The organism is Azospirillum isscasi (assembly GCF_030849505.1).
Taxonomy (GTDB): domain Bacteria; phylum Pseudomonadota; class Alphaproteobacteria; order Azospirillales; family Azospirillaceae; genus Azospirillum; species Azospirillum isscasi.
The window spans coordinates 1-43,048 of the sequence record NZ_JAUJFI010000029.1 but is presented as its reverse complement, the minus strand read 5'-3'; the positions used below and the strand labels follow the sequence as shown (position 1 = coordinate 43,048).

The 43,048-nt window shown below is 69.3% G+C and carries 39 protein-coding genes; 20 read left to right on the top strand and 19 right to left on the bottom strand.

Annotated elements, in window-relative coordinates; genetic code table 11:
* From QSG27_RS08660 to pflB, 6 genes are all read left to right on the top strand, one after another.
* The coding region (locus QSG27_RS08660) for a tetratricopeptide repeat protein (RefSeq protein ID WP_306705164.1) at positions 1–1,168 on the top strand (1,168 nt) is incomplete at its 5' end.
* A 138-nt stretch (positions 1,169–1,306) separates the two neighbouring features.
* Positions 1,307–1,978 carry a hypothetical protein gene (locus tag QSG27_RS08655; RefSeq protein ID WP_306705162.1) on the top strand — a complete coding sequence of 224 codons (672 nt, stop codon included), beginning with the start codon at positions 1,307–1,309 and terminating at the stop codon, positions 1,976–1,978.
* Between the two features lie 160 nt (positions 1,979–2,138).
* Positions 2,139–3,383: a paraquat-inducible protein A gene (locus tag QSG27_RS08650; RefSeq protein WP_306705159.1), complete on the top strand. Its 1,245-nt coding sequence runs from the start codon at positions 2,139–2,141 to the stop codon at positions 3,381–3,383.
* Between the two features lie 22 nt (positions 3,384–3,405).
* On the top strand, positions 3,406–5,100 hold the full coding sequence (locus QSG27_RS08645) for a PqiB family protein (RefSeq protein WP_306705158.1): 1,695 nt from the start codon (positions 3,406–3,408) through the stop codon (positions 5,098–5,100).
* An 8-nt stretch (positions 5,101–5,108) separates the two neighbouring features.
* On the top strand, positions 5,109–5,717 hold the full coding sequence (locus tag QSG27_RS08640) for a PqiC family protein (RefSeq protein ID WP_306705157.1): 609 nt from the start codon (positions 5,109–5,111) through the stop codon (positions 5,715–5,717).
* 322 nt (positions 5,718–6,039) lie between these two features.
* Positions 6,040–8,310 carry a formate C-acetyltransferase gene (pflB, locus tag QSG27_RS08635; protein WP_407653189.1) on the top strand — a complete coding sequence of 757 codons (2,271 nt, stop codon included), beginning with the start codon at positions 6,040–6,042 and terminating at the stop codon, positions 8,308–8,310.
* 40 nt (positions 8,311–8,350) lie between these two features.
* Here pflB and QSG27_RS08630 read toward each other — a convergent pair whose 3' ends face one another.
* Positions 8,351–9,796 (bottom strand): sigma-54 interaction domain-containing protein, encoded by a 1,446-nt coding sequence (locus QSG27_RS08630; protein WP_306705155.1) that lies wholly within the window; start codon positions 9,794–9,796, stop codon positions 8,351–8,353.
* 217 nt (positions 9,797–10,013) lie between these two features.
* Here QSG27_RS08630 and QSG27_RS08625 point away from each other — a divergent pair, with 217 nt between their 5' ends.
* From QSG27_RS08625 to QSG27_RS08610, 4 genes are all read left to right on the top strand, one after another.
* Positions 10,014–10,589, top strand: coding sequence for a sigma-70 family RNA polymerase sigma factor (locus QSG27_RS08625; protein ID WP_306705154.1), 576 nt, complete (start codon positions 10,014–10,016; stop codon positions 10,587–10,589).
* A complete protein-coding gene (locus tag QSG27_RS08620) occupies positions 10,586–11,239 on the top strand; it encodes a ChrR family anti-sigma-E factor (protein ID WP_306705153.1) in 654 nt (217 codons plus the stop codon). The genes QSG27_RS08625 and QSG27_RS08620 overlap by 4 nt, the downstream gene beginning before the upstream one ends.
* Before the next feature lie 68 nt (positions 11,240–11,307).
* Positions 11,308–12,507, top strand: coding sequence for a DNA polymerase IV (locus tag QSG27_RS08615; protein ID WP_306705152.1), 1,200 nt, complete (start codon positions 11,308–11,310; stop codon positions 12,505–12,507).
* A 110-nt stretch (positions 12,508–12,617) separates the two neighbouring features.
* A complete protein-coding gene (locus tag QSG27_RS08610; protein WP_306705151.1) occupies positions 12,618–13,010 on the top strand; it encodes a DUF4280 domain-containing protein in 393 nt (130 codons plus the stop codon).
* Between the two features lie 19 nt (positions 13,011–13,029).
* On the opposite strand, the gene QSG27_RS08605 is transcribed toward QSG27_RS08610, so the two are convergent.
* The 4 genes from QSG27_RS08605 to QSG27_RS08590 form a co-directional block, all read right to left on the bottom strand.
* Positions 13,030–13,281: a hypothetical protein gene (locus QSG27_RS08605; RefSeq protein ID WP_200483873.1), complete on the bottom strand. Its 252-nt coding sequence runs from the start codon at positions 13,279–13,281 to the stop codon at positions 13,030–13,032.
* Positions 13,282–13,371: 90 nt separating this feature from the next.
* Positions 13,372–13,527 carry a hypothetical protein gene (locus QSG27_RS08600; RefSeq protein ID WP_306705149.1) on the bottom strand — a complete coding sequence of 52 codons (156 nt, stop codon included), beginning with the start codon at positions 13,525–13,527 and terminating at the stop codon, positions 13,372–13,374.
* Positions 13,528–13,592: 65 nt separating this feature from the next.
* On the bottom strand, positions 13,593–14,771 hold the full coding sequence (locus QSG27_RS08595) for an NAD(P)/FAD-dependent oxidoreductase (protein ID WP_306705146.1): 1,179 nt from the start codon (positions 14,769–14,771) through the stop codon (positions 13,593–13,595).
* Between the two features lie 115 nt (positions 14,772–14,886).
* Positions 14,887–16,506 carry an ABC-F family ATP-binding cassette domain-containing protein gene (locus QSG27_RS08590; RefSeq protein WP_306705143.1) on the bottom strand — a complete coding sequence of 540 codons (1,620 nt, stop codon included), beginning with the start codon at positions 16,504–16,506 and terminating at the stop codon, positions 14,887–14,889.
* 135 nt (positions 16,507–16,641) lie between these two features.
* Between QSG27_RS08590 and QSG27_RS08585 the strand changes: the two genes are divergently transcribed.
* The 4 genes from QSG27_RS08585 to QSG27_RS08570 all read left to right on the top strand — a co-directional run bounded on the left by QSG27_RS08585 (position 16,642) and on the right by QSG27_RS08570 (position 19,920).
* Positions 16,642–17,370 carry an AraC family transcriptional regulator gene (locus QSG27_RS08585; protein ID WP_306705141.1) on the top strand — a complete coding sequence of 243 codons (729 nt, stop codon included), beginning with the start codon at positions 16,642–16,644 and terminating at the stop codon, positions 17,368–17,370.
* Positions 17,371–17,478: 108 nt separating this feature from the next.
* Positions 17,479–17,946, top strand: coding sequence for a DMT family transporter (locus tag QSG27_RS08580; RefSeq protein ID WP_306705140.1), 468 nt, complete (start codon positions 17,479–17,481; stop codon positions 17,944–17,946).
* A 110-nt stretch (positions 17,947–18,056) separates the two neighbouring features.
* Entirely contained in the window at positions 18,057–18,899 is an 843-nt protein-coding gene (locus tag QSG27_RS08575; protein ID WP_306705138.1) for a DUF3618 domain-containing protein, read from the top strand.
* A gap of 10 nt (positions 18,900–18,909) precedes the next feature.
* Positions 18,910–19,920 carry a YihY/virulence factor BrkB family protein gene (locus QSG27_RS08570; protein WP_306705137.1) on the top strand — a complete coding sequence of 337 codons (1,011 nt, stop codon included), beginning with the start codon at positions 18,910–18,912 and terminating at the stop codon, positions 19,918–19,920.
* Positions 19,921–20,068: 148 nt separating this feature from the next.
* Here QSG27_RS08570 and QSG27_RS08565 read toward each other — a convergent pair whose 3' ends face one another.
* The 6 genes from QSG27_RS08565 to hflX all read right to left on the bottom strand — a co-directional run bounded on the left by QSG27_RS08565 (position 20,069) and on the right by hflX (position 27,384).
* Positions 20,069–20,920 (bottom strand): hypothetical protein, encoded by an 852-nt coding sequence (locus QSG27_RS08565; RefSeq protein ID WP_306705135.1) that lies wholly within the window; start codon positions 20,918–20,920, stop codon positions 20,069–20,071.
* Between the two features lie 195 nt (positions 20,921–21,115).
* A complete protein-coding gene (locus QSG27_RS08560; RefSeq protein ID WP_306705133.1) occupies positions 21,116–22,078 on the bottom strand; it encodes a DUF1624 domain-containing protein in 963 nt (320 codons plus the stop codon).
* A gap of 46 nt (positions 22,079–22,124) precedes the next feature.
* Positions 22,125–23,075: a sensor histidine kinase gene (locus tag QSG27_RS08555; protein WP_306705131.1), complete on the bottom strand. Its 951-nt coding sequence runs from the start codon at positions 23,073–23,075 to the stop codon at positions 22,125–22,127.
* A 342-nt stretch (positions 23,076–23,417) separates the two neighbouring features.
* Positions 23,418–25,283: a dihydroxy-acid dehydratase gene (ilvD, locus tag QSG27_RS08550; protein ID WP_306705130.1), complete on the bottom strand. Its 1,866-nt coding sequence runs from the start codon at positions 25,281–25,283 to the stop codon at positions 23,418–23,420.
* A 167-nt stretch (positions 25,284–25,450) separates the two neighbouring features.
* Positions 25,451–25,858: a DUF2934 domain-containing protein gene (locus QSG27_RS08545; protein WP_306705129.1), complete on the bottom strand. Its 408-nt coding sequence runs from the start codon at positions 25,856–25,858 to the stop codon at positions 25,451–25,453.
* A 119-nt stretch (positions 25,859–25,977) separates the two neighbouring features.
* Positions 25,978–27,384, bottom strand: a complete 1,407-nt coding sequence (hflX, locus tag QSG27_RS08540) for a GTPase HflX (protein ID WP_306705127.1) — start codon at positions 27,382–27,384, stop codon at positions 25,978–25,980.
* 127 nt (positions 27,385–27,511) lie between these two features.
* On the opposite strand from hflX, the gene QSG27_RS08535 reads away from it, so the two are divergent.
* The 4 genes from QSG27_RS08535 (at position 27,512) to QSG27_RS08520 (ending at position 30,941) form a co-directional block, all read left to right on the top strand.
* Positions 27,512–29,143, top strand: coding sequence for a phospholipid carrier-dependent glycosyltransferase (locus QSG27_RS08535; protein ID WP_306705125.1), 1,632 nt, complete (start codon positions 27,512–27,514; stop codon positions 29,141–29,143).
* Between the two features lie 57 nt (positions 29,144–29,200).
* A complete protein-coding gene (locus QSG27_RS08530) occupies positions 29,201–29,920 on the top strand; it encodes a TetR/AcrR family transcriptional regulator (protein ID WP_306705123.1) in 720 nt (239 codons plus the stop codon).
* A gap of 137 nt (positions 29,921–30,057) precedes the next feature.
* Positions 30,058–30,486, top strand: a complete 429-nt coding sequence (locus tag QSG27_RS08525; protein WP_306705121.1) for a phasin family protein — start codon at positions 30,058–30,060, stop codon at positions 30,484–30,486.
* 119 nt (positions 30,487–30,605) lie between these two features.
* On the top strand, positions 30,606–30,941 hold the full coding sequence (locus QSG27_RS08520; RefSeq protein ID WP_306705120.1) for a tRNA-binding protein: 336 nt from the start codon (positions 30,606–30,608) through the stop codon (positions 30,939–30,941).
* A gap of 139 nt (positions 30,942–31,080) precedes the next feature.
* Here the strand turns inward: QSG27_RS08520 and rimO are convergent, their stop codons facing one another.
* A complete protein-coding gene (rimO, locus tag QSG27_RS08515; protein WP_306705119.1) occupies positions 31,081–32,445 on the bottom strand; it encodes a 30S ribosomal protein S12 methylthiotransferase RimO in 1,365 nt (454 codons plus the stop codon).
* A gap of 395 nt (positions 32,446–32,840) precedes the next feature.
* Here rimO and QSG27_RS08510 point away from each other — a divergent pair, with 395 nt between their 5' ends.
* Positions 32,841–33,230 carry a MarR family winged helix-turn-helix transcriptional regulator gene (locus QSG27_RS08510; protein WP_306705118.1) on the top strand — a complete coding sequence of 130 codons (390 nt, stop codon included), beginning with the start codon at positions 32,841–32,843 and terminating at the stop codon, positions 33,228–33,230.
* A gap of 74 nt (positions 33,231–33,304) precedes the next feature.
* Here QSG27_RS08510 and QSG27_RS08505 read toward each other — a convergent pair whose 3' ends face one another.
* The 7 genes from QSG27_RS08505 to QSG27_RS08475 all read right to left on the bottom strand — a co-directional run bounded on the left by QSG27_RS08505 (position 33,305) and on the right by QSG27_RS08475 (position 41,837).
* Positions 33,305–33,535 (bottom strand): formate dehydrogenase subunit delta, encoded by a 231-nt coding sequence (locus QSG27_RS08505; protein ID WP_306705117.1) that lies wholly within the window; start codon positions 33,533–33,535, stop codon positions 33,305–33,307.
* 32 nt (positions 33,536–33,567) lie between these two features.
* Complete coding sequence (fdhD, locus tag QSG27_RS08500) at positions 33,568–34,365, bottom strand: formate dehydrogenase accessory sulfurtransferase FdhD (protein ID WP_306705116.1); 798 nt, start codon at positions 34,363–34,365, stop codon at positions 33,568–33,570.
* Positions 34,366–34,528: 163 nt separating this feature from the next.
* Entirely contained in the window at positions 34,529–37,345 is a 2,817-nt protein-coding gene (fdhF, locus tag QSG27_RS08495) for a formate dehydrogenase subunit alpha (RefSeq protein ID WP_306705114.1), read from the bottom strand.
* Between the two features lie 18 nt (positions 37,346–37,363).
* Entirely contained in the window at positions 37,364–38,929 is a 1,566-nt protein-coding gene (locus tag QSG27_RS08490) for a formate dehydrogenase beta subunit (protein WP_306705112.1), read from the bottom strand.
* Positions 38,926–39,414, bottom strand: coding sequence for a formate dehydrogenase subunit gamma (locus QSG27_RS08485; protein ID WP_306705110.1), 489 nt, complete (start codon positions 39,412–39,414; stop codon positions 38,926–38,928). The genes QSG27_RS08490 and QSG27_RS08485 overlap by 4 nt, the downstream gene beginning before the upstream one ends.
* A gap of 171 nt (positions 39,415–39,585) precedes the next feature.
* The gene (locus QSG27_RS08480) at positions 39,586–40,518 is read right to left on the bottom strand and encodes a LysR family transcriptional regulator (RefSeq protein WP_306705108.1); all 933 of its coding nucleotides are present in this window, start codon (positions 40,516–40,518) and stop codon (positions 39,586–39,588) included.
* 128 nt (positions 40,519–40,646) lie between these two features.
* Entirely contained in the window at positions 40,647–41,837 is a 1,191-nt protein-coding gene (locus QSG27_RS08475) for a multidrug effflux MFS transporter (RefSeq protein WP_306705106.1), read from the bottom strand.
* Between the two features lie 348 nt (positions 41,838–42,185).
* On the opposite strand from QSG27_RS08475, the gene QSG27_RS08470 reads away from it, so the two are divergent.
* Positions 42,186–43,048 (top strand): cache domain-containing protein (locus tag QSG27_RS08470; RefSeq protein WP_306705104.1); only part of this gene is annotated, 863 nt, incomplete at its 3' end.

Here is a 43,048-nt window from a genome sequence, read left to right as displayed (position 1 = left end):
GTTGCCGGACGAACCGCGCGCCAACAACAATTTCGGCCACGCCTTGCAGGGGCGGCTCCGCCATGCCGAGGCGGCGCGCTGGTTCCGCCGCGCCCTGGCGCTCGACCCGGCCTACGCGGCGGCGCTCAGCAATCTGGGGTTGGCCGTGCAGCGGCTGGGCGGCGGGCGGCGGGCGGAGACGCTGTACGGGCGGGCGCTGCGGCTGACGCCCGATCTGGCGCTGGCCCATTTCAACCGCGGTCTGCTGCGGCTGGAGCGCGGCGATCTGGCGGAGGGCTGGGCCGGCTATGGCTGGCGCTTCGCGTCCGGGCAGGTGGGGGCGGGGCGTCCGCCGCGGATGCCCGCGTGGCGTGGCGAGGAACTGGCCGGCAAGCGCCTGCTGGTCTGGGGGGAGCAGGGGGTGGGCGACACCATCCTGTTCTCCTCGCTGTGCGCGGAGGCCATCGCGTGCGCCCGGTCCGTGGTGATCGAGACCGACCGGCGGCTGGTGCCCCTGTTCGCCCGTTCCTTCCCCGCGGCCCTGGTGCGCGCCCAGCGGCCCGATCCGGAGGGGGTGCCCGACTGCGACCTCCATGTTCCCATCGGCTCCCTGGCGCGGGTCTTCCGCCGGGACCTGTCCGCTTTCGCGGCGCAGGACGGCGGCTGGCTGGTGCCCGATCCGGAGCGGGTGGCCCGGTGGCGGGACCGGGTGGCGGCGCTCGGTCCCGGCCTCCGGGTGGGAATCGGCTGGCGCAGCGCGCTGATGACCGAATCGCGCCGGGCCGCCTACAGCCGGCTCGACCGGTGGGGGCCGCTGTTCGCCGTGCCGGGCGTGGTCTTCGTCAACCTCCAGTACGGCGCGTGCGAGGCCGAACTCGCCGCGGCGGAGCAGCGTTTCGGGGTGGCCGTCCACCGCTGGGGCGATCTGGATCTGACCGACGATTTCGACGGGACGGCGGCGCTGATGACGGCGCTGGACCTCGTGATCTCCCCCGCCATGGCCGTGGGGGAACTGGCGGCGGCGCTCGGCGTGCCGGTCTGGCGGTTCGGGGGGCGGGACTGGACCCAGCTCGGCACCGCGGTGCGTCCCTGGTTTCCGGCGCAGCGCCTGTTCCAGCCGCGCGCCGGGGAGGACATCGCCGACGTGCCGAAACGGATGGCCGCACAACTCGCCCGGCGACCTATCTGAAATTTCGGCGAAAAACAATTCGCAACTTTACGTGCTTTGCGGTAGAGTCGGGGTTCAGCGATCCATTCGCGCTTCCCCTTCGGGGGCGTGCCTGAAGGGAGGGGTGTCATGTCAGACGCATTGGCCGGCGTTGGTCAAATGGTTGCGGACCTCAACAAGTCCGTGTCCGCCGCCGTCGATCGCCTGAACGCCCAGCGGGAGGCGCAGGCCTCCGCGTCCGCGAACGTGCAGGAATTCCGCAAGGACGTCCGCAAATCCTCCGTCAACACGCCCGGTTTCGCCACCGACATGGGCGTTCTCGCCAAGAACGTGACCCGTCTGAACGTGGTCGGCGCGCTGGGCGCCGACGATCCCGTCGATTTCTACAAGTTCCGCGTGACCACGAAGGGCGAGGTGACCCTCGGCCAGGTGGGCGACGAGGGGCTGCGCGTCCAGGTGATGTCCAAGTTCGGCACCGTCCTGGCCGACAGCGACAAGAACAGCGGGAAGAATTACGACGCCTTCAAGAGCATGATGCAGGGCGAGTACGAGCTCGACCGCGGCGACTACACGCTGCGCCTGACGCGCGAGAAGGGGCAGTCGACCAAGGATCCCAAGAACTACGCCATCCAGCTCGGCATGGGCGGCTACACCCAGGATTACGACACGGTCGCCAAGGCCCCGAAGAAGGGGGAAAGCCCCTTCAACCTCTCCACCGGCCAGCAGGCCATGCTGGATGGGTTGAGCCAGGCGGCGTCGAGCCTGAACTCGATCCCCACCGGCCAGACCGGCACGCAGAAGCTCATGGGCAGTTTCAGTCTGTTCGTCTGAGCGCGTTTTCCATTCTCCGCAAAAGGCCCAAGCCCTTCCCCACCCGCGGGGAAGGGCTTTTCCGTCCAGGGGCCTGCGGTCTGCCCCGGTCGGTGTTCCTCCGCCGGCGTTATCCGCAATCGGCGGACCTTTCCCGCGCGGGAAATGTTAAGCCAACGCTATGACCGCACCGGACCACCCGATCATCCTCTGCCACGACTGCGGGGCGCAGCACGCCCTGCCGCCGGCGGTGCCCGGTCACCGCGCGGAATGCCGCCGCTGCGGCGCGGTGCTGCGCCATTTCCGCAGCGGCGGGTTGGGGCACGCGGTGGCCCTCGCCATCGCCTCGGTGATCCTGTTCGTCACCGCCAACCTTTTCCCGGTCCTGACCTTCGAACTGGAAGGGCGGGCGCAGACGGCGACTCTGCTCAGCGGTTCCGTGGCGCTGTGGGACGGCGGGTACGAGGTGCTGGGCGTCCTGGTCTTCTTCGTGCTGTTCCTGGCGCCGCTGGCTCAGGTTCTGGGCACGCTCTATGTCGTGATGCCTCTCGCCGCCGGGCGTCGGGCGGCGCCGGGGGCCGCCTGGACCTTCCGGACGGTGGCGCGGCTGCGCCGCTGGGCGATGGCCGAGGTCTTCCTGCTGGGCCTGATCGTCGCCTATGTGAAGCTGTCCGATCTGGCGGAACTGGAGCCGGGAGCGTCGCTGGCCGCCCTGGTCGCCTTCATCCTGGTGCAGGTGTGGGGGCAGGCGTCGCTCAGCCCCTTCGAGGTGTGGGAGCGGATCGCGCCGCAGACCCGCGCGGCCCAGGCCGCCGCCGCCGGTCCGGCGCGGTTGACCGCCTGCCACGACTGCCATCAGGTCGTCGCCGGGACGGAAGGCGATTGCCCGCGCTGCGGCGCCGGCCTGCACCACCGCAAGCCGGACAGCCTGCGGCGAGGCTGGGCGCTGATCGCCGCCGCGGTCATCCTCTACATCCCGGCGAACCTGCTGCCGATCATGACCGTGGTTTATTTCGGCGCCGGCCAGCCCGACACCATCCTGTCGGGAGTGGAGGAACTGATCGCGGCGGAGATGTGGCCGGTGGCCCTGCTGGTCTTCTTCGCCAGCATCACCGTGCCGGTGCTGAAGCTGATCGGGCTGGCCTATCTGCTGTGGTCGGTGCAGCGGCGCTCGCCGAAGCGGCGGCGTGACCGGACGCGGCTCTACCGGCTGATCGAGGGGGTGGGGCGTTGGTCCATGGTGGACATCTTCATGATCTCGCTGCTGGCGGCCCTGGTCCAACTGGGCGCCATCGCCACAATCCATGCGGAGCTGGGGGCGGTCGCCTTCGCCGCGGTCGTGGTCATCACCATGCTGGCGTCGGAGTCCTTCGACCCGCGGCTGATCTGGGACGAGCCGCAGCGCCGGGATTCCTCCCATGACTGAACCCGCCATGACTGAACCCGCCATGACTGAGCCGCGCCCGAACACGGAACCGGCCAGCCCGGTGATCCGCCGCCGCCGCGGCCTGCCGCTGGTCTGGCTGGTGCCGCTGGTCGCCGCCCTGGTCGGCGGCTGGCTGGCCTGGAAGACGCTGAACGAGCGCGGCCCGACCATCACCATCACCTTCGACACCGCGGAAGGGCTGGAACCCGGCAAGACCCGCGTGCGCTACCGCGACGTGGATGTCGGGACGGTGCAGGGGGTGGCGGTGTCGCCCGACCTGTCGAACGTCATCGTCACGGTGCGCATGGTGAAGGGGGCGGCCTCCTACCTCAACGACCGGACGAATTTCTGGGTGGTGAAGCCGCGGCTGGGCTTCGGCGGCGTGTCGGGCCTCAGCACGCTGGTGTCGGGCGCCTACATCGGCATGGACCCCGGAACCGGCGGCGGCCAGGCGCTCACCGCTTTCCGCGGGTTGGAGGAGCCGCCGCTGATCCGCTCCAGCTCGCCGGGACGGCGCTTCGCGCTGCGGGCCGACCGGCTGGGCGGGCTGGGGCCGGGGGCGCCGATCACCTACCGCGGCATCCAGGTCGGCGAGGTCGTGGGCTACGAATTCTCCCAGGATTGGCAGTCGCTGACCCTCCCGGTGTTCATCCACGCGCCTTACGACCGCATTGTCCGCCCGAACACCCGGTTCTGGAACGCCAGCGGCCTGTCGGTTTCCATCGGGCCGGAGGGGCCGACGGTGGCGCTGGAATCGCTCCAGTCGCTGGTGACCGGCGGGGTGTCCTTCGAGACGCCGGGGCTGGGCGGTCCGTCCGACAGTGGAGAGACCGCGGCGGAGGGCACGGACTTCCCCCTCTACGAGAGCCGCAACGCCGCCAGCGACGCGCGCTTCACCCGGCGGGTGCCCTTCCTGGTGCATTTCGACGGGTCGGTGCGCGGCCTGCATCCGGGCTCCGCGGTGGAGTTCCGTGGCATCCGCGTGGGCGAGGTGACCGACATCCGGCTGGACGTGGACCCGGTGAGCGGCGAGGCCCGCATCCCCGTGACCCTGAACATCGAGCCGGAGCGGCTGGGCGCCGACCTGCCCGCGTCGCGCGACACCGAGATCGCCTACGCCCGCATGAAGACACTGGTGGAGCAGGGGCTGCGGGCGCAGTTGCGCACCGGCAACCTGCTGACCGGCGAGCTGATCGTGACGCTCGACCTGTTCCCCAACGCGCCGAACGAAACGTTGATCACCGGCGGTCCCTATCCGGAGCTGCCGTCCCAGCCGAACGTGCTGGACACGGCGACCCGCACCGCCACCGACCTGATGAACGAGCTGGCCCGCGCCCCCATCGCCGAAACGGTGACGGAGTTGCGCTCCACCATCCAGAAGGCCGGCGCGCTGCTCGGTTCGCCGGAGGTGGCGCAATCCCTCGTCTCGCTCAGCCGGTCGCTGGCGGAGCTGGAGAAGACCACCCAGACGCTGGGCACGGAGGGAGGGCCGACCATCCGCGCCCTGCGCGACGTGGCGGAGAACACCTCCAAGCTGGTCCGGCAGGCGGAACAGACGCTGAGCAGCACGGACAGTCTGGTCAACACGACCAAGCCCGTCGCCAGCGACCTCCAGGGGCTGGTGCGCGAGCTGACCGCCGCGGCCCGGTCCATCCGCGGCCTGACCGACTATCTCGAACGCCATCCCGAAGCCCTGATCCGGGGCAAACGCGGTTGAGGACACCCATGGCCCCGATTCCCGACACCCGCCGCCTTCTGCTGTGCGCCTCTGTCCTGGCCCTGCTGGCCGCCTGCAGCACGCCGCCCAGCCGCTTCTACCATCTGGACGCGGCGGCGCCGGACGCCGCGCCGCCGCGGAGCGCGGACGCCCAGCGGCGGGTGATCGGGCTGGAGGGCGTGAAGATTCCCGGCTACCTCGATCGGCCCGAACTGGTGCTGCGGGCGCCGGGCAACCGGCTGGTGGTCATGGAGTTCGACCGCTGGGGCAGCCCCATCGACGAGATGGTGACCCGCGCGCTGCTGCGGAACCTGGAGGCGGATCTGCCGGGGGCGGAGGTCGTCGGCCTGCCGCTCCAGCGCGAATTCCCGCTGTCCCAGGTGGTGGAGGTCACCCTGGACCGCTTCGACGCGGCGGAGGGCGGGCCGGCGGTGCTGGAGGCGCGCTGGCGCGTCTTCGACCAGGGCGGCGACCGTCTGCGGCGGCTGGGCCACACCGCGGTGCAGGAGCCGGTGGGTGGTGCCGCCGACCGGGGTGCCGATCCGGGAGCCGTGGCGGAGGCCCTCGGCCGCACGCTGGCCCGGCTGGCGCAAGATATCGCAAGCGCGCTGCGCTGATCCCGACCGTCTGTTCTAAAACCGGCCGGTCAAATGAAAATGTTCGATTTTCGATAGATTGTCTCAAATGCTGCGCCGCAAAAGCCGCCAATTGTCCCAGTTTTTGGGATCTGAAGTAACTTGGATGGTGCCCTGCGTATTTCGCAGAGTTTGATTGACTGGGATCAATGTGACAGGCTGACCTTCAGGCGCTTACTATTCGGGCAAGCGCGATGCTTGGCCGGGCGGTTCGTCCGGTCCGGCGCCGCGCAACGTGGCGCGGCCCCCGCCGGGGAGGGCAGGGACCGCCGCAGACCAACAGAGGCGCGTCATGGATTCCCTGATGTTCGAACCGAAAACCCCCGTTGCCGAAACCACGGCGCTGGACCCCTGGCGGGGTTTCGCGCCCGGTTCCTGGCGGACCGCGGTCGATCTGCGCGATTTCATCGTGAAGAACGTCCGTCCCTACGATGGCGACGGCGGCTTCCTCTCCCCGGCCAGCGACCGCACCCTGTCGCTGTGGAACAAGGTGCGCGACCTGCTGAAGGAGGAGCGCGCGGCCAAGGGCGGCGTTCTGGACGCCGACACGGAACTGGTATCCTCCATCGTCAGCCATGCCCCCGGCTACATCGACCGGGAGCTTGAGGTCGTCGTCGGCCTTCAGACGGACAAGCCGCTGAAACGGTCGATCATGCCCTTCGGCGGCTGGCGCATGGTCAAGACCGGCCTGGAAGCCTACGGCTTCACCCCCTCGCCGAAGCTGGACGAGGTGTTCCCGGCGCTCCGCAAGACGCACAACGACGGCGTCTTCGACGTCTACACCGAAGAAATGCTGCGCTGCCGGAAGTCCGGCGTCATCACCGGCCTGCCGGACGCCTATGGCCGCGGGCGCATCATCGGCGACTACCGCCGTCTGGCGCTTTATGGCGCCGATGCCCTGATCGAGGACAAGAAGGCCCAGTACAGGAGCCTGGAACTCGACCGCATCGACGAGAACACGCTGCGCCTGCGCGAGGAGATCACCGAGCAGATCCGCGCGCTCCGCGACCTCGTGACGATGGCGGAATCCTACGGCTTCGACGTGACCCGCCCGGCGGCCACGGCCTTCGAGGCGGTGCAGTGGACCTACCTCGCCTATCTGGCGGCGGTGAAGGAGGCCAACGGGGCGGCCATGTCGCTGGGCCGCGTGTCGAGCTTCCTCGACGTCTACATCGACCGCGACCTGCGCGAAGGCCGCCTGGACGAGGCGGGCGCGCAGGAACTGATCGACCAGTTCGTGATCAAGCTGCGGATGGTGCGCTTCCTGCGCACGCCGGAATACGACCAGCTCTTCTCCGGCGACCCGACCTGGGTGACCGAATGCATCGGCGGCATGGCGCTCGACGGGCGCACGCTGGTGACCAAGGGCAGCTTCCGCATGCTGCACACGCTCCAGAACCTCGGCCCGGCGCCGGAGCCGAACCTGACCGTGCTGTGGTCGGAGAGCCTGCCGGAGGGCTTCAAGAAATTCTGCGCCGAGACCTCGATCAAGACCTGCTCGGTCCAGTACGAGAACGACGACCTGATGCGGCCCTACTGGGGCGACGACTACGGCATCGCCTGCTGCGTCTCGGCCATGCGGATCGGCAAGCAGATGCAGTTCTTCGGCGCCCGCGCCAACCTCGCCAAGACGCTGCTCTACGCCATCAACGGCGGGCGCGACGAGGTGTCCGGCGAGCAGGTCGGCCCGGCCTTCGCGCCGCTGACCGGCGACGTGCTGGACCATGACGCGGTGGTGGCGCGGCTGCTGCCGATGATGGAATGGCTGGCGCGCGCCTACATGAACACGCTGAACGCCATCCACTTCATGCACGACAAGTACATGTACGAGCGGCTGGAGATGGCGCTGCACGACCGCGACGTGCTGCGCACCATGGCCTGCGGCATCGCCGGCCTCAGCGTGGTCGCGGACAGCCTGTCGGCGATCAAGCACGCCACCGTCAAGGTGGTGCGCGACGAGCGCGGGCTTGCCACCGACTTCGTGATCGAGGGCGACTATCCGGCCTTCGGCAACAACGACGACCGGGTGGACTCCATCGCGGTGTGGCTGGTGGAAACCTTCATGGGCCTGCTGCGCAAGCAGAAGGCTTACCGCGACGCGGTGCCGACGCAGTCGGTGCTGACGATCACCTCCAACGTGGTCTATGGCAAGAAGACCGGCAACACGCCGGACGGGCGCAAGGCCGGCCAGCCCTTCGCACCGGGGGCCAACCCGATGCACGGGCGCGACCGCAAGGGGGCCATCGCCTCGATGGCGTCGGTGGCGAAGCTGCCCTACGCCCACGCCCAGGACGGCATCAGCTACACCTTCACCATCGTCCCCGGCGCGCTGGGGCCGACCGAGGGTGAGCGGGTGGACAATCTGGTGGGCATGCTGGACGGCTATTTCGGCCAGGGCGGCCACCACATCAACGTGAACGTCTTCGACCGCGAGACGCTGCTGCACGCCATGGACCATCCGGAGCTGTACCCGCAGCTCACCATCCGGGTGTCGGGCTACGCGGTGAACTTCATCAAGCTGACCCGCGAGCAGCAGATGGACGTCATCAGCCGCACCTTCCACGGCGCGCATTGAGCGTCTGAAGTTCCCCTCTCCCCTCTGGGGAGAGGGGGTCCTACACCGCCCCCTGCGCATCCTCCTTGATGCCCAGCGCCTCCATCCGCTCATAGAGCGACGCCCGCGAAATCCCCAAAAGTTTGGCGGCCTTCGCCTTCACCCCGCCCGTGCGGGACAGGGCGCCGACGATGGCCGCGCGTTCCGTGTCCTTCAACACGTCGCTCAACGGGCGGGTGCCGCCCTCCGCGGAGCGGAGCGGAACGTCGCCACCCGCCGCCGGACCCGCCGTGCGGGGAAGCGCTGCGCGGATGTGGTCGCGGGTCAGGGCCGGATCGTCGGTCATGGCCGACACCCGCTCCAGCACGTTGCGCAGCTCGCGCACGTTGCCCGGCCAGTCGTAATCCTCCAGCACGGCGATGGCCCCGGCGGTCAGCTCCCGCGACGGGGCGGCGGCGGTGAAGGCCAGATCGTCCAGGATGCGGTCGGCGATGCTGCCGATGTCCTCCGTCCGGTCGCGCAGCGGCGGCAGGGTGATCGGAACCACGTTCAGCCGGTAATAGAGATCGGCGCGGAACTGCCGCTCGCGGACCAGGGCGTCGAGGTCGCGGCTGGTCGCCGCGATGATTCGCAGATCGACCCGGACCACCTTGTTGGAGCCGACCGCCTCGAACTCACGCTCCTGAAGCACACGCAGCAGCTTGGCCTGGAGCGGCAGCGGCATGTCCCCGATCTCGTCCAGGAACAGGGTGCCGCCGTCGGCAAGCTGGAACTTGCCCTCGCGCATCTTGCGGTCGGCGCCGGTGTAGGCGCCGGGGGCGACGCCGAACAGCTCCGACTCCAGAAGGTTTTCCGGGATCGCCGCGACGTTCACCCCGACGAAGGGCGCCCCGGCGCGCGGGCTGGCGGCGTGGATGCCGTGGGCCAGAAGCTCCTTGCCGGTGCCGGTCTCGCCCAGCAGCAGGACGGTGCTGTCGAGCTGCGCGGCGCGGCGGGCCAGACGCTTCACCTCGCGCATGGGGTCGCTGTTGCCGATCATCTGCGACAGGGAGTATTTCGCCCGCCGCTCCTGCGCCAGCTCCTGCCGGGTGCGGTGCAGCTCCTCCTGGAGCTTCTGGTACTTCGACATCAGCGGGCGCAGCCGGTCGGCCCGGTCGAACAGGGCGAAGCCGATGGCCCCGATCAGCGTCCCGTCGTCCTCGCGCAGCGGCAGGCGGGTCACCACGATGGTCCGTTCCTTGATGTCCATGAGGTCGAGCAGCATGGACTGCCCGCTTTCCACCACGTGGCGCATCTGGCTGTTGGGGATGACCTCCTCCACCGGGCGGCCCAGCGCGTCGTCCGGGTTGCCGGAATAGCCGAGCAACTCCAAATAGCGGTCGCCGATCCAGGCGATGCGCGCGTCCCGGTCCACCACGATCAGCCCGACGCAGGCGTCCGCCAGATGATGGAACAGCGATTCCACAGCCCTGGCCCGCAGATGTTCGAAGTTCGGTTCGAGGCTCATGCCTTCTTCCTTCTTGGCGTCGGGAGGATGGGTCACAGGTGCGGACCTATCATCAAGTGGGGGTGCCGCACCAGGGAATCCAGTTGGGCGACGCCCGGCCCGCAGCGCACGGCGGCCCCGCGCCGAATTACGCCGTGTGCCGCCGGCCACGCTGTTGTATGGTGCGGGACGACGCCGACCGACCGGCAGACCGACCGCCCCGGAACTCCGTACTGGCATGCTGCCGAAGGCCGATCCGAACGACCCGACCATGCCGGACCATGAGCAACTTCTGCTTGCCGTCGCGCGCGACCGCGATCCGGCCGCCTTCCGCGCGCTGTTCGACCATTTCGCGCCGCGGATCAAAGCCTATGTGCGCCGGCTGGGCGCCGACAGCAGCGCGGCGGAGGAGCTGGTCCAGGACGTGATGATGGCGGTGTGGCTGCGCGCGGACCGCTTCGACCCTTCGCTGGCCAGCGCCGCCACCTGGATCTACACCATCGCCCGCAACCGCCGCATCGACCGCGTCCGGCAGGAGCGCCGGCCCGAGCTTCAGCCCGGCGACTTCGTGCCGGACGCCGGGGAGGAACTGCCGCCCGATCACCGGTTCGAGGCCGCCGAGACGGCCTTCCGCCTGCGCACGGTGATCGGCAGCCTGCCGCCGGAGCAGGCCGACGTGCTTCGGCTCGCCTATTACGAGGACAAGGTTCATGCGGAGATCTCCGCCGAGCGCGGCATCCCTCTGGGAACGGTGAAGACCCGCCTGCGGCTGGCCCTGGTCCGTTTGCGCCGGGCCTTCGGGGAGGGAGAGTGACCGTGCCGGCCCATCATCCCGCCCCCGAACGGCTTCTCGATTACGCCGCCGGCAGCCTTCACGAGGTGCAGGCGCTGCTGGTCGCCTCGCACCTTGCCTATTGCCCGGCGTGCCGGGCGCAGGTCGCGGAGATGGAAGCTTGCGGCGGCGTGCTGCTGGAGGATCTGCCGCCGGAGCCGGTGTCCGACGCCCTGTTCGGCGCTCTCATGACCCGGCTGGGCGAGGCGGCCGCTTCGCCGCCGCCCGCTCCGGCCCCGTCGTCCGGGGGCCTGTTTCCCGGCCCGCTGCGCCGCGCCATCGGGGCGGAGCCGGAGGCGCTGGACTGGGTGCGGGTCGTGCCGGGCGTCCATCTCTCCACCTGGGCCATCGGCGCGGGGACGGCCTCGGCCTGCCTGCTGCGCATGGCGCCGCGGGCGCGGGTGCCGGCCCACCGCCACACCGACAGCGAAATGCTGCTGGTGATGACGGGCGGCTTCTCCGACGAGTTCGGGGCCTACCGCGTCGGCGACGTGGCGTCCTACGACACCGGCACGCCGCACCACGCCGTGGCCGACGCGGACGGGGAGTGCCTGTGCCTTCTGGTGCAGGACCGGCCCCTGGTGTTCACCGGCCCGCTCGGCTGGCTGCTGAACCGGGGCTTCCGGTTCTGAGCGGAAATTTGGAACGGGGCGTGAACATTCCTTCCCCGCCGCGGGCGCGCGGCTGCTAGACTGCGGCCATGGCTGTGTTCGACGATTGCAAGGCCCTATGCCGCGACTGTGCGGCGGCGCTGCGCGGCACCGAGCCGCGCTGCCCGAAATGCGGCAGCCGGCGGCTGGTCCGGCATGAGGAGCTGCACGGCCTCGCCATCGGCCACATCGACTGCGACGCCTTCTACGCCACGGTGGAAAAGCGCGACCGGCCCGAGCTGGTCAGCCGCCCGCTGATCATCGGCGGCGACCGGCGCGGGGTGGTGGCGGCCTGCTGCTACGTTGCGCGGATGGCCGGGGTGCGCTCCGCCATGCCGATCTGGCAGGCGATGGAGGCGTGCCCGGACGCCGTGGTGCTGCGGCCCGACATGGCGAAGTACAAGGCGGTGGGCCGGCAGGCGCGGGAGTTGATGCACGCCTTCACCCCGCTGGTGGAGCCGCTGTCCATCGACGAGGCCTTCCTCGACCTGTCCGGCGTGGGAGAGCGGCTGAGCATCAGCCCGGCCCAGGCGCTGGTCGAACTGGTCCGCCGCTTCGAGAGCCAACTGGGCATCACCGCCTCGGTCGGGCTCAGCTACAACAAGCTGTTCGCCAAGATCGCCTCCGACCTGGAGAAGCCCCGCGGATTCTCGGTGATCGGGCGGGGGCAGGCGCTGGATTTCCTGGCGCCCAAGCCGGTGTCGATCCTGTGGGGCGTCGGGCCGGTGCTCCAGCGCAAGCTGCAATCGGACGGCATCCGCACGGTGGGCGACCTGCGCGGCTGGACGGAAATCGACCTCGTGCGCCGCCACGGCAAGATGGGCCGCCTGCTGCACCGCTTCGCCCGCGGCCAGGACGACCGCCGGGTGGAGCCGGAATCGCCCAGCAAGAGCATTTCCGCCGAAACCACCTTCGACTGGGAAACCGCCGACAAGGCCGCGCTGAAGGACGCGCTGCGCCCGCTGGCCGAAACGGTGGCCCGCCGCCTGTCCGCCGCGGGCTTGAGGGGGCGAAGCGTCGTGCTGAAGATGAAGACCGCCGATTTCCAGACCGTCACCCGCTCCCGCCGGGTCGATCCGCCGGCGCGGTCGGCGGGGCTGATCTGGCAGACCGGCTGCGAGATGCTGGACGCCGAGCCGGACGGGCGCTCGATCCGGCTGATCGGCGTCGGCTGCACCGACCTGCTCGACCCGGAGACCGAGGCGGAGCCGGGCCTGTTCGACGGTTTCGGTCCGTCTCCGCCGGGCTGAAGCGAATTCGGACCATTCCGGTCCAGGGCCTGCTTGCCGCGGACCGGCGGGGGCGCCCACTCTTCCCCGGTATCGTTCGAGGACGGGCCGTTTCGGAAGGGAGGGACGCGATGAGTCAGGCGGTGTGCGCGGGGGCCATGATGACCTGCAGCTTCGGGGCGGCGCCGTCCGCGCTGGTGGTGCTGCCGATGAACCGGACGATGGCCGGCGGGCCGCCCATGGCAAACATCATGGACAACAAGCCGATCATGAACATCCCGCCCTTCGGCGTGTGCACCAGCCCGGCCAACCCCGTGGTGGCCTCGATGATCCCGGTGCCGCCGCCGGGCGTGGTCAAGCCGCAGCCCTGCGTTCCCTGCACCGTCGCCCCCTGGGTGCCCGGCGCCCCGACCGTGATGGTCGGCAACATGCCGGCCCTGACCTCCACCAGCAAGCTGATGTGCAATTGGGGCGGGGTGATCCAGATCGTGGTGCCGGGTCAGTTCACCGTGCAGACGCCCTGAGCCCGCGAACCGCGGCGGCTTACGCCTCCAGCACGGACTCCACCTCGGAAAGGTCGCTCAGCCGGCGGGCCAGCTTGTCCGTGCACTGGATTTCCAGGATGCCGAAGCCCGCGTTGGGGGATATCGCGTGCAGATCGCCGGCCATGCCGTTCTGGCTGGCGAAGCGCTTGACCCGTTCCACCATGGCGTCGCGCTCGGGCCGGCCCGGACGCAGGCCGGGCAGGGGACGTGTGAACAGGATCTTGTAACGTTTGAACATGGCGTGGGCCATGGGAGGGGCACCCGGCCTGAAGACGAGGGAAGGACGTGCCGGGGGATGTGGCACGTCCTCCCCCACCGGTGCAAGCCCCACCGGCGCCCGTCAGTCCTTGGTGGGCTCCACATTCTCCGCGCCCTTGCGGGTGCCGCCGAAGCGGTCGGCGCCCTTGGCGTCGGGGGCTTCGGGCTTCTTGTGGTTGCCGGTGTTCTGCTGGCCGTCGGTGTGCTTGACGGTTTCCTCGGTGTGGGGCTGCTTCATCGCGGGGCCTCATGCTCCGTTCGGAATGGTCACCCCATCAACCGGCCGGGCCTGCGCCCGTTCCATCAGATCACGTTGGTTTCCAGCAGGGGGCGGTTCTCCACCAGACGGTCATAGGCGAAGGCCGAGAGGTCCAGGCTGCGGTAGGCGCCGGTCGTGATCAGCTCCGCCAGCCCCCGCCCGGCGCCCGGCGCCTGTTGCAGCCCGTGGCCGCTGAAGCCGTTGCAGAACAGGAAGTTGCGGAGGTCCGGGTGGGGCCCGATGACGGCGTTCTGGTCGATCTCGTTGTATTCGTAGAAGCCGGCCCAGGCGTTGGTGACCTTGATCGCCTCGAAAACGGGGACGCGCTCGGCCAGCGCCGGCCACATCATCTCCTCGAACAGGTCGTGCTCCACCGTCAGGTCGTCGGTGTCGGGATCGCGGTCGGCGGGCGGCGGGGCGCCGCAGATGAATTGCTTGCCCTCGGGCCGGAACCACACGCCGGACGGGTCGATGACCAGCGGGCAGCCGGGAAGCTCCTCGCGGCAGTCGAACACGAAGACGCAGCGCTTGCGCGCCGATACCGGCAGCTCCACCCCGGCCATGGTGGCGACGCGGCGCGCCTGCGGCCCGGCGGCGTTGACCGCCACCCCGCAGGACAGCCGCCGCCCGTCGGCCAGCCGCACCGCGGCGACCTTGCCGGCGGCGGTGTCGATGCCCGCCACCTCGCCCGCGATCATGGTGACGCCCAGCGCCTTGGCCTTGCGGCGGAACGCCTGCATCAGGCTGTAGCCGTCGAACCAGCCTTCCCCGGACAGGCCCAGCGAGCCGAGCGCGATCCCCCCCACCGACAGCCAGGGGAAGCGGGCGGTCAGCTCCTCCGGCGACAGCAGCGCCACGTCGGCCCCGCAGGAGGTTTGGATGGCGTTGTTCCGGCGGAGGATGTCCTCCCCCGCCCCGGTCGCCAGATAGAGATAACCCGGCTCCCGCAGCCCGAGATCCACCGGGTCGCCGTCCACCGACAGATGCCCGGCCGCGTTGCGGATGAAGGACAGGCCGAACTGCGACAGGGCGATGTTCGCCGGGGTCGAGAACTGCTGCCGGATCGAACTGGCCGACAGGGCGGAGGAGGCGCGCTGATAGGTCGAATCCCGCTCCACCACCGCCACGCTGCCGCCGAAACCGGGGTCGCTCGCCAGGAAATAGGCGACCGCGCAGCCCATCACACCGCCACCGACGATCACGACGTCGTACCGATCCGTCATCGAATGCTCCCTGTCCCTGTTCCGTGACCCTGCCGGTCGTTTCGGTGATCGGGCCAGAAGCCGGTGCCGCCGTCAAGCGGACTGGTGGACAGGGGCAGGGGGGAGGGAGCGGTTTTCAATGAATCCCCGGCGCCTCCTGCCCGGTGCTCGCCACATACTCGGTGTAGCCGCCGCCGTACTGGTGAATGCCCTCCGGCGTCAGCTCCAGCACCCGGTTGGACAAGGCCGCCAGGAAATGCCGGTCGTGCGACACGAACAGCATGGTGCCCTCATAGGCGCCCAGCGCCGCGATCAGCATCTGCTTGGTGTCGAGGTCGAGGTGGTTGGTCGGCTCGTCCAGCACCAGGAAGTTCGGCGGGTTGAACAGCATGGTCGCCATGACCAGCCGGGCCTTCTCGCCGCCGGACAGGACGCGGCACTTCTTCTCCACATCGTCGCCGGAGAAGCCGAAACAGCCGGCCAATGCGCGCAGCGATCCCTGGCTGGCCTGCGGGAAGGACGCCTCCAGCGATTCGAAGATCGTCTTGTCGCCGTCCAGCAGGTCCATGGCGTGCTGGGAGAAATAGCCCATCCGCACGCTGCCGCCGACCGCGACGGTCCCGGAGTCCGGCTCGGTCGCGCCCGCCACCAGCTTCAGCAGCGTTGATTTGCCGGCGCCGTTGACGCCCATGACGCACCAGCGCTCCTTGCGGCGGATCGTCAGGTCCAGCCCCTCATAGATGGTCCGGCTGCCGTAGCCCTTGTGCACGTTCTTCAGCACCGCGACGTCGTCGCCGGAGCGCGGGGCCGGCGGGAAGTCGAAGGTGACGAGCTGGCGGCGCTTGGGCGGCTCGAACCGCTCGATCTTGTCGAGCTTCTTGACCCGGCTCTGGACCTGGCTGGCGTGCGAGGCGCGGGCCTTGAAGCGCTCGATGAACTTCAGCTCCTTCGCCAGCATGGCCTGCTGGCGCTCGAACTGCGCCTCCTGCTGTTTCTCGCGCAGCGCCCGCTGCCGCTCGTAGAAGGTGTAGTCGCCGGAGTAGCTGGTCAGCGACCCGCTGTCGATCTCGATGATCTTGGTGACGATCCGGTTCATGAACTCGCGGTCGTGCGAGGTCATCAGCAGGGCGCCCTCGAAGCCCTTCAGGAAGCCTTCCAGCCAGATCAGGCTTTCGATGTCCAGATGGTTGCTCGGCTCGTCGAGCAGCATGACCTCGGGCCGCATCAGCAGGATGCGGGCAAGCGCCACGCGCATCTTCCAGCCGCCGGACAGCATGCCGACGTCCATCTCCATCATTTCCTGGCTGAAGCTGAGGCCGGCGAGCACCTCGCGCGCCTTGCCCTCCAGCTCGTAGCCGCCCAGCTCGTCGAAGCGGGCCTGCACCTCGCCGTAGCGCTCGATGATGGCGTCCATCTCGTCGGCGCGGTCGGGGTCGGCCATGGCCGCCTCCAGCTCCGCCAGCTCCGCGGCCACGGTGCTGACCGGGCCGGCGCCGTCCATGACCTCCGCAACCGCGGAGCGGCCCGACATCTCGCCGACGTCCTGGTTGAAGTAGCCGATCGTCACCTGCTTCTCGATCGCCACCTGACCGGTGTCCGGCAAATCCTCGCCGGTGATCATGCGGAACAGCGTCGTCTTGCCCGCCCCGTTGGGTCCGACGAGTCCGATCTTTTCGCCCCTGTTCAACGCCGCCGATGCTTCGAGGAAGAGGATTCGGTGACCATTCTGCTTGCTGATGTTGTCGAAGCGGATCATGTGCGGCTTGGTTCCTGTGGCGTTGCGGGGCTCTTATGCCACAGGATGCGCGATGCGATGGAGTCCTGATCGGTGCCGTGCGAAAATCGCAACCCGGGGGCCGCCGGCACCCGACCGGCTGGGAGGACCGCCATCATGACGCCGTTTCCGTTTCCGCCGAATCCCGGCCTGCGCCCGCACCGCGTCTGGGACTACTGGCGCCCGGCGGGGAGCGGCATCGTCGAGCTTGGAACGGTTCGCGGCCTCGATGTGGCCTTGCCGGTGCATTTCCACCGGGAGGACCAGTTGACCTTCGTCCTTGCCGGGCGGCGGCGCTTCGTCATCGGGGACGAGCGTTGCGAGGCCGCTTCCGGGCAGGGCGTGCACATTCCCGCGGGAACGCCCCACCGCTCCCTGTGCGAGCCGTCTGAGGTCGTCTGCATAAACATTTACGCCCCGCCCGGGGCCTATGCGGCGGGCGACATGATGTCCGGTCTGGCCCGGCATTGGCGGAGGACGGGCGGGATGGGATGGGCCGACCTTGCGCTCATCGCCGAGGATCATCGTCTCTCCATCGGGAGCGGTGCGGGGCCTGCTGTGGCGGAGCCTGCGGTGGGCGGCGAGCCGTGGGAAACCGTCGGCGCGGCGGCGCGGCGCGCGGGCATGAGCCGCGAGGGCTTTTCCCGCCGGTTCCGCCGGTGCCACGGCGTGCCGCCCCACGCGTTCCGGCTGCTGGAGAGGCTGAACGACGCGCGGCGGCTGCTCCGTGCGGGCGAGCCCATCGCGGCGGTCGCCGCGGACACCGGCTTCGCCGACCAGAGCCACCTGGGCCGCTGCTTCCGGCGTGCCTTCGGCGTGACGCCGGGCCGTTACCGCACCGGGTAGGTCACATCCGTACCAGACCGCTGCCGCACCGGCTGCTACCCATCCGCCCGAGAGCGCCGCGAGGACCGGGGTCCGAGGGCGCGCCCACGCAAGTCTCGGGAGCATGCCATGTCAGCCGCAATGTCCGCAGTCTCTTACTTCCTGGTGGTCGGCGCCGGGGTGAGCGTCGCCTTGCAGCAGGTGTTGAACGCCAATCTGCGGGCCGAACTCGGGTCGCCCTGGTGGGCGGGGTTCGTCAGCTATTTCGTCGGCATGGTGGCGATGCTGGCGGTGGCCCTGTCCAGCCCGGGGCCCCGTCTGGCCGACATGGCGGGCGCGGTTGGGGCGGGCGGTGCCGGTTCGTGGATGTCGTGGACCGGGGGGATGTTCGGCGCGCTGTTCATCGGAACCGCCATCCTGATGGTTCCCCGCCTGGGCGCCGCGACGGTTCTGGCCCTGATCGTGGTCGGCCAGATGCTCGGCTCGCTCGCCTTCGACCATTTCGGCCTGTTCGGCCTGTCCCATCACCCGGTGAGCCCAACCCGGCTGGCCGGCGCGGCCTCCCTGATCCTGGGCGTGGTCCTGATCCGGCTGTGACGCCCTTCAGGCGCCTGTTTCCCTCCGCGTCACTCCGGCGGTGCGTTCCGGAACCTTCTGCCTTTCGCCGGTGTTGCTTGGCGGCAGCGTCAAGAGGGGGAGTCGCCGGCATGAACCGAGCAACCGATCCGTATGCCGACACCATGCGCGGCGTCGCGGCGGGCGCCACAGCAACCACCACAGCAGCCACCACACCCGCACCGGACACCTCCGCTTCGCAGCGGGGCGGGCGGCGGGGGCCGGACGAGATCGAACAGGACATCCACGCCATCCGCGGCCGCATGGACGCAGTGCTCGACGAGATCGAGTTCCGCCTGTCGCCCGGCCAGATGTCGGGCGGCGTCGTCGAGGTGGTGCGCGACGTGGTCGAGGGCAACCCGACGCGCGTCGCCCGCGCCATCCGTTCCAACCCCTGGCCGTTGGCCGTGATGGCGGTGGGCGCCCTGTGGTTCGCCTGGACCGTGTCGCGCACGCCGGAGGACGCCGGGCGGATGCCGTCGCGAAGCCGTGCGGGGGACGCCGCCGACGGGACGGTCCAGGACGTGCTGGGCGTTCTGGTCGCCGCCTGCCGCCAGGGCGCCACCGGGTTCCGGCAGGCCGACATGGTGCTGGACGATCCGGACCTGACGCCGCGGCTGACCCAGGTCGCCACCCAGTTCGACCGCAGCGCCGCCGCCCTGGAGGCGGAGCTGGTGCGCCGCGGCGGCGACCGGAATCCGCAGGTGCCGGTGCACGCGGTCTGGCGGGATCTGGACGTTGAGCTGGGCGGGGTCCGGTCGCGCGGCGGGCTTCTCCGCGGTCTGGAAAGCGGCGTGGACGGCACGTTGGGGCTGTTCCGCAACAGCCTTCACGACGACCTGCCGGAGGAGTTGACGGTGATCGTCGGCGCCCATTTCCACGAGATCGAAACGGTTCGCCACCGCGTCGGCGCGTTGCGCGAAGCGGTCGCGTGAGGGGGCCGGCATGCTGGGGCTGAGCCGCCGTCACCGCAACCGCTATCCGCGCGTCGAAATGGGAGGAGGGCGGGGCCGGTCCGCCGTCCGGCCATCGGACATCCCGAAGGCGGGCTGGAAGGACATCCTCTGGCGCACCTGGGAGGAGCAGGGAAAGGACAACATTTCCATCGTGGCGGCGGGGGTGGCCTATTACGCGCTGTTCGCCATCTTCCCGGCCATCGCCGCGCTGGTCTCCATTTACGGCCTCGTTTTCGACCCGGCGGGCGTGGAGCAGCAGGTCAGCCAACTGGCCGGGCTGCTGCCGCCGGAGGCGCTGAACGTGCTGCGCGATCAGGCGCGCAACGTGGCGTCGGCGCCCCAGGAGGGGTTGGGCTTCGGCGTCCTGTTCGGCCTTCTCCTGACCCTGTGGAGCGCGTCACGCGGCACCAACTCCCTGATCACCGCGCTGAACATCGCCTATGGGGAGGAGGAGCGGCGCAGCTTCCTCTGGCTCGCCGTGCTGTCGCTGACGCTGACGCTGGCCGGGCTGCTGTTCATCATCGTGACGCTGGCGTTGATCGTGGCGGTTCCGGCGGCGATCAATCTCCTGGGATTGAGGGATACCCCCATCGCCTGGGTCGCCAGCCTCGCGCGCTGGCCCATCCTGGCGGGGGCGATCATGCTGGGGCTCGCCGCGCTCTACCGCTACGGCCCGGACCGGCGGGAGCCGAAATGGCGCTGGGTCACCTGGGGATCGGCCATCGCGACGGCGCTTTGGGTCATCGCGTCGGTGGGCTTCTCCGTCTACGTCTCGAACTTTGGAAGCTACAACCAGACCTACGGGTCGGTCGGAGCGGGCGTGGTGCTGTTGCTCTGGTTCAACCTGACCTCCTACGTGATCCTGATGGGGGCGGAACTGAACGCGGAGATCGAGCACCAGACCGCTCGGGACACGACCGAAGAGGACGGGCGCGGGCCGAAGCCGATGGGGCACCGCGACGCCTATGTGGCCGACACGGTGGGAAAGCGCAGAGCCTGAACGAGCCCGCGCCCCAGCCAGCCGAAACCACCCGGCGGCGGGGCGCGGCCCTCCCGCGCAAGTCAGCCCTCCCGCGCAAGTCAGATGGCGTCCACCGGGCCGGGGCCACTCCAGGGCGATGACCGGTATTCGGGAAAAGGGCCGTCCATCACATCATCTCGACGCTCAAGGTGGCGTCGAAAATGGCGAGCTTGTTTGCTTGGTAGGCCACCATCTCGCCAAGGAAGCTGTCCGATATCCACATGGGGGATTGGCCGCGCGCCCCGCTCCAGCCCAGACTGCCGGTCGCTTCGGCTTCCTGCAACTTGCGGTGAAGATGGCTGCGGGACAGCTTGAGCAAGGAAGCCAACAGACGGATCGAGACGATGTTCGTCATGATTCGTCCGTCGGGAAGCGTTTCCTGCAATCCGCAGAACAACTGCTCCATCAAAAGGCCGCCCTGGTTCAACCAGGTGAAAATCGCGAATGCGGGTGTGGGTTCCCGAATGGCCGTGTTGATCAGCAGCCTGTCGGTGATCGCCGGCTGGAGGCGGCCGAGGAGCGTCGTGTCTCCCGAAATCGCGCCGACACGGTTGCCACCGTCGAGGGCGTCCAGCGTCGAGAGATGGATGTCGATCCACCGGGTGATGGCGGCGATCGTCTGCTCGGCGGGGGCCGCCGGACGGGCCCGCCGATCCTGAGAAGCGACAGGAACGCTGAAACCGTAGTGGAGCATTTGCTTGAGGAAGGTTTCCGCTGTGTTCCTGCTCGTGATTTTATGAAGTTCAACGAATTCTCGGAACTCTTTTACCGTGATGCCTACTGTCTTTCCTTCATTTTGCCGCTGCTTGCGAAAATAAACCGCAAGCGCAGCCATCGCGAGCAACCACCCTTGCTGCGAAGCGAAAATGGAGGCCAGCCGCGCCTGCTCGTCGTAGACGGTAAGAAGCGCCTCCGACTGCCGCCGCAAAGCCGGAATGATGTCGGGGTGAGTGGCGATTCGGAGGGGGGCGAGGCTCATTGCGGCAACCTTACGCGAACATTCGCAGGCACACCTCTTCCGCGCCGAGCGAGGTGATGCCGGACTCTACTTTCACACGATAACGGCGTTCTGTCATGGGGCGCCGATGCGTTGCGGGGCAAGCCGCCGCTTCCATGTGCGCTCCACACGGATGAACCGGCGTCGGGCCGGGCAGAACGCTCCGCGCCCCGCCGGTTACCGGTTGCCGCAGGTCTGTATGACCCCGTCCACCTTGCGTGCGCTGTCGGCGGTCAGGCGGTCGTTGATGAAGTCGGACCACAGGCCGGTGCGGTTGAGGTCGTCGGACACGCAGCGACAGGTTGTCGTGCAGCGCGCCGCCTCGCCGCCACCGGCGGTGCAGGTCGCCACGCAGGAGGTTTGGAAGCTGCGCACGTCCGCCGGATCGGCACCGATCCCCATGGCCAGCAGCGACAGCAGGCCGAACAGCACGGGCTGGTGCAGCAGATAGACCGCCAGGCTGTGCCGTCCGGCCCAGGCGAACCAGCGCCCCGCCGTTCCGCCCGGAACCGCCGCCGGGCCGGGCCGCCACAGGCGCCCCAGGGCCATCCCGAACAGGAAGCCGCCGAACCAGGGGAACAGCGGCACATAGTCGTTCGACTCCGGCTCGAAGGTCATCAACCCGATCCAGCGCAGCCAGGGCTCGTCGAACAGGGGCAGGGCGACCGTCTTTCCCACCGCGATCGTCGCCGCCCCCAGCAGCAGAAGCACCGCCCAGGGAAGCCGCAGCAGAGCTAGGCCGAGGAGGCTCGCCACCGCCATATGGTGCAGCACGCCGAAGACGATCGGGCTGTCCGGAAACATCGCCACCGACACCGCCGAGACGCCGCCGGCCGCCAGGACCAGAAGGGCGAAGCGCCGCAGGAAGCGGGTCCGGTCGATCCCGCCCTCCGCCGCCAGGACAAGGCTGAGCCCCGACAGGATCAGAAAGGCGCCGAGGATGCCGGTGCGCGCGGCCAGCCACAACGGATCGCCGAACAGGTCGAAATCGGCCAGACCGAGATGATTCAGGTCCCAGGACCCGTGATACAGGGCCATGGCGAGCAGAGCCGCGCCGCGCGCCACGTCGATGGCGCCGACGCGCCGCGCCTTCGTGGATGCCGGAGGCGCGGCAGCGGAAGATGTGGGCAGGATGGGCATGGCGGGGACTTTTGCCGGAATGGCGCGCCCCTGTCCACCGGCGCTCTCACGCCGCCGCGGGCGGGGGAAGCATCAGACGGGCCTCGGTGCCCCGGCCCGGGGAGCCGGTCATGCTGAAGGTCCCGCCGATCTGGGCGGCCAGCGAGGTGACGATCTGAAGGCCGAGGCTGGACGGGCGGGTCAGGGCGAAGCCGTCGGGAAGGCCGGCGCCGTCGTCGCGCACCGTCAGGACCAGACCGCCGCCGCCGGCCCGCAGATCGACGGTGATCCGTCCGGCCTGCCCATCGGGAAACCCGTGCTCCAGCGCGTTGCTGACCAGCTCGGTCAGGATCAGCGCCAGCGGGATCAGGGTGTCCGGCGGCAGGTCGGATCGGGTGGCGCTGACGGTGCAGCCGATCCGCTCCGCCCCGGAGGTCTTCAGGATGTCCTCGCACAGCTCGCGCAGGAACGGCTCCATGTCCATCGGGCCGTCGTGCGGGGCGTGCAGCCGGCGGTGCAGACGGCCCAGGGTGGACAGCCGGCCCGCGGCCTCCTCCAGCGCGCGGTGGGCGTCGGGGTCCTTCACCTTGGATTTCTGGATCGTGATCAGCGAGGAGGCGAGCTGAAGGTTGTTCGAGACGCGGTGCTGAAGCTCGCTGAACATCACCTGGGTCTGGTGCGTCAGGCGGGCGCTGCGGTTGCGCTCCTCCGCCAGACGCTCCAGCGCCACGGTCATGATGTGGATCACGGCGATGTCCACCGCCACCACCAGCCCGAAGAAGCCCAGCGCCAGCGCGCCGCCCGGCGTCAGCGTCAGCGACTGGCCGTCGCCCAGGAAGAAGTACCAGGAGGCCAGCCCGCTCAGCAGCGCCGTCAGGATGCCCGGCCAGAGACCGGCCAGGAAGGTGGTGACGATCACCGCGGGGAAGAAGGTCAGGAAGGGAAAGCCCGCGGGCAGCCGGTTGTCCAGCGCGAGGCGCACCACCAGGGCGGCCACGAAGGCCGCCAATCCGAACATGAAACCCAGGCCCCTGTGCCCGCGCAACCGGGAGAGCTTGGCGAGAGTCATATGCGGCGGTTGTCCGTTCTGGAAACGACGGACGGGCGCCGCCGTCCGCGGGGAAGAGCGCCTACGATATGGATATTCGTATGCAAACGCACAGCTTTTTATGCGGGGGCGCCATAAATAAAGTTCGATCTTCCAAGCGTTGTTCAGTCGGGCGGCAAAGGCGCACGGGACCGTGCCGGCGTGGTGGAAACAGTCCCGCCCGGTAGGCCGCCGCGTTCCCGAAAGCCGAACGGCGCCGCGGATCGACGCGGCGCCGTTCGTTGCCTCGGCTCGATCGCACCCGGCGACGGGTCAGCGCTTCACGGCGATGCCTTCCACCTGCGACACGTCGCGGACCGCGCCGCGGTCGGCGCTGGTGGTCAGGGCCGCATAGGCGCGGAGCGCCGGGGAGACGATGCGGTTGCGGTTGGCCGGCTTCCAGGCGTCGGCGCCCTTGGCGTTCTCCGCGTCGCGGCGGCGCTGAAGCTCCTCGTCCGGCACCGCGAGGTCGATCTTGCGGTTGGGGATGTCGATCTCGATCCGGTCGCCGTCCCGGACGAGGCCGATGGCGCCGCCCTGCGCCGCCTCCGGCGAGGCGTGGCCGATCGACAGGCCGGAGGTGCCGCCGGAGAAGCGCCCGTCGGTGACCAGCGCGCAAGCCTTGCCCAGCCCCTTCGACTTCAGGTAGCTGGTCGGGTACAGCATCTCCTGCATGCCGGGGCCGCCGCGCGGGCCTTCGTAGCGGATGACCACCACGTCGCCCGCCTGAACCTTGTCGCCCAGGATGGCCTCCACCGCCGCGTCCTGGCTCTCGAACACGCGGGCCGGGCCGGCGAAGACGAGGTTGGAGGCGTCCACGCCCGCCGTCTTCACGATGCAGCCCTTCTCCGCGATGTTGCCGAACAGCACGGCGAGACCGCCGTCCTTGCTGAAGGCGCTCTCGACGGAGCGGATGACGCCCTTGTCGCGGTCGAGGTCCAGTTCGGGCCAGCGCTTCTCCTGGCTGAAGGCGATGGTGGTCGGGATGCCGCCGGGGGCGGCCTTGTACATGGTGTGCACGCCCTCGTCCTGGGTGCGCTTGACGTCCCAGCGGTTCAGCGCATCGCCCAGCGTCTTGGCGTGGACGGTGGCGACCTCGCGGTTCAGCAGGCCGGCGCGGTCGAGTTCGCCCAGGATGCCGAAGATGCCGCCGGCCTTGTGCACGTCCTCGATGTGGACGTCGGACACCGCCGGGGCGACCTTGCAGACGTTCGGCACGCGGCGCGACAGCCGGTCGATGTCGGCCATGGTGAAGGGCACCTGACCCTCCTGCGCGGCGGCCAGCAGGTGCAGCACCGTGTTGGTCGAGCCGCCCATGGCGATGTCCAGCGTCATGGCGTTCTCGAACGCCTCGAAGGTGGCGATGCCGCGGGGCAGGGCGGTCGCGTCCTCCTCCTGGTACCAGCGGCGGCACAACTCCACGGCCATGCGGCCGGCGGCCAGGAACAGTTCCTTGCGGTCGGCGTGGGTCGCCAGGATGGTGCCGTTGCCGGGCAGCGAAAGGCCCAGCGCCTCGGTCAGGCAGTTCATGGAGTTGGCGGTGAACATGCCGGAGCAGGAGCCGCAGGTCGGGCAGGAGCCGCGCTCCATCTCCGCGGCCTCCTCGTCGGTCACGGTCGGGTCGGCGGCGGCGACCATGGCGTCGATCAGGTCCACGGCCTTGGTCTTGCCGCGCCAGTTGACCTTGCCGGCTTCCATCGGGCCGCCCGACACGAAGACCGCCGGGATGTTCAGCCGCATGGCGGCCATCAGCATGCCGGGGGTGATCTTGTCGCAGTTGGAGATGCAGACCAGCGCGTCGGCGCAGTGGGCGTTCACCATATACTCCACCGCGTCGGCGATCAGCTCGCGCGAGGGCAGGCTGTAGAGCATGCCGTCGTGGCCCATGGCGATGCCGTCGTCCACGGCGATGGTGTTGAATTCCTTGGCGACGCCGCCCGCCTTCTCGATCTCGCGGGCGACGAGCTGGCCCAGATCCTTCAGATGGACGTGCCCCGGCACGAACTGGGTGAAGGAGTTGGCGATGGCGATGATCGGCTTGCCGAAATCGCCGTCCTTCATGCCCGTCGCGCGCCACAGGCCGCGGGCGCCCGCCATGTTGCGGCCGTGCGTGGAAGTGCGGGAGCGATAATGCGGCATGTCTCTACCTCGGGGATCGAACATTGCGTGCGGAAGCGCAGGGGCAGCAACACTAGCAATCCCGAAGGGCGGAAACCAGACCTCTCGTTCCCATTTTCCGGCCAACGGGACATGGGAGCTTTGCCGTGGGAGCTTTGCGGGAGGGAGGGGAGGGGCGCGCCCCGCCCCTAGCCGCGGGAGGCGTCCCGGCGCGACGCCTTGCCCGGCTTCCCGCTGGCGGCCCCGCCGCGGGAGATCTGGCCGCCGGTCTTGGTGGTGCCGGTCTGCTCCGTCCGCCCCGCGGCGACCGCCGACAGGTTTTCCGCCGCCGCGCGTGTCCCGCTGCCCCGTTCCGCTTTCGGCTTCGCGGCGGGTTTCGGTGACGCGGCCTTGGGGCGGCGCTTTGGTGGGGCGTCCGGGGCGCTGCTTTCGGTTTCCGCGCTCTGTTGCTCGGCGCGGATCTCGTCGTCCACCTCGGCTTCGGCCTGGGCCCAATGCTCGTCGTGGCGGCCGTGAGGGCGGCCCTCCCGTTCCCAGATGTCGTGGGCGCGGCGCTGGACGCGGTGCGCCCGCTCGTGCTCCGGTTTTTTGGTCATGGGATTGCCTCCTCCTGATCGTGACGGGTTCCGGATCGGCCTGCCCGTCACAACGCAGGAGAGCGGCGGTGGTTTCAGAGCGCCCCAAAAGGCGGACCAGGACACAGGGTGAGCCCCCGTCAGCGGCTTTCCTGCCCCGCGAAACGGCTTTCGAAGCGCGCGGCGTCGGCGGGGGCCAGGGCCACATGCAGATGCGCCTGCCCGTCCTCGTCCCGGCGGTCCAGCACCTGCCCATGCTCGTACAACCACGCCAGGACGCGCCCGTCCGCCAGGGTCACGCTCAACTCCAGCACCTGCCGCCCGGCGGACAGGCGCCGGTCCAGAAGCTCCAGCAGATCGTCGAGCCCCTCCCCGGTCAGGGCGGACACGGCGACCGCATGCTCCTCTCCCTCCGTCATCCGCTGGTTGGCGAGGCGCATGTGGAGCGCGCCGCGGGCGGTCGCCGGCATCTGGTCGGTCTTGTTCAGAACCTCGACCACGCGCGGGTCGTTGGCGGCGTCGATCCCCAGGTCCGCCAGCACCGAATCCACATCGGCCTTCTGCGCCGCCGCATCGGGGTGCGAGACGTCGCGGACGTGCAGGATCAGGTCGGCGGCCTGCACCTCCTCCAGGGTGGCGCGGAAGGCGGCGACGAGCTGGGTCGGCAGGTCCGACACGAAGCCCACCGTGTCCGACAGGGCGACAGGCTTGCCGGAGGACAGCGTGATCCGCCGCACCGTGGGGTCCAGCGTGGCGAACAGCATGTCCTCGGCGGCCACCCCGGCGCCGGACAGGCGGTTGAACAGGGTGGACTTGCCGGCGTTGGTGTAGCCGACCAGGGCCACCATCGGCGTCCCGCCGCGCTGGCGGGCGGAGCGGTGCAGCTTGCGGGTCCGCCGCACCTCCTCCAGATCCGATTTCAGGCGGATGATGCGCTCGGCGATCAGGCGGCGGTCGAGTTCGAGCTGGCTTTCGCCGGGGCCGCCCAGGAAGCCGAAGCCGCCGCGCTGGCGTTCCAGGTGGGTCCAGGAGCGCACCAGCCGCGACCGCTGGTAGGTCAGCGCCGCCAGTTCGACCTGCAACTGGCCCTCGCGGGTGCGGGCGCGGTCCCCGAAGATCTCCAGGATCAGGCCGGTGCGGTCGATCACCTTGGCCATGCACTGGCGTTCCAGGTTGCGCTGCTGCACCGGGCTCAGCGCGTGGTCGATCACCACGAGATCGGCTTGGAAGGCCTCCACCATGCCGCCGATCCGCTCGGCGGTGCCGCGCCCGAACAGGGTGGCGGGGTCGGGGCGGGCGACGCGGACCGCCTCGGCGTGGGGCACCTCCAGATGGATGGCCTGGGCGAGCGCGATGGCTTCGGCAAGCCGGGCGTCCGGGCTGCGCGCCGCGCCGCCCTCCGGCTCCGGAAGCGTCGGCAAAAGGGGCAGGATGACCAGGGCGCGGCCGGCGGAGGGCGGTCCCGCCCCTTCGGCGGTGTGGCCTTGGGCGTTGCGGAAGACGGAGGCGGTGGAACGGGATGGCGGGCGGTCGTCGGGATCAGGCATCGTGTGGGCACCGTTCCTTCGAGCAAGAGTTGTGCGCCCGCAAAAAACAGCCCGGCGGCGCCGCGGTTCCAAATCCGCCCGGAATCGTGCACAAACCGGTGGCCTGAAATCTCTGGACACCCCCATCATGTCATCCCTGGACCGCAGCGCCGCTCCGCCCCGTCCGGCCATGCTCCATCCCTCCGCCGGAGCGCTGGACCGCTGGCCCTGGTGGGGGCTGTGCGCGGCGCTGGCGGCGGTGATGGTGGCGTCGGCCCTGGCGATCGGCTTCCGCACCCCCTACTGGTCGCACGCCGACCAGGATCTGGTGCTGGCCTATCACGGGCTTCTCTTCAGCGAGGGCCTGCCGCAGGAGTATTTCGACCATCCCGGCTACACCTATTTTCTGGTGATCGAGGTGTGGTACCGGCTGCTGCACGCGCTGGGGCTGATGCCGGTGATCACCCTGTCCGGCCTGCCGCCCGCCGCCGACACCGCTGCCTACACCGCGGCCTGGCAAAATCTGGTGGAGGCGGGACGGGCGCTGTCCATCCTCGTCACCACCGGCTTCGCGCTGATCTACGCCAACCTCGTCCGCGCGCTGGTGGGGGACCGGCGGGTGGCCTTCCTGGCCGCCGTGGTGATGGCCTTCGGCATCGGCCTGTCCACCCAGGCGCGGCAGATGCGCACCGACCTGCTGTCGGCCTCCTTCGTGGTGACGGCGCTTCTTCTGGTGCTGGTCGCCGTCCGCACCGCGCCGGGCTGGCGGCCCCTGCTGCTTCTCGGGCTGGCCGGACTGCTGGCCGGGTTGGCGGTGGTGACGAAGATCCAGGCGATCTTCCTGGCGATGGGCATCCCGGTGATCGCGCTGGCCTTCGGGCGCCGCTTCGCGGGGGAGGGCGGACCCCCTTGGATCGCCGCCGGGATGCTGGCGGCGGTGGCGGGGATGGCGGCCCTGCCGGCGGTGGCGCTGATCCAGCACGGCATCGCCAGCGCCGGCCAGTCGCTCTACCCCTACCGCCCGGTCGGCGGGGGTCTGTCGGGGGTCTATCAGGGGATCATCGTCGGCTGGGTCTTCCTGGGCATGGCCGTCTATGCGGCGGTGTGGCGGGTGCGGGCGTCCTACGCGGTGGCGGCCATGGCGGCGGTCGCGCTGGGGCTGGCGCTCGGCGTGCTCGCCCTGACGCTGCGCCCGCACGAGCAGAACGTCATCGCCGTCGCCAACCTGGTCGAGCACATGTTCGTCTTCACCACCTGGAAGCATCAGGCCGCGCTCCAGGGGCAGGAGCAGGTGCTGTCCGATGGGCTGGCGATGCTTCTGGCGAAGGGGCTGTGGCGCACGCTGGCGATCCGCACCATCGTCCTTCACCCCGACAACATCCCGCAGACCGTCGTGGCGGAGTGGTTCATCATCGGCGGCTGCATCGTCCTGTGGCGCCGTGGCGAGCGCGCGGCGGCGGCGCAGGCGGCGCTTCTGCTGCTGGTCGCCTGGGGGCTGGAGACGCTGTTCTCCCTGCGCGGGTTCCAGCGGGCCTACGCCGCCTACACGGACCCGTTGATGGGGCTGGCGGCGGCCTGGGTGCTGCTGCGCCTGCCCGGCCTGCTGGAGCGTGCCCGCACGCGCCGCTGGATCGTCGGCACGGTGGCGCTGGTGGTGGTGGTCGCCCAGGTCTGGCCCGCCATCGAGGCCATCCGCCTGCCCAACCCCGCCGGCCAGTGCGGCTGGATTCCCACCTATATGAAGCGGGTCGAGCCCTTCCCCTTCTGCCGCCCCGGTTGAGGCGGGGCGCGGGCATCCCACATCATGGGGGACAGGCTGACCACGAGGTTCGACCCCATGGACGACACCGCCGAGACCCCCTGGAAAACCGATCCCGAGGCGCCGGACACGGGCGATCCCGGCGACCCCGGCGGTGCCGACACGCTGGACCAGCGGGTGGCCGCCGCGGCGATGCGGCTGGCCGCCGGGCAGGGCTGGCGCCACACCGGGCTGATGGAGATCGCGCGGGCCGCGGGAGTGCCGCCGGACGCCTTCTACCGCCGCTTCCCCGACCGCTCCGACGTGCTGGCCGCCGTGTCGCGGGTCGCCGACACCGCCGTCCTGGCCGGCGAGTCGCCGTCCGCACCGGAGGAGAGCGCCCGCGACCGGCTGTTCGACGTGATGATGCGCCGCTACGACGCGCTGCTTCCCTACCGGGACGGGCTGCGCTCCGTCGTCCGCGACCTGCGGCGGGAGCCGCTGACCGCGCTGGCCTTCTCCCGCCATTTCGGGCGGTCCATGGCCTGGATGCTGCGCGCCGCGGGGGTCGAGGCCGACCGGCCCGGCGGCGCGCTGGCCGTGGCGGGTCTGGGCGCCGTTCAGGCGCGGGTCATGCGCGTCTTTCTGGCCGACGACACCGCCGACCTGTCGCGGACCATGGCGGCGCTCGATTCGGAGTTGCGGCGGGCGGAGCGCTGGGCTGGGGCATTCCGCCGCAGATCCGGACGCCCCTCTCCATCCGAATCAAAGACGCCGCCGCATGGCGCGGGGGAACCGGGAGGCGCGTCCGCCGGTTGAGGTTCCATGGAACGCAGTGTAGCCCCTGGTGCGACGCACAAGGGCGTTGACTATCTTTTTGGCAATCTGCATAGTCGCGCCACAGGTTTGCTGCGTCGCAGCATGCCTACCAAATCCTTTCGTCGGGGGTGAGAACCATGGCCAAGCAGACCGGTAACCCGTTCCTCGAATTCGATCTGTCCAAGATGCTGGGCGAGTACAAGGTGCCGGGCCTGGACGTCGAGTCCATCCTGGCGAGCCAGCGCAAGAACATCGAGGCGGTGACCGCCGCCAACCAGCTCGCGATCGAGGGTCTGCAGGCCGTGCTGCGCCGTCAGGCCGAGATCGTCCGCTCCTCCGTCGAGGAGGCCGGCAGCTACGTGAACCAGGTCGCCGCCGCCGGCACGCCGGAAGAGAAGGCCGCCAAGCAGGCCGAGCTGGTGAAGGTCGCCTTCGAGAAGGCCCTCTCCAACATCAAGGAGCTGGCCGAGCTGGTCGCCAAGTCCAACACCGAGGCCGCCGACGTGCTGTCCAAGCGCGTGTCGGAGAGCCTGGACGAGGTCAAGGCCGCCATCGCCAAGAAGTAAGCCTCTCGTCCGTTTGAGAGTGCCGCGAAGGGCCGCCCAGCAGGGCGGCCCTTTCGCGTTTCAGGCATCACTGCTAGCCTTGCCCGCAACGACCGCAACCGGGCAGGGACAAGAGAACCGTGACCATCAGCTACGACGATTTCCTGAAGGTGGACGTCCGCGTCGGCACCATCATCGCGGCGGAGTCCTTTCCGGAGGCGCGCAAGCCCGCCTACAAGCTGACCGTCGATTTCGGGCCGGAAATCGGCACCCGGCGCAGCTCCGCCCAGATCACGCGCCATTACACGTTGGACGAGCTGGTGGGACGGCAGATTCTGGGGGTGGTGAATTTCCCGCCCAAGCGCATCGGCCCCTTCACCAGCGAAGTTCTCTGCCTGGGCCTGCCCGACGCGGACGGGGAGGTGGTGCTGGTCGGTCCGGGCCAGGGTGTCCCGAACGGCGGGCGTCTGTTCTGACGTCCCGGCCGATTCGCCGGGGCATGGGCATTGACGGGTTGGGGAGGTGGTTGCGCTGGGCCCCCTTCCTAACCCTCCCCCACCTTCGGCGGAGGAGGGCCGGGGTGGGGGCCGAGGCGAGGACTTGTGACGAAGCCCCTCACTCGGAGCGTTCGATGGAACCCCAGAGGTCGTATTCGTCGGCGTGCTCGATGGTGACGTCCACGATGTCGCCGGGCTTCACGTTCGTTTCGCCGTTCAGGAAGACACTGCCGTCGATCTCCGGCGCGTCGGCGTAGGAGCGCCCGATGGCGCCTTCCTCGTCCACCTCGTCGATGATGACGCCCAGCGTGTAGCCGACCTTCTGCTGGAGCCGCTCGGCGCTGATCGCCTTCTGCGTCTCCATGAAACGCTCCCAGCGCTCCTGCTTGACCTCCTCCGGCACGGCGCCGGGCAGGTCGTTGGCGGTGGCGCCATCCACCGGCTCGTACTTGAAGCAGCCCACGCGGTCGAGCTGCGCCTCCTTCAGCCAGTCCAGCATGAACTGAAAATCCTCCTCCGTCTCGCCGGGGAAGCCGGTGATGAAGGTGGAGCGCAGCACCAGATGCGGGCATTCCTGCCGCCACTTCCGGATGCGGTCGAGCTGCTTTTCCTGGGCGGCGGGGCGGCGCATCGCCTTCAGGACGGTGGGGGAGGCGTGCTGGAACGGGATGTCCAGATAGGGGAGGATGCGCCCCTCCGCCATCAGCGGAATCACCTCGTCCACATGCGGGTAGGGGTAGACGTAGTGCAGGCGCACCCAGACGTCGAAATTCGCCAGCTCGCGGCAGAGGTCGATGAAGCGGGCCTTCACCTTGCGCCCGTACCAGTCCTCTTCCGCATATTTGCGGTCGATGCCGTAGGCGCTGGTGTCCTGGGAGATGACCAGCAGCTCCTTCACGCCGGCGGTCGCCAGCTTCTCCGCCTCGCGCAGGACCGAGGCGACCGGGCGGCTGACCAGATCGCCGCGCAGGGACGGGATGATGCAGAAGCTGCAGCGGTTGTTGCAGCCCTCGGAAATCTTCAGATAGGCGTAGTGGCGCGGGGTCAGCCGCAGCCCTTCCGGCGGCACCAGATCGGTGAAGGGGTCGTGGACCGGCGGCACGGCGTCGTGCACGGCGTTGACCACCTGTTCGTACTGGTGGGGTCCGGTGACGGCCAGCACGTCGGGGTGTACCTGACGGATCAGGTCGGATTCCACGCCCATGCAGCCGGTCACGATGACCCGGCCGTTTTCCTTGATCGCCTCGCCGATGGCCTCCAGCGACTCCTTCTTCGCGGAATCGAGGAAGCCGCAGGTGTTGACCAGCACGACGTCCGCGCCGTCGTAGGACGGCGAGATCTCGTAGCCTTCGGCGCGCAGGCGGGTGAGGATGCGCTCGGAATCGACGAGCGCCTTGGGGCAGCCCAGGCTGACGATCCCCACCTTGGGGGAGGAGGCCGGGTTGGTCTTGAAACCGGGAATGGACGGGGGCGTGCTGGTCATGGCGCGCATATATAGGCGAGTCGCGGCGCAACGCCAGACAAAACGCGCGGCGCAGCCCCGACACGAAGTGGTAGGTGCCCTGCGTTGTCTCCGCACCGCTCCGGTATCCCGGACGGCGCCGCAGGGGGGTGCGACACCATGTGCCGGAAGACCCGTGACGTCAATGTTTCGTTTACCGTCCCGATGCCGTAGTGTGCGCCTCGTCGTCGGGGGTGGGCAGTCGTAGACTCGCCTACTGGGGTATGTTAGTTTGGTGATCGTTTAGTCTCTAAATCTTACAGACTCGTTGTCGGCTGCGGTCGTTCAGCGCGTTTCCCTCTGACCACTGTCGAGACCCGGCTGCCATGTCGAAAAGCCCCCCGTCTCTGGCATCGGCGCAAGCGATCGCCGAAGTCATGATGCACATCGGTCACATCGCCGACAGCATGGGCTATACGCAGGGTTTGAAACCGTCGCAGTGGACGGCTCTGCGCTATTTCGCGCGTGCCAACGACAGCCAGCGGACCGTATCGGCCTTCGCGGACTTTCACGCGACGACCCGCGGCGCCGCGTCGCAAATGGTCGAAGTGCTGGTGACGAAGGAGCTTCTGACGCGCGTTCCGGTGCCGGAAGACCGCCGCGTGGTGCAGCTTCACCCGACGCCGAAGGCGCTGGCGCTGCTGGAATACGACCCGCTGAAGGATTTTGCCGGGGTGATCGCGGCCCTGCCGGGGCCGGAGCAGTTCCAACTTGCGGATCTGCTGTCGCGCGTGCTGCGCGGGTTGCTGAGCAAGCGGTCGGCGTAAGCGCTGTTGCCCCCTCCCTAACCCTCCCCTGCGTCAGCGGGGGAGGGCCGGGGAGGGGGAAGACCTTTACAACTTCACGCACTCCCCACCGGCGGAACCCTCAGCCGTTCCACCGCCCGGGTCACGATCTCGTGCAGCCCTTCGCCGCCCGCGCTGCTGTGGTCCAGCAGGCGCTGGCGCATGCGCGGCTCCCAGAAGGTGCGGATGTGGCCGGCGGTCTCGGTCACTGCCTCGTCCTGCGGGTAGGACTGGAAATAGCCGGCGATCTGATTCGCCATTCGGATGATTTCGCGTGTGGTGTCCATGGGTCGGCTCCCGGAATGTGCTGTTTTCTTCGTCAACGGAACAGCATGACGCCGGTGCCGCGCGCCCGCGCGGCCAGCGTCATGCCGGCGGCGCGGGCGAGCTTCAGCGCCAGCGCCGTGGGGGCGGAAATGGTGGCGAGCATGGGAATGCCGATGGTCGCGGCCTTCTGGACCAGCTCGAAGCTGCACCGGCTGCTCATCACCGCGAAGCCGCCGGACGGGTCGACGCCTGCGCGGGCCAGCGCGCCGGCCAGCTTGTCCAGCGCGTTGTGGCGCCCGACGTCCTCGCGCGCCAGCAGGATGCGCCCGTCCGGACCGGCCCAGGCCGCCGCGTGCAGGGACTTGTTGGCGCGATTCATCGGCTGGTGGTCGGGCAGGGCGGCGAAGGCGGCGGCCACCGCCCCCACCGACGGGAGGAAGCCCGCCGTCACCCGCGGCGGCTCCCGCACGGCGTTGGCGAGGCTGTCCACCCCGCACAGGCCACAGCCGCTCCGCCCCTCCATCGAGCGGCGGCGCAGCGAGCCGCGCAGAAGACGCAACGGGTCCGCCGCGATGGACAGGACGATGCCGTCCTCCACCGTGCGGATGCCGATGCGGTCGATGTCGGCGGCGCTGCCGACGATTTCCTCGCACAGGCTGAAGCCCAGCGCGAAGTCCTCCAGGTCGGCGGGCGTCGCCATCATCACGGCGTGGGAGCGTCCGTTGTACTCGAACGCCACCGGGGTTTCCTCGGCGACCAGCCACGTCACGTTCGCCTGATGGGGAGCCTGATCGGCCGCTTCCGGAAAGCCGGTGCCGCTGGCCGGCAGGGAATGGGCGAGTGCCTGCATCGTGGGTCTCCTGTTTCCCCTCTCCCGCCCCGGGAGAGGGAAGGGGCCCGCGCCGAGCGCGGGAAGGGTGAGGGTGCTGCCAAGGATCATGCTTTGATCCTCGGACGACCCTCACCCGGCCGCTTCGCGTCCACCCTCTCCCGGGGCGGGAGAGGGGGTACCGTTACTCCGCCGCCACTTCCACCAGCGCGCCGCGGCGGATCTGCCAGTCGGACGGGTGGTTGCTCAGCGTCACCTGCACTGCGGTCACCTTGTATTCGGGGCAGTTGGTGGCCCAATCCGAATTCTCGGTGGTGACCACGTTGGCGCCCGTCACCGGGTGGTGGAAGGTGGTGTAGACCACCCCCTGCGGCATCCGGTCGGAGATGCGCGCCCGCAGCGTGGTGGCGCCGATGCGGCTGGCGATGGAGACCAGATCGCCGTCGCGGATGCCGCGTTCCTCGGCGTCGTGCGCGTGGACCTCCAGGATGTCCTCCGGGTGCCACGCCACGTTCGCGGTGCGGCGGGTCTGGGCGCCGACGTTGTAGTGGCTGAGGATGCGGCCCGTCGTCAGGATCAGCGGGTAGAAGCGGGAGGCCCGCTCCTCCGTCGGCACATACTCGGTGATCATGAAGCGGCCCTGGCCGCGGACGAAGCCGTTGGCGTGCATGATCGGCGTGCCGGTCGAGTCCTCGTCGGTGCAGGGCCACTGCACGCTGCCCACCCGGTCCAGCTTTTCGAAGCTGACGCCGGAGAAGGTCGGGGTCAGGCGGGCGATCTCGTCCATGATCTGCGCGCTGGTCCGGTAGAACATGGGATAGCCCATGGCGGTGGCCAGTTCGCAGACAACCTCCCATTCCTGCTTGCCGGTCTTGGACGGCATCACCGGGCGGACGCGGTTGATGCGGCGTTCGGCGTTGGTGAAGGTGCCGTCCTTCTCCAGGAAGGAGGTGCCGGGCAGGAAGACGTGGGCGAAGGCCGCGGTCTCGTTCAGGAACAGGTCCTGCACCACGACGATCTCCATGGCCCGCAGCGCGGCGAAGACGTGCTGGGTGTTGGGGTCGGACTGCGCGATGTCCTCGCCCTGCACGAAGATGCCCTTGAAGGTGCCGTCCACCGCGGAGTCGAACATGTTGGGGATGCGCAGGCCCGGCTCGGGGTCGAGCGCCGCGTTCCACACCTCCTCGAACTGCTGGCGGACCACGTCGTCGGAGACGTGGCGGTAGCCGGTCAGCTCGTGCGGGAAGGAGCCCATGTCGCAGGAGCCCTGAACGTTGTTCTGGCCGCGCAGCGGGTTCACGCCGACGCCGTCACGTCCGATGTTGCCGGTCGCCATGGCGAGGTTGGCCATCCCCATCACCGCGGTGGAGCCCTGGCTGTGCTCCGTCACGCCCAGGCCGTAATAGATTGCCGCGTTGCCGCCCGTGGCGTAGAGCCGGGCCGCCGCGCGCATCTCCGCCGCCGGGACGCCGGTGTATTGCTCGGTGTTTTCCGGGGAGTGGCGCGGGTCGCGGACGAAGGCTTCCCAGCGGGCGAACTCCATCGGGTCGCACCGGTCGGCCACGAAATCGCGGTCCACCAGCTCTTCGGTCACGATGACGTGGGCCAGCGCGTTCATCGCGGCGACGTTGGTGCCGGGGCGGAGCTGGAGGTGGTGGGTCGCCGAGACGTGCGGGCTGCGCACGAGGTCGATGCGGCGCGGGTCGATGACGATCAGCCTGGCGCCCTGGCGCAGCCGCTTCTTCATGCGCGAACCGAAGACCGGGTGACCGTCCGTCGGGTTGGCGCCGATGACCAGGATCACGTCGGACTTGTCGACGCTCCTGAAGTCCTGGGTGCCGGCAGAGGTGCCGAAGGTCTGCTTCAGGCCGTAACCGGTGGGCGAATGGCAGACGCGGGCGCACGTATCGACGTTGTTGTTGCCGAAGGCGGCGCGGATCATCTTCTGGACGACATACACCTCCTCGTTCGTGCAACGGGACGAGGTGATGCCGCCGATGGAGCCGCGGCCATACTTCTGCTGGACCGCGCGCAGACGGGTGGCGGCGTAGGTGATCGCCTCGTCCCAGGACACGGTGCGCCACGGGTCGTCGATGCTCTCGCGGATCATCGGCTTCATCTGGCGGTCGGCGTGGGTGGCATAGCCCCAGGCGAAGCGGCCCTTGACGCAGGAATGACCCTCGTTGGCGCCGCCGTCCTTGTGGGGGACCATGCGGACCACCGTGGTGCCCTTCATCTCCGCCTTGAAGGAGCAGCCCACGCCGCAATAGGCGCAGGTGGTGATGACACTGTGCTCCGGCTGGCCCAGCTCGATCAGCGACTTTTCGGTCAGCGTGGCGGTCGGGCACGCCTGGACGCAGGCGCCGCAGGACACGCACTCGCTGTCCATGAACTGCTCAAGGGCGCCCGGCGAGACCTTGCTGTCGAAGCCGCGCCCGTCGATGGTCAAGGCGAAGGTGCCCTGGACCTCGCCGCAGGCCCGCACGCAGCGGGAGCAGACGATGCATTTGGACGGGTCGAAGGTGAAGTAGGGGTTGCTCTCGTCCTTCACCGCGGCGCGGTGGTTCTCGCCGTCGTAGCCGTAGCGGACATTGCGCAGGCCGACCGCGCCGGCCATGTCCTGAAGCTCGCAATCGCCGTTGGTCGGGCAGGTCAGGCAGTCCAGCGGGTGGTCGGAGATGTACAGCTCCATCACGCCGCGGCGCAGGCGGCCCAGACGCTCGTTCTGGGTGTGCACCTTCATGCCCGGGGCGACCGGCGTCGTGCAGGAGGCCGGGGTGCCGCGCCGCCCCTCGATCTCCACCATGCACAGCCGGCAGGAGCCATAGGCGTCCAGCATGTCGGTGGCGCACAGTTTTGGGATGGTGATGCCGGCTTCCATCGCCGCGCGCATCACCGAGGTGCCTTCGGGCACGGTCACCTCGCGCCCGTCGATGTCCAGCGTCACCAGGGTGGCGGACTCGCGGGCCAGGGTGCCGTAATCGATTTCACTGATCGACATGGTTTCAGTCCTTTCCGGTCACTCGGCCGCGACAGCCGTGGGGCTGCGGGTGAAATCCTCGGGGAAGTGCTTCAGGGCGCTGCGCACCGGGATCGGCGTCATGCCGCCCATCGCGCAGAGCGAGCCGTCCGTCATGACCTCGCACAGGTCGTTGAGCAGCGTGATGTTCGATGCCACCTTCTCCCCGGCGATGATGCGGTCCATCACCTCGACGCCGCGCACCGCGCCGATGCGGCAGGGGGTGCACTTGCCGCAGGATTCGGCGGCGCAGAACTCCATGGCGAAGCGGGCCTGTCTGGCCATGTCCACGCTGTCGTCGAAGACGACGATGCCGCCGTGGCCGACCATCGCCTCGACCGCCGCGAAGGCTTCGTAATCCTTCGGCAGGTCGAACAGGGACGGCGGCAGATAGGCGCCCAGCGGACCGCCGGCCTGCACCGCGCGGATCGGACGGCCCGTGATGGTGCCGCCGCCGAACTCGTACAGCAGCTCGTGCAGGGTGACGCCGAACGCCTTCTCCACGATGCCGCCGTGGCGGATGTTGCCGGCAAGCTGGAAGGCCAGCGTGCCGCGCGACCGGCCCACGCCGAAGTCGCGGTAGTGGTTGGCGCCCTTGTCCAGGATGACCGGGACGGAGGTCAGCGACAGCACGTTGTTGACGATGGTCGGCTTGCCGAACAGCCCCTCCAGCGCCGGCAGCGGCGGCTTGGCCCGGACGGTGCCGCGCTTGCCCTCCAGGCTTTCCAGCATGGAGGTCTCCTCGCCGCAGATGTAGGCGCCGGCCCCGACGCGGACGTCCAGGTGAAAGCGGTGGCCGGTGCCGTGGATCTCGTCGCCCAGCCACTTCTCGTCGTAGGCCAGCCGGATCGCCTCGCGCATCGTCGCGACGGCGTGCGGGTATTCGGAGCGGATGTAGATGTAGCCCTCGGTCGCCCCCACCGCGATGGCGGCGATGGTCATGCCCTCGATCAGGCAGAAGGGGTCGCCTTCCATGATCATGCGGTCGGCGAAGGTGCCGCTGTCGCCCTCGTCGGCGTTGCAGCAGATGTATTTCTGGTCCGCCTGGGCGTTCAGCACCGTGTTCCACTTGATGCCGGTCGGGAAGCCGGCGCCGCCCCGCCCGCGCAAGCCGGATTCGGTGACCTCGGTCACGATCTCCGCCGGGGTCATGGCGAGCGCCCGCTCCAGCCCGCGGAAGCCGCCGTGCAGCCGGTAATCCTCGACCGACAGCGGGTCGATGATGCCGCAGCGGGCGAAGGTCAGCCGCTCCTGCTTGGCGAAATAAGGGATTTTCTCGGTCAGGCCGTGGGCCAGCGCGTGGTCGGCGCCGTCGAGGAAGCCGGCGTCGAACAGGCCGGGCACGTCCTCGGCCATCACCGGGCCGTAGGCGACGCGGCCTTCCGGGGTTTCCACCTCGACCAGCGTTTCCAGCCACAGCATGCCGCGGGAGCCGTTGCGGACGATGCGGAGCGGAATGCCGCGCTTCGTGGCCTCGGCGCGGATGGCGGCGGCGGTCTCGTCGGCGCCCACCGACAGGGCGGCGGCGTCGCGCGGCACGTAAACGGTGTGCAGGGGGGCGCTCATCGTGCAGCCTCCGCGGCCAGGGTGGAGGCGGCGATGGCGTCGAAGCGGGCCGGGCTGACCCGCCCGTGCAGCGTTTCGTCCACCATCACGGCGGGGGCCAGGGCGCAGTTGCCCAGGCAGAAGACCGGCTCCAGCGAGAAGGCGTCGTCGGCGGTGGTCTCGTGGAAATCCACCTTCAGGCGGCGGCGGATGTGGTCGATCAGCCCGTCCGCGTTCATCGACTGGCAGGCTTCGGCCCGGCAGACCTTGATCGTGTGACGGCCCGGACGGCTGCGGCGGAATTCGTGGTAGAAGGACACCACCCCGTGCACGTCGGCGCGCGACAGGTTCATCTCACGCGCCAGAAGCGGAATGGCCTCCTCGTCGATGCAGCCGAACTCTTCCTGCAGCGCGTGCAGGATCGGCAACAGGGCCCCGCGCAGGTGCCGGTTGGCGGCGATCACCGCCGTGGCGCGCTCCTCGCTCCATGGAGATCGGGCGTTCATGGTCTCCTCCCCCGCGCCCGCCTGACATCGGCGGCGCTTCGTTCGTGTCTCGTCCATCAGCGTGGCGGACATTGGGGGAGGCGTGCAAATTTGATTTTCTGATGCGGTGATAGGGTTTGGCTATCACCACACGGATCGCGCGGTTATGCCGTTGCGATCATAGCCCTTTCTCTAGAGACCCCAGGGGGCCAGCGCCTCGTCGGTCAGGGCGCGCACGCGCTCGGCGAGGCCCGGCTCCGCGGCGACGGCGGCCAGCGCTTTGGCGAGCGGGGCCGGCGGCTCGCGGTCGGCGTAGACGAGGCCGACCGCGTAGGTCAGGTCCGGCTCGGTCAGGGGAAGGGCCACCAGATCGGGATGGCGGGCGACCAGCGTCAGAAGCTGGCTGGGCACCACGCTGGCGGCGAGGCCGCTGCGCACGATGGTGTAGATGGTGACGATGGAGTTCGTCTCCATCAGCGGGACCACCGTCCGGTCGGCCATGCGGAAGGCGGTGTCGGCGATGCGGCGGTTCTGCATGTCCGGGGTCAGCAGGCACAGCGGCAGGTCCGCCGCCTCCACCCAGCGGATGCTGGTGGCGCCCTCCCGGACCTGACGGCGCTGGGCCAGAAGGAAGTAGCGTTCCGAGAACATCGGCACGGTGCGGACGTTGCTCAGCGGCTCGTTGTCCAGATAGGTGACGGCGGCGTCCAGCTCGAACCCGTCCAGTTCGCGCTGGATGTCGCGCGAGCTGAGCGACCGCACGCTGGAGCGGATCTGCGGGTAACGTTCGGCGAAGCGGGCCAGCACATGGGGAACCGCGGGCAGGGCGGTGGGGATGGCGCCGATGCGCAGATGGCCGGACAGGCCCTGGCCCAGCGCCGTCAGTTCCTGATACAGCCCGTCCCGCTCCGCGACGATGCGGCGGGCGTATTCCAGCACCTTCAGCCCTTCCGGCGTGAAGCCGGAGAATTTCTGTCCGCGCTCCACGATGGGCACGCGCAACTCGTCCTCAAGCTGCCGGATGGCGTTGGACAGGGTCGGCTGGGAGACGTGGCAGGCCTCCGCCGCCCGGCCGAAATGCTGCTCGCGGGCCAGGGCCAGCAGATAGACGAATTTGCGGAACACGGCTTCCTCCCCGCGCCGAACGGCCCGTGTCCGCTCAGCCTTCTCATCCGGCGTCGCGGACGTTATGCCGAATCGGGCACACCGGCGGCAAGGGAAGAGGCGCCCGCCGCCCGGTCCCGTCTTCCGCGTCAGTCTCCCGGCTGCGCCGCCGGGGCGGCGTGGGTGGAGCGCATCAGGGTCCCGCGCTCGGTCAGCAGGACGGTCAGAAGCGCCAGCACGCCCAGCACGGTGAAGCCGACGGTCAGCGGACGGACGGTGCCGTCGAAGGACTGGCCGACGATCCAGCCGACCACCGCCGCCATGCCGGTGCTGAAGAAGCCCACGAAGGACGAGCCCATGCCCGCCACATGGCCAAGCGGCTCCATCGCCATGGCGTTGAAGTTGGGGGCGATCAGGCCGAAGCAGAAGAAGATCGCCGCCATGAACAGGCCGAGGCCGAGCAGCGGCGGGTGCTCCGGAAAGCCCAGCAGCGCCATGGCGAGGCCGGTCAGCGTGTAGCCGATCAGGGCCACATGCGACACCCGGTGCATGCCGACCCGCCCGACCAGCCGCGCGTTCACCAGCGAGGCCAGCGCCATCACGCCGGCGATCGCGCCGAAGGCCACCGGGAACATCGCCCCCAGCCCATAGACGTCCACGAAGATCTGCTGGGCGCTGCCGACGTAGCTCAGCAGCCCGCCGAACAGCAGGCCCATGGCGGCGGTGTAGCCGACCGTCGCGCGCGTCGTCACCACCTTGCCGAAGGCGTGGCCGAGCGCCGCAGGGGACAGCGGCATCCGGTCTTCCGCCGCGCGGGTTTCCGCCAGCCGCAGCATCGACCAGACGAAGGCGATGACGGCGGCCAGGAACAGGGCGCCGAACACCCATGGCCAGGTGCCGAGATGCAGGATGCCCTCGCCGAGCGCCGGCGCGATGATCGGCACGACGATGAAGATCATCATGACGAAGGACATCACCCGGGCCATGTCGCGCCCGACGAAGCGGTCGCGCACGATGGCGATGGCGACGACGCGGGGCGCCGCCGCTCCGAATCCCTGCAACGCGCGGGCGGCCAGAAGCGTGGCGAAGCTGGGGGCGAAGACCGCGCCCAGCGACCCGATGGCGAAGATCACCAAGCCGGCGGCGAGCACCGGCTTGCGCCCGAACCGGTCGGACAGCGGGCCGTGGAAGGGCTGCCCGATGGCGAAACCCATCATGTAGGCGGTGATGACGAGCTGCCGGTCGTTCTCCCGCCCCACGCCGAAGGAATGGGTGATGTCCGGCAGTGCGACCAGCATGATGTCGATGGACAGCGCCGTCAGCGCCATCAAAAGAGCCATGAGCGCGACGAACTCGCCGAAGCGGATGTCGCCGCTCCGGCCAGCGGAAGCGGAAAGGGGAGTGGAATCAGGCATTGCGCCAGTGTGCGGAACGCGCGTTGCCGCGGCAAATTAAATTCCCGCAGCCCGGCCATCGATAATTGGTCATGGACAATTCAAGGCTGTGTCGCACCGCTGCGAAGTGCACCACGTGGTGCCGTTTTTACCGATGCAACCAACTTTCATTTGATAACCACAAGAAGTGGAAATCGCATGGCATGAAAATAGTGATAGCTGGTCGGATTTTGTGGGAAGCAGCGGGAATGGCCGACTATAGTGATCCGCCTCAACAGTCTGTGAACACCGGGCATGCGCCTTCGTCTTCCCTTCGTGGCTCTGCTGGCGCTTCTTCCGCTCGTCGCCTTCGCGGCAGCCTCGGTCATACTGGTCGACCGTCAGCAGGAACGATCGGTGGAGGAGCTGATCCGACACGCCACCGACGCGGCGGTGCGGACGGTGGACGGGCGCATCCTGGTGACGCGCAGCGCGCTCGAAATCATGTCCACCGCCCGTTCGCTGGAGATCGGCGACCGGTCCGTCTGGAATGAACGGGCGGAACGCGCCTTGCGCCAGCGTTCGGACTGGATGGCCCTGGAACTGCGCGAGCGTGGAGGCGCCACCCTTCTGAACCACCGTCCGGCGGAGGCCGACGGCATCGACCCCGCCATCCGCGCCGCCCAGGCGGAGCGGGTGTTCCGGTCGGGGGAGGTCTGGGTCAGCGGCATCATCACCGATCCCGCCGGGCGGGTCGAACCGGTCTTCGCGGTCAGCGTGCCGATTTGGGGTGTGGGGGAGGTGCGGCAGGTCCTGACCGCCTATGTGCGGGCTTGGTCCCTGAACCGGGTTCTGATGGAACAGATCGTGGGACCCGATTGGATCATCGGGCTGTTCGACAAGGATGGCCGGGTCGTCGCCCGCAGCCGGTCCGACACGGCGTTCGACCCGGTGGTGGGCCAGCCGGTGCACGAATCCCTGGCCGTGGCGCTGAGGAGCGGCGCCGAGTTCTTCCTGTCCAACACCCGGCAGGGGCAGGAGGTGCTGTCGGCGAAGGCCGGTTCCGTCGCCGCGCCGGGCTGGCTCCTGGCGCTCGGCGCGCCCGCCGCGCCCATCGAGGCGGCGGCGCGGCGGACCGTCTACATGATCGCCGGCGGCGGGCTCGGCGCGCTGGCGGT

What these genes read in the sequence shown, in the direction of transcription:
- QSG27_RS08655 (WP_306705162.1), top strand. Translation starts at nt 1,307, where the DNA reads ATGGTTGCGGACCTCAACAAGTCCGTGTCCGCCGCCGTCGATCGCCTG.
- QSG27_RS08650 (WP_306705159.1), top strand. Translation starts at nt 2,139, where the DNA reads ATGACCGCACCGGACCACCCGATCATCCTCTGCCACGACTGCGGGGCG.
- QSG27_RS08645 (WP_306705158.1), top strand. Translation starts at nt 3,406, where the DNA reads ATGACTGAGCCGCGCCCGAACACGGAACCGGCCAGCCCGGTGATCCGC.
- QSG27_RS08640 (WP_306705157.1), top strand. Translation starts at nt 5,109, where the DNA reads ATGGCCCCGATTCCCGACACCCGCCGCCTTCTGCTGTGCGCCTCTGTC.
- pflB (WP_407653189.1), top strand. Translation starts at nt 6,040, where the DNA reads ATGTTCGAACCGAAAACCCCCGTTGCCGAAACCACGGCGCTGGACCCC.
- QSG27_RS08630 (WP_306705155.1), bottom strand. Translation starts at nt 9,796, where the DNA reads ATGAGCCTCGAACCGAACTTCGAACATCTGCGGGCCAGGGCTGTGGAA.
- QSG27_RS08625 (WP_306705154.1), top strand. Translation starts at nt 10,014, where the DNA reads ATGCTGCCGAAGGCCGATCCGAACGACCCGACCATGCCGGACCATGAG.
- QSG27_RS08615 (WP_306705152.1), top strand. Translation starts at nt 11,308, where the DNA reads ATGGCTGTGTTCGACGATTGCAAGGCCCTATGCCGCGACTGTGCGGCG.
- QSG27_RS08610 (WP_306705151.1), top strand. Translation starts at nt 12,618, where the DNA reads ATGAGTCAGGCGGTGTGCGCGGGGGCCATGATGACCTGCAGCTTCGGG.
- QSG27_RS08605 (WP_200483873.1), bottom strand. Translation starts at nt 13,281, where the DNA reads ATGGCCCACGCCATGTTCAAACGTTACAAGATCCTGTTCACACGTCCC.
- QSG27_RS08600 (WP_306705149.1), bottom strand. Translation starts at nt 13,527, where the DNA reads ATGAAGCAGCCCCACACCGAGGAAACCGTCAAGCACACCGACGGCCAG.
- QSG27_RS08595 (WP_306705146.1), bottom strand. Translation starts at nt 14,771, where the DNA reads ATGACGGATCGGTACGACGTCGTGATCGTCGGTGGCGGTGTGATGGGC.
- QSG27_RS08590 (WP_306705143.1), bottom strand. Translation starts at nt 16,506, where the DNA reads ATGATCCGCTTCGACAACATCAGCAAGCAGAATGGTCACCGAATCCTC.
- QSG27_RS08585 (WP_306705141.1), top strand. Translation starts at nt 16,642, where the DNA reads ATGACGCCGTTTCCGTTTCCGCCGAATCCCGGCCTGCGCCCGCACCGC.
- QSG27_RS08580 (WP_306705140.1), top strand. Translation starts at nt 17,479, where the DNA reads ATGTCAGCCGCAATGTCCGCAGTCTCTTACTTCCTGGTGGTCGGCGCC.
- QSG27_RS08575 (WP_306705138.1), top strand. Translation starts at nt 18,057, where the DNA reads ATGAACCGAGCAACCGATCCGTATGCCGACACCATGCGCGGCGTCGCG.
- QSG27_RS08570 (WP_306705137.1), top strand. Translation starts at nt 18,910, where the DNA reads ATGCTGGGGCTGAGCCGCCGTCACCGCAACCGCTATCCGCGCGTCGAA.
- QSG27_RS08565 (WP_306705135.1), bottom strand. Translation starts at nt 20,920, where the DNA reads ATGAGCCTCGCCCCCCTCCGAATCGCCACTCACCCCGACATCATTCCG.
- QSG27_RS08560 (WP_306705133.1), bottom strand. Translation starts at nt 22,078, where the DNA reads ATGCCCATCCTGCCCACATCTTCCGCTGCCGCGCCTCCGGCATCCACG.
- QSG27_RS08555 (WP_306705131.1), bottom strand. Translation starts at nt 23,075, where the DNA reads ATGTTCGGATTGGCGGCCTTCGTGGCCGCCCTGGTGGTGCGCCTCGCG.
- ilvD (WP_306705130.1), bottom strand. Translation starts at nt 25,283, where the DNA reads ATGCCGCATTATCGCTCCCGCACTTCCACGCACGGCCGCAACATGGCG.
- QSG27_RS08545 (WP_306705129.1), bottom strand. Translation starts at nt 25,858, where the DNA reads ATGACCAAAAAACCGGAGCACGAGCGGGCGCACCGCGTCCAGCGCCGC.
- hflX (WP_306705127.1), bottom strand. Translation starts at nt 27,384, where the DNA reads ATGCCTGATCCCGACGACCGCCCGCCATCCCGTTCCACCGCCTCCGTC.
- QSG27_RS08535 (WP_306705125.1), top strand. Translation starts at nt 27,512, where the DNA reads ATGTCATCCCTGGACCGCAGCGCCGCTCCGCCCCGTCCGGCCATGCTC.
- QSG27_RS08530 (WP_306705123.1), top strand. Translation starts at nt 29,201, where the DNA reads ATGGACGACACCGCCGAGACCCCCTGGAAAACCGATCCCGAGGCGCCG.
- QSG27_RS08525 (WP_306705121.1), top strand. Translation starts at nt 30,058, where the DNA reads ATGGCCAAGCAGACCGGTAACCCGTTCCTCGAATTCGATCTGTCCAAG.
- rimO (WP_306705119.1), bottom strand. Translation starts at nt 32,445, where the DNA reads ATGACCAGCACGCCCCCGTCCATTCCCGGTTTCAAGACCAACCCGGCC.
- QSG27_RS08510 (WP_306705118.1), top strand. Translation starts at nt 32,841, where the DNA reads ATGATGCACATCGGTCACATCGCCGACAGCATGGGCTATACGCAGGGT.
- QSG27_RS08505 (WP_306705117.1), bottom strand. Translation starts at nt 33,535, where the DNA reads ATGGACACCACACGCGAAATCATCCGAATGGCGAATCAGATCGCCGGC.
- fdhD (WP_306705116.1), bottom strand. Translation starts at nt 34,365, where the DNA reads ATGCAGGCACTCGCCCATTCCCTGCCGGCCAGCGGCACCGGCTTTCCG.
- fdhF (WP_306705114.1), bottom strand. Translation starts at nt 37,345, where the DNA reads ATGTCGATCAGTGAAATCGATTACGGCACCCTGGCCCGCGAGTCCGCC.
- QSG27_RS08490 (WP_306705112.1), bottom strand. Translation starts at nt 38,929, where the DNA reads ATGAGCGCCCCCCTGCACACCGTTTACGTGCCGCGCGACGCCGCCGCC.
- QSG27_RS08485 (WP_306705110.1), bottom strand. Translation starts at nt 39,414, where the DNA reads ATGAACGCCCGATCTCCATGGAGCGAGGAGCGCGCCACGGCGGTGATC.
- QSG27_RS08475 (WP_306705106.1), bottom strand. Translation starts at nt 41,837, where the DNA reads ATGGCTCTTTTGATGGCGCTGACGGCGCTGTCCATCGACATCATGCTG.